This is a genomic window from Clostridium sp. JS66, assembly GCF_033561535.1.
Classification (GTDB): domain Bacteria; phylum Bacillota; class Clostridia; order Clostridiales; family Clostridiaceae; genus Clostridium_AM; species Clostridium_AM carboxidivorans.
This window is the reverse complement of sequence record NZ_CP131467.1, coordinates 6,113,180-6,170,850: the sequence shown is the minus strand read 5'-3', so window position 1 is coordinate 6,170,850 and position 57,671 is coordinate 6,113,180. Positions and strand designations below refer to the sequence as shown.

Annotated in this window: 69 protein-coding genes, 3 tRNA genes, 2 rRNA genes and 1 other annotated feature (2 of these 75 running past the window's edge); of the genes, 73 read left to right on the top strand and 1 reads right to left on the bottom strand. The window is 32.9% G+C overall.

Going from position 1 to position 57,671, the window contains the following annotated elements; genetic code table 11:
- The 11 genes from Q6H37_RS28675 to disA form a co-directional block, all read left to right on the top strand.
- Positions 1-1,584, top strand: a 23S ribosomal RNA gene (locus tag Q6H37_RS28675); it begins 1,315 nt to the left of the window's first position.
- A gap of 55 nt (positions 1,585-1,639) precedes the next feature.
- Positions 1,640-1,756: ribosomal RNA gene (rrf, locus tag Q6H37_RS28670) — 5S ribosomal RNA — on the top strand.
- A 7-nt stretch (positions 1,757-1,763) separates the two neighbouring features.
- Positions 1,764-1,838, top strand: a tRNA-Asn gene (locus Q6H37_RS28665).
- A 297-nt stretch (positions 1,839-2,135) separates the two neighbouring features.
- Positions 2,136-4,226 (top strand): elongation factor G, encoded by a 2,091-nt coding sequence (gene fusA, locus Q6H37_RS28660; protein WP_318738460.1) that lies wholly within the window; start codon positions 2,136-2,138, stop codon positions 4,224-4,226.
- 127 nt (positions 4,227-4,353) lie between these two features.
- Positions 4,354-4,587 (top strand): hypothetical protein, encoded by a 234-nt coding sequence (locus tag Q6H37_RS28655; protein ID WP_318738458.1) that lies wholly within the window; start codon positions 4,354-4,356, stop codon positions 4,585-4,587.
- Positions 4,588-4,849: 262 nt separating this feature from the next.
- Entirely contained in the window at positions 4,850-5,314 is a 465-nt protein-coding gene (locus tag Q6H37_RS28650; protein ID WP_318738456.1) for a CtsR family transcriptional regulator, read from the top strand.
- A 66-nt stretch (positions 5,315-5,380) separates the two neighbouring features.
- Positions 5,381-5,908, top strand: coding sequence for a UvrB/UvrC motif-containing protein (locus Q6H37_RS28645; RefSeq protein WP_318738455.1), 528 nt, complete (start codon positions 5,381-5,383; stop codon positions 5,906-5,908).
- Between the two features lie 2 nt (positions 5,909-5,910).
- Positions 5,911-6,945, top strand: coding sequence for a protein arginine kinase (locus tag Q6H37_RS28640; protein ID WP_318738452.1), 1,035 nt, complete (start codon positions 5,911-5,913; stop codon positions 6,943-6,945).
- Between the two features lie 19 nt (positions 6,946-6,964).
- Positions 6,965-9,403, top strand: coding sequence for an ATP-dependent Clp protease ATP-binding subunit (locus tag Q6H37_RS28635; RefSeq protein WP_318738449.1), 2,439 nt, complete (start codon positions 6,965-6,967; stop codon positions 9,401-9,403).
- Positions 9,404-9,669: 266 nt separating this feature from the next.
- Entirely contained in the window at positions 9,670-11,025 is a 1,356-nt protein-coding gene (gene radA / locus Q6H37_RS28630; protein WP_318738447.1) for a DNA repair protein RadA, read from the top strand.
- Positions 11,026-11,040: 15 nt separating this feature from the next.
- A complete protein-coding gene (gene disA / locus Q6H37_RS28625) occupies positions 11,041-12,114 on the top strand; it encodes a DNA integrity scanning diadenylate cyclase DisA (RefSeq protein ID WP_318738445.1) in 1,074 nt (357 codons plus the stop codon).
- Between the two features lie 26 nt (positions 12,115-12,140).
- On the opposite strand, the gene Q6H37_RS28620 is transcribed toward disA, so the two are convergent.
- On the bottom strand, positions 12,141-12,545 hold the full coding sequence (locus Q6H37_RS28620; RefSeq protein ID WP_029163582.1) for a hypothetical protein: 405 nt from the start codon (positions 12,543-12,545) through the stop codon (positions 12,141-12,143).
- A gap of 147 nt (positions 12,546-12,692) precedes the next feature.
- Between Q6H37_RS28620 and Q6H37_RS28615 the strand changes: the two genes are divergently transcribed.
- From Q6H37_RS28615 to Q6H37_RS28310, 62 genes are all read left to right on the top strand, one after another.
- Entirely contained in the window at positions 12,693-13,169 is a 477-nt protein-coding gene (locus Q6H37_RS28615; RefSeq protein ID WP_318738441.1) for a CarD family transcriptional regulator, read from the top strand.
- A gap of 111 nt (positions 13,170-13,280) precedes the next feature.
- The gene (locus tag Q6H37_RS28610; protein ID WP_318738439.1) at positions 13,281-14,384 is read left to right on the top strand and encodes a PIN/TRAM domain-containing protein; all 1,104 of its coding nucleotides are present in this window, start codon (positions 13,281-13,283) and stop codon (positions 14,382-14,384) included.
- Position 14,385: 1 nt separating this feature from the next.
- Entirely contained in the window at positions 14,386-15,072 is a 687-nt protein-coding gene (gene ispD, locus Q6H37_RS28605; protein WP_318738437.1) for a 2-C-methyl-D-erythritol 4-phosphate cytidylyltransferase, read from the top strand.
- Positions 15,073-15,156: 84 nt separating this feature from the next.
- A complete protein-coding gene (gene proS, locus Q6H37_RS28600; protein WP_318738435.1) occupies positions 15,157-16,827 on the top strand; it encodes a proline--tRNA ligase in 1,671 nt (556 codons plus the stop codon).
- A 187-nt stretch (positions 16,828-17,014) separates the two neighbouring features.
- Positions 17,015-18,412, top strand: coding sequence for a cysteine--tRNA ligase (cysS, locus tag Q6H37_RS28595; protein WP_318738433.1), 1,398 nt, complete (start codon positions 17,015-17,017; stop codon positions 18,410-18,412).
- Positions 18,413-18,441: 29 nt separating this feature from the next.
- Entirely contained in the window at positions 18,442-18,867 is a 426-nt protein-coding gene (locus Q6H37_RS28590) for a Mini-ribonuclease 3 (RefSeq protein WP_318738431.1), read from the top strand.
- Entirely contained in the window at positions 18,868-19,608 is a 741-nt protein-coding gene (gene thyX, locus Q6H37_RS28585; protein ID WP_318738429.1) for an FAD-dependent thymidylate synthase, read from the top strand. It begins immediately after the preceding gene.
- A gap of 128 nt (positions 19,609-19,736) precedes the next feature.
- Positions 19,737-20,522, top strand: a complete 786-nt coding sequence (gene rlmB / locus Q6H37_RS28580) for a 23S rRNA (guanosine(2251)-2'-O)-methyltransferase RlmB (protein WP_318743192.1) — start codon at positions 19,737-19,739, stop codon at positions 20,520-20,522.
- 12 nt (positions 20,523-20,534) lie between these two features.
- A complete protein-coding gene (locus Q6H37_RS28575; protein ID WP_318738427.1) occupies positions 20,535-21,047 on the top strand; it encodes an NYN domain-containing protein in 513 nt (170 codons plus the stop codon).
- A gap of 72 nt (positions 21,048-21,119) precedes the next feature.
- A complete protein-coding gene (sigH, locus tag Q6H37_RS28570) occupies positions 21,120-21,761 on the top strand; it encodes an RNA polymerase sporulation sigma factor SigH (RefSeq protein WP_318738425.1) in 642 nt (213 codons plus the stop codon).
- 74 nt (positions 21,762-21,835) lie between these two features.
- Positions 21,836-21,910, top strand: a tRNA-Gly gene (locus Q6H37_RS28565).
- Positions 21,911-21,920: 10 nt separating this feature from the next.
- Positions 21,921-21,996, top strand: a tRNA-Thr gene (locus Q6H37_RS28560).
- Between the two features lie 76 nt (positions 21,997-22,072).
- Positions 22,073-23,266, top strand: coding sequence for an elongation factor Tu (gene tuf / locus Q6H37_RS28555; RefSeq protein WP_318738406.1), 1,194 nt, complete (start codon positions 22,073-22,075; stop codon positions 23,264-23,266).
- Between the two features lie 171 nt (positions 23,267-23,437).
- Positions 23,438-23,587: a 50S ribosomal protein L33 gene (rpmG, locus tag Q6H37_RS28550; protein ID WP_007063561.1), complete on the top strand. Its 150-nt coding sequence runs from the start codon at positions 23,438-23,440 to the stop codon at positions 23,585-23,587.
- Positions 23,588-23,634: 47 nt separating this feature from the next.
- A complete protein-coding gene (gene secE, locus Q6H37_RS28545; RefSeq protein ID WP_007063562.1) occupies positions 23,635-23,865 on the top strand; it encodes a preprotein translocase subunit SecE in 231 nt (76 codons plus the stop codon).
- Between the two features lie 49 nt (positions 23,866-23,914).
- Complete coding sequence (gene nusG / locus Q6H37_RS28540) at positions 23,915-24,436, top strand: transcription termination/antitermination protein NusG (protein ID WP_318738422.1); 522 nt, start codon at positions 23,915-23,917, stop codon at positions 24,434-24,436.
- Positions 24,437-24,508: 72 nt separating this feature from the next.
- On the top strand, positions 24,509-24,934 hold the full coding sequence (gene rplK / locus Q6H37_RS28535; RefSeq protein WP_007063564.1) for a 50S ribosomal protein L11: 426 nt from the start codon (positions 24,509-24,511) through the stop codon (positions 24,932-24,934).
- Positions 24,935-24,990: 56 nt separating this feature from the next.
- Positions 24,991-25,680, top strand: a complete 690-nt coding sequence (gene rplA / locus Q6H37_RS28530; protein WP_007063565.1) for a 50S ribosomal protein L1 — start codon at positions 24,991-24,993, stop codon at positions 25,678-25,680.
- A 37-nt stretch (positions 25,681-25,717) separates the two neighbouring features.
- Positions 25,718-25,845, top strand: a sequence feature (ribosomal protein L10 leader region).
- 33 nt (positions 25,846-25,878) lie between these two features.
- Positions 25,879-26,379 carry a 50S ribosomal protein L10 gene (gene rplJ / locus Q6H37_RS28525; protein WP_318738418.1) on the top strand — a complete coding sequence of 167 codons (501 nt, stop codon included), beginning with the start codon at positions 25,879-25,881 and terminating at the stop codon, positions 26,377-26,379.
- 33 nt (positions 26,380-26,412) lie between these two features.
- Positions 26,413-26,778, top strand: coding sequence for a 50S ribosomal protein L7/L12 (gene rplL / locus Q6H37_RS28520; protein ID WP_007063567.1), 366 nt, complete (start codon positions 26,413-26,415; stop codon positions 26,776-26,778).
- A 286-nt stretch (positions 26,779-27,064) separates the two neighbouring features.
- Entirely contained in the window at positions 27,065-30,763 is a 3,699-nt protein-coding gene (rpoB, locus tag Q6H37_RS28515) for a DNA-directed RNA polymerase subunit beta (protein WP_318738415.1), read from the top strand.
- A gap of 17 nt (positions 30,764-30,780) precedes the next feature.
- Positions 30,781-34,320, top strand: a complete 3,540-nt coding sequence (gene rpoC / locus Q6H37_RS28510) for a DNA-directed RNA polymerase subunit beta' (RefSeq protein ID WP_318738413.1) — start codon at positions 30,781-30,783, stop codon at positions 34,318-34,320.
- A gap of 112 nt (positions 34,321-34,432) precedes the next feature.
- The gene (locus Q6H37_RS28505) at positions 34,433-34,675 is read left to right on the top strand and encodes a ribosomal L7Ae/L30e/S12e/Gadd45 family protein (protein WP_318738411.1); all 243 of its coding nucleotides are present in this window, start codon (positions 34,433-34,435) and stop codon (positions 34,673-34,675) included.
- Between the two features lie 115 nt (positions 34,676-34,790).
- Complete coding sequence (gene rpsL / locus Q6H37_RS28500; RefSeq protein WP_007063571.1) at positions 34,791-35,168, top strand: 30S ribosomal protein S12; 378 nt, start codon at positions 34,791-34,793, stop codon at positions 35,166-35,168.
- A gap of 165 nt (positions 35,169-35,333) precedes the next feature.
- A complete protein-coding gene (rpsG, locus tag Q6H37_RS28495) occupies positions 35,334-35,804 on the top strand; it encodes a 30S ribosomal protein S7 (RefSeq protein WP_007063572.1) in 471 nt (156 codons plus the stop codon).
- A 78-nt stretch (positions 35,805-35,882) separates the two neighbouring features.
- The gene (fusA, locus tag Q6H37_RS28490) at positions 35,883-37,952 is read left to right on the top strand and encodes an elongation factor G (protein ID WP_318738408.1); all 2,070 of its coding nucleotides are present in this window, start codon (positions 35,883-35,885) and stop codon (positions 37,950-37,952) included.
- Positions 37,953-37,991: 39 nt separating this feature from the next.
- A complete protein-coding gene (gene tuf, locus Q6H37_RS28485) occupies positions 37,992-39,185 on the top strand; it encodes an elongation factor Tu (protein ID WP_318738406.1) in 1,194 nt (397 codons plus the stop codon).
- A gap of 360 nt (positions 39,186-39,545) precedes the next feature.
- A complete protein-coding gene (gene rpsJ, locus Q6H37_RS28480) occupies positions 39,546-39,854 on the top strand; it encodes a 30S ribosomal protein S10 (RefSeq protein ID WP_007062369.1) in 309 nt (102 codons plus the stop codon).
- 74 nt (positions 39,855-39,928) lie between these two features.
- A complete protein-coding gene (gene rplC / locus Q6H37_RS28475; RefSeq protein WP_318738402.1) occupies positions 39,929-40,558 on the top strand; it encodes a 50S ribosomal protein L3 in 630 nt (209 codons plus the stop codon).
- A 25-nt stretch (positions 40,559-40,583) separates the two neighbouring features.
- Complete coding sequence (rplD, locus tag Q6H37_RS28470) at positions 40,584-41,204, top strand: 50S ribosomal protein L4 (RefSeq protein ID WP_007062371.1); 621 nt, start codon at positions 40,584-40,586, stop codon at positions 41,202-41,204.
- Positions 41,204-41,497 (top strand): 50S ribosomal protein L23, encoded by a 294-nt coding sequence (gene rplW, locus Q6H37_RS28465; protein ID WP_318738400.1) that lies wholly within the window; start codon positions 41,204-41,206, stop codon positions 41,495-41,497. The genes rplD and rplW overlap by 1 nt, the downstream gene beginning before the upstream one ends.
- Positions 41,498-41,555: 58 nt before the next feature.
- Positions 41,556-42,383, top strand: a complete 828-nt coding sequence (gene rplB, locus Q6H37_RS28460; RefSeq protein WP_318738398.1) for a 50S ribosomal protein L2 — start codon at positions 41,556-41,558, stop codon at positions 42,381-42,383.
- Positions 42,384-42,446: 63 nt separating this feature from the next.
- On the top strand, positions 42,447-42,731 hold the full coding sequence (gene rpsS / locus Q6H37_RS28455) for a 30S ribosomal protein S19 (protein WP_007062374.1): 285 nt from the start codon (positions 42,447-42,449) through the stop codon (positions 42,729-42,731).
- Positions 42,732-42,752: 21 nt separating this feature from the next.
- Positions 42,753-43,088, top strand: coding sequence for a 50S ribosomal protein L22 (gene rplV / locus Q6H37_RS28450; RefSeq protein ID WP_007062375.1), 336 nt, complete (start codon positions 42,753-42,755; stop codon positions 43,086-43,088).
- A 15-nt stretch (positions 43,089-43,103) separates the two neighbouring features.
- On the top strand, positions 43,104-43,775 hold the full coding sequence (gene rpsC / locus Q6H37_RS28445; protein ID WP_007062376.1) for a 30S ribosomal protein S3: 672 nt from the start codon (positions 43,104-43,106) through the stop codon (positions 43,773-43,775).
- A 16-nt stretch (positions 43,776-43,791) separates the two neighbouring features.
- The gene (rplP, locus tag Q6H37_RS28440) at positions 43,792-44,235 is read left to right on the top strand and encodes a 50S ribosomal protein L16 (RefSeq protein WP_007062377.1); all 444 of its coding nucleotides are present in this window, start codon (positions 43,792-43,794) and stop codon (positions 44,233-44,235) included.
- Positions 44,225-44,428: a 50S ribosomal protein L29 gene (gene rpmC, locus Q6H37_RS28435; RefSeq protein ID WP_007062378.1), complete on the top strand. Its 204-nt coding sequence runs from the start codon at positions 44,225-44,227 to the stop codon at positions 44,426-44,428. Before rplP ends, rpmC begins: the two co-directional genes overlap by 11 nt.
- 20 nt (positions 44,429-44,448) lie before the next feature.
- Positions 44,449-44,703 (top strand): 30S ribosomal protein S17, encoded by a 255-nt coding sequence (rpsQ, locus tag Q6H37_RS28430; protein ID WP_007062379.1) that lies wholly within the window; start codon positions 44,449-44,451, stop codon positions 44,701-44,703.
- Positions 44,704-44,732: 29 nt separating this feature from the next.
- A complete protein-coding gene (gene rplN, locus Q6H37_RS28425; RefSeq protein WP_007062380.1) occupies positions 44,733-45,101 on the top strand; it encodes a 50S ribosomal protein L14 in 369 nt (122 codons plus the stop codon).
- Between the two features lie 18 nt (positions 45,102-45,119).
- A complete protein-coding gene (gene rplX / locus Q6H37_RS28420) occupies positions 45,120-45,443 on the top strand; it encodes a 50S ribosomal protein L24 (RefSeq protein ID WP_007062381.1) in 324 nt (107 codons plus the stop codon).
- Positions 45,444-45,465: 22 nt separating this feature from the next.
- Positions 45,466-46,011, top strand: coding sequence for a 50S ribosomal protein L5 (rplE, locus tag Q6H37_RS28415; protein WP_007062382.1), 546 nt, complete (start codon positions 45,466-45,468; stop codon positions 46,009-46,011).
- A 12-nt stretch (positions 46,012-46,023) separates the two neighbouring features.
- On the top strand, positions 46,024-46,209 hold the full coding sequence (locus Q6H37_RS28410; protein ID WP_007062383.1) for a type Z 30S ribosomal protein S14: 186 nt from the start codon (positions 46,024-46,026) through the stop codon (positions 46,207-46,209).
- A gap of 31 nt (positions 46,210-46,240) precedes the next feature.
- Positions 46,241-46,639, top strand: a complete 399-nt coding sequence (rpsH, locus tag Q6H37_RS28405; protein ID WP_007062384.1) for a 30S ribosomal protein S8 — start codon at positions 46,241-46,243, stop codon at positions 46,637-46,639.
- A gap of 108 nt (positions 46,640-46,747) precedes the next feature.
- Positions 46,748-47,290 carry a 50S ribosomal protein L6 gene (gene rplF / locus Q6H37_RS28400; protein ID WP_318738388.1) on the top strand — a complete coding sequence of 181 codons (543 nt, stop codon included), beginning with the start codon at positions 46,748-46,750 and terminating at the stop codon, positions 47,288-47,290.
- Positions 47,291-47,308: 18 nt separating this feature from the next.
- Complete coding sequence (rplR, locus tag Q6H37_RS28395; RefSeq protein WP_007062386.1) at positions 47,309-47,668, top strand: 50S ribosomal protein L18; 360 nt, start codon at positions 47,309-47,311, stop codon at positions 47,666-47,668.
- A gap of 15 nt (positions 47,669-47,683) precedes the next feature.
- A complete protein-coding gene (gene rpsE / locus Q6H37_RS28390; protein WP_007062387.1) occupies positions 47,684-48,181 on the top strand; it encodes a 30S ribosomal protein S5 in 498 nt (165 codons plus the stop codon).
- Between the two features lie 13 nt (positions 48,182-48,194).
- Positions 48,195-48,374 carry a 50S ribosomal protein L30 gene (gene rpmD, locus Q6H37_RS28385; protein ID WP_029160303.1) on the top strand — a complete coding sequence of 60 codons (180 nt, stop codon included), beginning with the start codon at positions 48,195-48,197 and terminating at the stop codon, positions 48,372-48,374.
- A gap of 22 nt (positions 48,375-48,396) precedes the next feature.
- On the top strand, positions 48,397-48,837 hold the full coding sequence (rplO, locus tag Q6H37_RS28380) for a 50S ribosomal protein L15 (RefSeq protein ID WP_318738383.1): 441 nt from the start codon (positions 48,397-48,399) through the stop codon (positions 48,835-48,837).
- A 3-nt stretch (positions 48,838-48,840) separates the two neighbouring features.
- A complete protein-coding gene (gene secY, locus Q6H37_RS28375; protein ID WP_318738382.1) occupies positions 48,841-50,121 on the top strand; it encodes a preprotein translocase subunit SecY in 1,281 nt (426 codons plus the stop codon).
- A gap of 24 nt (positions 50,122-50,145) precedes the next feature.
- Positions 50,146-50,799 carry an adenylate kinase gene (locus tag Q6H37_RS28370; protein WP_318738380.1) on the top strand — a complete coding sequence of 218 codons (654 nt, stop codon included), beginning with the start codon at positions 50,146-50,148 and terminating at the stop codon, positions 50,797-50,799.
- The gene (gene map, locus Q6H37_RS28365; RefSeq protein ID WP_318738378.1) at positions 50,796-51,545 is read left to right on the top strand and encodes a type I methionyl aminopeptidase; all 750 of its coding nucleotides are present in this window, start codon (positions 50,796-50,798) and stop codon (positions 51,543-51,545) included. Before Q6H37_RS28370 ends, map begins: the two co-directional genes overlap by 4 nt.
- Before the next feature lie 11 nt (positions 51,546-51,556).
- Entirely contained in the window at positions 51,557-51,844 is a 288-nt protein-coding gene (locus Q6H37_RS28360; protein ID WP_007062393.1) for a KOW domain-containing RNA-binding protein, read from the top strand.
- A gap of 7 nt (positions 51,845-51,851) precedes the next feature.
- Complete coding sequence (infA, locus tag Q6H37_RS28355) at positions 51,852-52,070, top strand: translation initiation factor IF-1 (protein ID WP_007062394.1); 219 nt, start codon at positions 51,852-51,854, stop codon at positions 52,068-52,070.
- Positions 52,071-52,082: 12 nt separating this feature from the next.
- Complete coding sequence (gene rpmJ, locus Q6H37_RS28350) at positions 52,083-52,196, top strand: 50S ribosomal protein L36 (RefSeq protein WP_007062395.1); 114 nt, start codon at positions 52,083-52,085, stop codon at positions 52,194-52,196.
- A gap of 143 nt (positions 52,197-52,339) precedes the next feature.
- Entirely contained in the window at positions 52,340-52,711 is a 372-nt protein-coding gene (gene rpsM / locus Q6H37_RS28345) for a 30S ribosomal protein S13 (protein WP_318738368.1), read from the top strand.
- Between the two features lie 22 nt (positions 52,712-52,733).
- Complete coding sequence (gene rpsK, locus Q6H37_RS28340) at positions 52,734-53,132, top strand: 30S ribosomal protein S11 (protein WP_007062397.1); 399 nt, start codon at positions 52,734-52,736, stop codon at positions 53,130-53,132.
- A 21-nt stretch (positions 53,133-53,153) separates the two neighbouring features.
- Positions 53,154-53,774 carry a 30S ribosomal protein S4 gene (gene rpsD / locus Q6H37_RS28335; RefSeq protein ID WP_318738365.1) on the top strand — a complete coding sequence of 207 codons (621 nt, stop codon included), beginning with the start codon at positions 53,154-53,156 and terminating at the stop codon, positions 53,772-53,774.
- A gap of 63 nt (positions 53,775-53,837) precedes the next feature.
- Positions 53,838-54,785 carry a DNA-directed RNA polymerase subunit alpha gene (locus Q6H37_RS28330; RefSeq protein WP_318738364.1) on the top strand — a complete coding sequence of 316 codons (948 nt, stop codon included), beginning with the start codon at positions 53,838-53,840 and terminating at the stop codon, positions 54,783-54,785.
- Positions 54,786-54,840: 55 nt separating this feature from the next.
- Positions 54,841-55,182, top strand: coding sequence for a 50S ribosomal protein L17 (gene rplQ, locus Q6H37_RS28325; protein WP_029160312.1), 342 nt, complete (start codon positions 54,841-54,843; stop codon positions 55,180-55,182).
- Between the two features lie 99 nt (positions 55,183-55,281).
- Positions 55,282-56,127, top strand: a complete 846-nt coding sequence (locus tag Q6H37_RS28320; protein ID WP_318738360.1) for an energy-coupling factor transporter ATPase — start codon at positions 55,282-55,284, stop codon at positions 56,125-56,127.
- Positions 56,112-56,966 (top strand): energy-coupling factor transporter ATPase, encoded by an 855-nt coding sequence (locus Q6H37_RS28315; RefSeq protein WP_318738358.1) that lies wholly within the window; start codon positions 56,112-56,114, stop codon positions 56,964-56,966. The genes Q6H37_RS28320 and Q6H37_RS28315 overlap by 16 nt, the downstream gene beginning before the upstream one ends.
- A 12-nt stretch (positions 56,967-56,978) precedes the next feature.
- On the top strand, positions 56,979-57,671 hold the 5' portion of the coding sequence (locus Q6H37_RS28310; RefSeq protein ID WP_318738356.1) for an energy-coupling factor transporter transmembrane component T. The gene runs 114 nt beyond the window's last position; only the first 693 of its 807 coding nucleotides appear in the window; it begins with the start codon at positions 56,979-56,981; its stop codon lies beyond the right edge, outside the window.

The window sequence follows — 57,671 nt, the reverse complement described above, 5'->3', positions numbered from 1 at the left end:
ATTGGTCGAAAACCTAAGGTTTCCTGAGGAAGGCTCGTCCGCTCAGGGTTAGTCGGGACCTAAGCCGAGGCCGAAAGGCGTAGGTGATGGACAATCGGTTGATATTCCGATACCACCAACTGACGTTATTACAAATGGGATGACGCAGGAGGATAGGATGTGCACACTATTGGATGTGTGTCTAAGCACTTAGACAGATCAGACAGGCAAATCCGTCTGGTTAATGTTGAGGTGTGATGGGGAGTGGCTTTATGCCGCGAAGTATCTGATTCCACGCTGCCAAGAAAAGTCTCTATGGAGGATGTTGGTGCCCGTACCGCAAACCGACACAGGTAGGTGAGGAGAGAATCCTAAGACCATCGGAAGAATTGTTGTCAAGGAACTCGGCAAATTGACCCCGTAACTTCGGGAGAAGGGGTGCCTATGAAAGTAGGTCGCAGAGAATAGGCCCAAGCAACTGTTTAGCAAAAACACAGGTCTCTGCTAAAGCGAAAGCTGAAGTATAGGGGCTGACGCCTGCCCGGTGCTGGAAGGTTAAGGGGAATACTTAGCGCAAGCGAAGGTATGAACTTAAGCCCCAGTAAACGGCGGCCGTAACTATAACGGTCCTAAGGTAGCGAAATTCCTTGTCGGGTAAGTTCCGACCCGCACGAATGGCGTAATGACTTGGGCACTGTCTCGACAACAAATCCGGCGAAATTGTAGTGCAAGTGAAGATGCTTGCTACCCGCGATTGGACGGAAAGACCCCGTAGAGCTTTACTGCAGCTTAGCATTGAGTTTCGATATTGTCTGTACAGGATAGGTGGGAGACTGCGAAACAGGGGCGTCAGCTTCTGTGGAGTCATCCTTGGGATACCACCCTGACAGTATTGGGATTCTAACCGGCGGCCATGAAACTGGTCACGGGACATTGTTAGGTGGGCAGTTTGACTGGGGCGGTCGCCTCCAAAAAAGTAACGGAGGCGCCCAAAGGTTCCCTCAGAACGGTTGGAAATCGTTCGAAGAGTGCAAAGGCAGAAGGGAGCCTGACTGCGACACATACAGGTGGAGCAGGGACGAAAGTCGGGCTTAGTGATCCGGTGGTTCCTCGTGGGAGGGCCATCGCTCAACGGATAAAAGCTACCTCGGGGATAACAGGCTGATCTCCCCCAAGAGTCCACATCGACGGGGAGGTTTGGCACCTCGATGTCGGCTCGTCGCATCCTGGGGCTGAAGTAGGTCCCAAGGGTTGGGCTGTTCGCCCATTAAAGCGGCACGCGAGCTGGGTTCAGAACGTCGTGAGACAGTTCGGTCCCTATCCGTCGCGGGCGTAGGAAATTTGAGAGGAGCTGTCCTTAGTACGAGAGGACCGGGATGGACTGACCTCTGGTGTACCAGTTGTTCCGCCAGGAGCATGGCTGGGTAGCTATGTCGGGACGGGATAAACGCTGAAAGCATCTAAGCGTGAAACCCACCTCAAGATTAGATTTCCCATAGCGTAAGCTAGTAAGACCCCTTGAAGAACACAAGGTTGATAGGTCAGAGGTGTAAGCATGGTAACATGTTCAGCTGACTGATACTAATAGGTCGAGGGCTTGACCAAATAAATTCACTGTGCAATTTTGAGATAACAAAATCTCTAAAATTAAATAAGAATATCTGGTGATAATGACGTAAAGGTAACACCCGTTCCCATTCCGAACACGATGGTTAAGCTTTATAGTGCCGATGGTACTGCAGGGGAGGCTCTGTGGAAGAGTAGGTCGTTGCCAGGTAATGCGTTCCGCGATAGCTCAATGGTGGAGCACTCGGCTGTTAACCGATAGGTTGAAGGTTCGAATCCTTTTCGCGGAGCCAATTTTATATGAATGATAGAAGACTGTAAAATATACAGTCTTTTTTTATATCATTTTTGTTTAATAGTTAAAAAGTTTATTACTCCTCTTAACATCTGGAAAAATGATTAATTTTCAGTGGTAGAAGATTTCAAACATGTATTCTAAAAACAAATTTTTAAATATATAGTATATAAAATGAAATATATGGGTATATATATAATCGAATTATTTTGAAAATTTCATTAATTCAAAGAGGAATTTTCAATTTAAAATAGAATATATAAATTAAGCTTAAAAGTAAGAGGGGGAATTGCTTATGAAAAATTATACAACCAAAAATTTAAGAAACGTAGGAATTGTTGGACACAGTGGTTCAGGAAAAACTACTTTGACAGAAGCAATACTTTACTACACGAAAGCTACAGATAGATTTGGAAAAATTGAAGAGGGAAACACTGTAAGTGATTATGATTCTGAAGAAAAGAAAAGAAAAATATCAATATCAACATCCATAGCGCCATGTGAATGGGAAAACACTAAAATAAATTTAGCAGATGTTCCAGGATACTTTGATTTTATTGGTGAAACATATGAAGGATTAAGAGCGGCTGATGTAGCTATGGTAGTTGTATCAGGTACATCAGGTATACAAGTAGGTACAGAAAAAGTTTGGGAATATGTAAATAAAAATAGGTTACCAAGATCCTTCTATATAAACAAATTGGATAGGGAAAATTCTGATTTTGATAAAGTATTATCTGGATTAAAAGAAAAATTTGGTATGTCTATAGTTCCAGTTCAATACCCTATAGGAACTGAAGAAAACTTTAGAGGAGTTATAAACATTATATCTAGAAAAGCTAGAATTTTTGATCCTAAAACTCATAATATGAAAGAAGATGAAATACCAGAAGAACTTGTAGATAAAGTTGATGAATGCAAAAATATGATAATTGAAGCTGTAGCTGAAACAGATGAAGTTTTATTAGACAAATACTTCAATGAAGGAACTTTAAGTGATGAAGAAATTTATAATGGACTCATTAATGGTTGTGCTAAGGGAGACATAGCTCCAGTAATGTGTGGGTCAGCATTGAATATCATAGGAATTGAAACATTGCTTGAAGATGTAGTTGAATGTTTTCCTTCACCTGAAAATTCAGAGCCATTAGAGGCTACAAACTTGAATACTAATTCTAATGTAGAAGTTAAGATAGATGAAAATGCACCATTATCAGCTTTTGTATTTAAAACTATAGCAGATCCTTTTGTTGGTAAGTTATCATTATTTAGAGTAATAACAGGAAAAATTAAATCAGATTCTACTGTTTACAATGCAAGCAAAGGTAAAAATGAGAAAGTAGGAACTATGTACTTCTTAATGGGTAAGCAGCAAATTCCAACAAATGAAATAGTAGCAGGAGATATAGGTGCTGTTTCAAAATTACAATTTACATCTACTGGAGATACTTTAAGTGCAGTAGAAAATCCTATAGTTTTTAATGGTATTAAGTTTCCAGAAGCAACAATGTCAATGGCTGTTTTGCCTAAATCAAAAAATGATGAGGATAAAATATCTACTGGTTTAAATAAGTTACTGGATGAAGATCCAACTTTTAAGCTTTCAAGAGACGTAGAAAATGCTGAAACTATAATTTCTGGATTAGGAGAAACCCATCTTGATGTAATAGCATGTAAGCTAAAGGCTAAATTTGGAGCAGAAGTAATACTTCAAAAACCAAAAGTACCTTATAGAGAAACTATAAAGAAAATTGCTGATGTTCAAGGTAAGCATAAAAAGCAGTCAGGTGGTCACGGACAATATGGAGATGTAAAGATAAAATTTGAGCCTAGAAATGATGGAGAAGACGATTTACTTTTTGTTGATCAGGTAGTTGGTGGTGTTGTACCAAGACAATACATCCCAGCAGTGGAAAAGGGATTGAAAGAATGTATACAACATGGGGTACTTGCAGGATATCCTGTAATAAGATTAAAAGCTACTTTGCATGATGGCTCTTATCATCCTGTAGATTCATCAGAAATGGCATTTAAGGTTGCATCATCTTTAGCGTATAAGAAGGGTCTCATGGAAGCTCAACCTATACTGTTAGAACCTATTATGCATGTAGAAATATTAGTTCCTGAATACTATATGGGAGATATAATAGGTGATATAAATAAAAAGAGGGGTAGAGTTTTAGGAATGGAACCTGATGAAGATAAGCAGAGAATAATAGCAGAGGTTCCACAGGGTGAAATGTTCAAGTATGCTACAGATTTAAGGTCCATGACTCAGGCAAGAGGAAGTTTTGTTATGAAATTTGAACGATATGAAGAAGTTCCATCTACTGAGGTAGATAAGATAATAGAAGAAGCTAAAAAAATTAAAAGTAAAGTTGAATAGTAAATAATTTAAAACCAATAGCGAAAGCTATTGGTTTTTTTATAATAATATATTGAATATTTTAATAGACTATAAGAGAAAATAATTATATTAATGTAAATAGAAAATCAATTTAAGGAGAGTTTTTATGGCACAATACCAAATGAACATAAATGGAAATATTCAATTAATGGATTATAGTAGTATATATGATTATATGGCTATAGTAGATAAGTGTGATAGTCTTACAATAAATTTCAATGAAGGACAAATTAATGATATAGATATATTGTGTAATATTTTAGAGAATAATCATTTTATGGTTAATCGCGATAAATATTATAACAAAGGAGAGTATCATATTAATGCCACAAAGTATTGAGAATTAAGCTTGTTATAGTAAAGTATGTACTATAACAAAAATATTATGTAGTACAAGCTATAAATAGTTTTAAGTACAGTATATGGTACGGATAGTCAGTAATATATGAAGAATAAATTAGAAAATTAAAAAAATCTTAATGTAATTAAGATTTTAAGTATAAAACAAATAAATTTGGGAAGATATGAATATTGAATAGAAAAGGAAAAAATATTAATATTTAATTAAGGTCAAAGAAAGGCAAAGTCAGGGAGGCGTTATTTTGGCAAGACTATCGGATATTATAGAAGTATTTATAAAGGATATGTTAGATAATAGTAATGAAAGTCAATTACAGATTGGGAGAAACGAATTAGCAAGTTATTTTAGTTGTGCACCCTCACAGATAAATTACGTATTAACAACTAGGTTTACAACTGATAAAGGTTACTATATTGAAAGTAAGAGGGGTGGTGGGGGATGCATAATAATAAGACGTGTGCAATTTGATGAAAACAAATCCCTTGCAGAAATTATAAATGAAAAATTAGGAAATAGCATAACATATGATTCAGCAGTTCAGGTAATTGATGGATTGTTAGAATCTGGAGTAATTACAGAGAGAGAAGGAAATATTTTAAAAATAGTTATAAATGACAGAACACTAAATAGTTCAACGGATAAAAAGAATAAATTAAGATCAGATATATTGAAATCAGTTATTATGGTTATACTTAATGAAATTTGAACAAACACTTAAAAGATAAGTTGGTTTATCTCCCAGTTAAATACTATTAAATAAAGGAGTGATATTATGTTGTGCGATATATGTAAGAAAAATGAGGCTACAGTTCATATAACAAAAATAACTAATGGAATGCAACAAGAATTTAATATATGTGAAAAATGTGCAAAAGAACGGGGAGAGTTTAATTTTCCAGGTCAATTAGATTTTTCTTCGCCATTTACTTTTCAAAACATTTTGACCGGAATAATGGATTATATAAGTAGTCCTAATGAATCTCAGCATAATTTTGATTGTTCTTGTAAAAATTGTGGTATCAGTTTTTCAGATTTTAAGAAAAGAGGGTTAGTTGGTTGCAGCGACTGTTATAGTGATTTTACATCCGCACTAATACCTGTTATAAAAAGAGTACAGGGAAACTTAGAGCATACAGGAAAAATTCCTAAAAGAGCAGGTAAAAATATTATTGGAAAGAAGAAGTTATTGAAATTAAAAGAAAGTTTAAAGGAAGCTATATCAACTGAAGAATATGAAAAAGCAGCACAAATTAGAGATATGATAAAAGAACTGGAAAAGACACGAGAACAGGAGGGATAGCTATGGAAAATTGGATTAAATGCTGCAAGAGTAATAATGATTTAGTATTAAGCAGCAGAATAAGGCTTGCAAGAAATATAAACAAACGACCATTCCCCCATATGCTTAAAGAAGATGAAGGAAGAGAAATTGTGAAGTTAGTGGAAGATGCATTTTACTCATCTTCATTTAATTCCGAAAGTTATAAAACAAACTATTTGTGGGAAAGAAGTGCTATTTCAAATGAAGTTTCTTTGGAGAAGCATTTAATAAGTAAAAACCTTATAGACAATAGTAATAAATCTGCATTTATGTTAGATAAAGATGAAACTGTAAGTATTATGATAAATGAAGAAGATCATGTAAGGATTCAATGTATAACATCGTCTTTAAATTTGGAAGAAGCATATGATTTTGCTGATAAAATAGATAATCTTCTAGAAGAAAAGCTTGATTATGCTTTTGATGAAAAACTTGGATATTTAACTGCATGTCCAACAAATATAGGAACAGGTATGAGAGCTTCTGTTATGATTCATCTTCCAACACTTTCTTTAAGCAATAAGTTAAATAATATGTTAAGTGCAGTAACACAACTAGGTATGACTATAAGGGGGTTATATGGAGAAGGATCAAAAGGCAAAAGCAATATATATCAAGTATCCAACCAAACTACATTAGGATTAAGTGAAGAGGAAATAATAAATAATTTAAAGGCTGTAGTAATTCAAATTGTTAATGAAGAAAATTTATGCAGAAATACTTTGATAGATAAGTATAGATATGAAATAGAAGATAGAATTTATAGAGCATTAGGCGTACTAAAATCAGCAATAATTTTAAATTCTAATGAATGTTTAAAACTTTTATCGGATGTAAGATTAGGTGTTGAAATGGGAATAATTAAAGATGTAGATAAAATATCTTTAAATAATATTTTAGTAAATACACAGACAGCTAGTATATATGAAATGTATAATGGTAAACTGTCAGATAAAGATACAAATTTTAACAGAGCTAAAATTGTAAGAGAAATTTTAAAAAAGGAAACATTATAAAAAAGGATGGTGAGTATAAATGATGTTTGGAAGATTTACTGAACGAGCACAGAAGGTTCTCTTTTATGCACAAGAAGAAGCTCAAGTTCTTCAGCATGGTTATGTAGGAACAGAGCATATATTGTTGGGTATTCTAAAAGAACAAGGAATAGCTAAACAACTTTTAAATGATATAAATATTACTGTAGATGATGTTAGAGATTTAGTAGAAGAATATGAAGGTAAGGGAGATATTGATTTATATAAAAATGAGATTCCACTTACTCCAAGGACTAAAAGACTATTGGAATTAAGCTTATTTGAGGCTAGAAATTTAAATCATAATTATATAAGTCCAGAGCATATACTATTGGCACTTATTAGAGAAGCAGAAGGCGTAGCATTTACAATATTGAATAATTTAGGTGCAGATTTTGATAAACTAAGAAAAGAATTAACAGAAGCTTTATCAGGAGAACAAACTGGTAATAATAGTGATTTTAATAAATCAAATGTAGAACCAACTCCTACTTTAGATCAATTTGGTAGAGATTTAACTGAAATGGCTAAGGAAGGCAAATTAGACCCTGTGGTAGGAAGGGATAAAGAAACTCAGAGAGTACTAGAAATACTTTGCAGAAGAACAAAAAATAATCCTTGCTTGATAGGTGATCCTGGAGTAGGTAAAACAGCTGTAGCAGAAGGATTAGCACAAAAAATAGTAGTAGGAAATATTCCTGAATTGCTTAAAGATAAGAGAGTTGTAACTTTAGAGTTATCTTCTATGGTAGCTGGTTCTAAATATAGAGGAGAGTTTGAAGAAAGATTAAAAAAGGTCATGGAGGAAATAAGAAAGTCAGGTAATGTAATACTATTTATTGACGAAATACACACTATAGTAGGAGCTGGAGCAGCAGAAGGTGCTATTGATGCATCTAATATATTGAAACCAGCACTAGCAAGAGGAGAAATTCAGTGTATAGGTGCTACTACTATCGATGAATATAGAAAATATATTGAGAAGGATTCAGCTTTAGAGAGAAGATTCCAACCTATTACTGTTGGAGAGCCTACTAAAGAAGAAGCTGTGTTAATACTTAAGGGATTAAGAGATAAATATGAAGCTCATCATAGGGTAAAAATTACAGATGATGCTATAGAAGCTGCAGTTAATTTATCAGATAGATATATAACTGATAGATTTTTACCTGATAAAGCAATAGACTTAATGGATGAAGCAGCATCAAAGATTAGAATTGAAAGCTTAGTTGCTCCACCAGATTTAAAAAATTCAGAAGAGCAACTTGAAAAGATAACTAAGGAAAAGGAAGATTCTATAAGAGTTCAAGATTTTGAAAAGGCAGCACGATTAAGGGATAAGGAAAAGGAATTAAAAGATGAGTTAGAAGGATTGAAAAACAATTGGAAAACTAAGAAAGAAGTTTCTAACCTTGTTGTATCAGAGAAAGAAATTGCATCAGTAGTTTCTAAATGGACCAATATACCAGTAGAAAAACTAACAGAAAAAGAATCACAAAGATTACTAAAGCTAGAAGAAATATTGCATAATAGAGTAGTAGGGCAAAATGAAGCTGTTAAGTCTATATCAAGAGCTGTTAGGAGAGCAAGAGTAGGTTTAAAAGACCCTAAAAGACCAATAGGTTCATTTATATTTTTAGGACCTACAGGAGTAGGAAAAACTGAGCTTTCAAAGGCATTAGCAGAAGCTATGTTTGGTGACGAAAATAACATGATAAGAATAGATATGTCAGAGTACATGGAAAAACATACTGTCTCAAGACTTATAGGATCTCCTCCAGGATATGTAGGTTTTGATGAAGGAGGTCAATTAACAGAAAAAGTTAGAAGAAACCCTTATTCAGTAGTGTTATTTGATGAAATAGAAAAAGCTCATCCAGAAGTATTTAATATTTTATTGCAAATACTTGAAGATGGGAGACTTACAGATGGAAAAGGCAAAACTATAAATTTCAAAAATACTATAATAATCATGACATCTAATGTAGGTGCATCTACTATTAAAAGACAGAAGTCTATGGGATTTACATTAGGTGGTAAAAATGAAAAAGAAAATGAATATGAGAAAATGAAAGAAAATGTTATGGAAGAACTAAAACGTTCCTTTAGACCTGAATTTTTAAATAGAATTGATGACATTATAGTATTCCACCAATTGCAGGAAGAAGATTTAAATTATATAGTAAAATTAATGTTAAAGACAGTAGATGCAAGATTAAAAGAACAAGATATATATATAGAATTTACTGAAGAAGCTCAAAAAAATCTTGCTAAAGAAGGATTTGATTTAACTTATGGAGCAAGACCGCTTAGAAGAGCTATAACTAAAATTGTGGAAGATAAGCTTTCAGAAGAAATGTTAAGAGGAAATATAAAAAAGGGAGATAAGATCAAAGTAGAAGTAAAAAATAATGAACTAGAGTTTGTTAAGGCAGAATAATATAATTTTAAAAGGTGCTAATTAAAAATCTGGTTTATAAAACTTAATAAAAGATAAATTTTATTTTAAGCATAAAAGCTATGAAACGTAGGAATAACACCTTAATTTCATAGCTTTTGTTTTCTAATAGTGAAAGGAACATTTTGTATAAAGGTTATATTTTTACATAACTATTTTCTTAATTATTTTTAAAACTTTAATTATTATTGACAACATACGGGAATAATACTGTATAATTATATTTTGTATAGAAAGAGGTGTTTCTTATGGCAAAAAATAAGACTATTTTTGTATGCCAAGAGTGTGCGTATGAATCATTAAAATGGCTTGGGAAATGTCCTAATTGTAATAGTTGGAATAGCATGGTTGAGGAAACAAAAGTACAAAGCAACTCATCTAGTCTTAATATAAATTCTAATAGTTTGCCTAAGAGTATACTAAATATAAAATCTAGTGAATATGAAAGATTTGATACTGGCATAACAGAATTAAATAGAGTATTAGGTGGCGGAATAGTAAAAGGTTCACTAACTTTAATATCTGGCGCACCGGGTATAGGTAAATCTACATTACTATTACAAGCAGCAAATAGTATTTCTCGAAAATATGGAAAAGTTCTTTATGTTTCAGGAGAGGAATCCGAAGAACAAATAAAAATGAGAGGCGATAGGCTGGAAGCTATGTCTAGTGATTTGTATATAGTTTCTGAGACTAGTATTGAAAAAATAGAGGAACATATAGAGAATACTAAACCTGTTTTTGTTATTGTGGATTCCATACAAACGCTTTTTAAACAATCTATTACTTCTGCACCAGGAAGTGTATCTCAAGTTCGTGAAAGCTCTAACGATATTATGCGTATAGGGAAAACAAAAGGCATACCATTTTTTATAGTAGCTCATGTTACCAAACAAGGTGAATTAGCAGGACCTAGAGTATTAGAACATATGGTGGATACTGTACTATCCTTTGAAGGAGAGAGGACTGAAGAATTTAGAATACTTAGAACTATGAAAAATCGTTTTGGAACCACTAGTGAGATTGGAGTATTCGAAATGCGAGAAAGTGGTCTTGAAGAAGTATCAAATCCGTCAGCAGTATTTCTGGAAGAAACTGATTTTCAAAAGGAAGGTTCAATAGTTATAGGTATAATGGAGGGAACTAGGCCTATATTAATAGAAATACAAGCACTAGTTAGCGAAACTAAGGCAGTAATGCCTAGGAGAACTGCAGTTGGTGTAGATGTTTCTAGACTGAATCTTATTTTAGCAGTTTTAGAAAAAAAATTAAAAATACCTTTTTATAATTGTGATGTTTATGTTAATGTAGTAGGAGGACTTAATATTGAAGGAACCTTTGCAGATTTAGGATTGGCTTTAGCACTTATATCTAGCGTTAAATCTAAGGAAATAAACTTAGAGAAATTAATAGTATTTGGAGAAATAGGACTTACAGGAGAAGTAAGACCTGTAGCATTTGGAGACAGAATTGTAAATGAAGCAGAGAAAATGGGATTTAAAAATATTGTCATACCAGCAAGAAATAAGGAAAAAGTAAAAAATAAAAGTATAAATATTATAGGAGTCTCTTCTCTTAAAGAGGCTACAAATAAAGTTTTTTAGTGTAGGGTGATTAAATTGAGATTAGAAAAAGATAGAGAACTTATGAGTATACTTAAACTTTTAGCACCAGGAACCCAGCTTAGAGAAGGATTGGAGAATATATTAAGAGCTAAAACAGGTGGCTTACTTGTTTTAGGTGACAGTGAGCAGATACTAAAAATAGTTGATGGAGGGTTCACCATAAATTCTGATTACAGTCCATCTTATGTTTATGAGCTTGCAAAAATGGATGGTGCTATAATTCTTAGTAATGATTTAAAAAAAATATTATATGCTAATGCACAGCTTATACCAGAATCTAATGTTCCAACATTTGAAACAGGAACTAGACATAGAACTGCAGATAGAGTGGCTAAGCAAATGGGAGCAATTGTTATTGCTATTTCACAAAGAAGAAACATAATAACAGTGTATAAAGGTAATATAAAATATGTTTTAAGGGATAGTAGTATAATACTTGGAAAAGCAAATCAAGCACTGCAGACTTTAGAGAAGTATGTGTCAGTGTTGGATAGAGTTGTAAGTAATCTTAATATTTTAGAATTTCAGGATTTGGTAACATTATTTGATGTAATGACAGCTATTCAAAGAACAGAAATGGTTATGAGAGTGGTTGCTGAAATTGAAATGTATATATGTGAACTTGGAAACGAGGGAAGATTAATTTCAATGCAGTTAAATGAGTTAGTAAAAAGTGTAGAGCAAGATGGAATATTATTAATACGAGATTATTGTCAAAATGATATGGACTATAATGAAATATATAAGCAAATTCAAACTATGACATCAGAAGAATTGATAAATTTAGATAATATATCAAAATCATTAGGATATATAGGAGTCCCTTTAGTGGATACCCTCATATCACCAAGGGGATATAGAATGTTGAACAAAATACCGAGAATACCTACAAATGTAATAGAAAATTTGGTCAAAAATTTCAAAGAGTTAAAAGGAGCAATGGAAGCTTCTTATGAACAGTTAGATAAGGTTGAAGGTATAGGAGAAGCTAGAGCTAGAGCTATAAAAAATGGACTTAGGAGACTTAGAGAGCAGATTATGTTAGATAACAATTTTAGCACAAAATAATGACTAGCATTATTTTGTGCTAATTTTTATCTAAAAGTATATTTTCCTAAAGTATTAATTTTATCATTTTCCTTAAGAAGAACATCAAATAGATTTAAATCAAGGGAATTGCAAAGAGATGTTAAGTAAAATAAATTATTCCCTATTTCATGTTCAATCACTTCTCTACAGCTATCACAAAGTTTTCCGCTTATGTGTGATTTTAAACAATCCTTTAGTGATTCAATGTTTATGTTTTCATCGTGTTCTGGCAAGTGTTGTTTTTCTGCTGTTAGCTTTATACAACCACAGTTGGTAATAGATTTAGCAATAGCACGGTTTATTCTAGCATTAGACTCTTGAAGTTTAGTCATTATATCCAAAATACTTTTATGTCTAAGTAAAGACTCGTCTACTGCGTTTTGAAAATCGTCAAAAATTACATCTTTCATCAGGTTCAACTCCTTATAAAGATTTAAGTTGGATTTATAAATTAATTATAGTTTTTTTCAGATAATTTTGTCAATAAAGTATAGTACGAAATTTCCTCTACTTTTATATAATAAATCAAGAATACTTTTATTAATAGGGGGATTACTATGGTAATTAATGAACAAAAAGTATTTGTTCCAAGTTATGGAGCTGGAATTATGACAAAAGTTGAAGATAGTAAAAGTTATACTGCAAATAAAAAATATGTAAGTATTTTTATTTTGATAGATAATATAAACTTATATATACCTGAGGATAGATTATTAGACTACAGAATAAGAAATATTACAAGCAAAGAAAATCTGGATAAGGCTTTTGATATAATTAAAAGTAAGCCGGAAAATATTGAAAAAAAGTGGAGTAAAAGATATAAGAAAAACAACGATAAAATAAAAGAAGGGGATTTGTTTCAAATGTGTGAAGTAATACGTGATTTATATTATTTAAAATCCAAGGGAGCAATTCCACCAGGCGAAAGGAGGATACTAGATAAAGTTGAAAACATGGTAGGAAGTGAAATAGCATTATTATTAGGTATTAAAATTGAAGCTGCATTAAGTGAAATAAGAAAATTAAGTAAATAATTTATTAAATAAATTTAGTATTATTGAAAAAAATATTTTATTAATATATATTAGATATTAAGGATTTAAAAATGAAAAAATTGTTAATAATTAATAAGGGAGGTGAGGCTTTTGCTTAAAAAAATATTAAGAGTTATTTTTACAATTATAGGACTTATGCTGGGGTATTTAATTGGCAACGCAATAGTCCATACAAATTACTTTGTAAAAGTTGGTTATGCTAGCAACAGCCCTATAAAAACAGTTTTATTTTTAATTTTATGTTCTTTATTCTTTGGAATTATATTATTTTTATTATCACCCTTGATTAATACAATAATAATAAGAATTATGGATTACATTGAAAAAAGTGCTCAAAAACTTCCTGCTACTGAAATGTTGTTTGGAACTGCAGGAGCTATAGTTGGACTTCTAATAGCAGCCTTATTTGTAAATCTTTTAGCTAGTATTCCTGTAATAGGTGCAGTTTTGGCAGTATTTGTTGCAGTAGTAATGGCGGTTTTAGGTGGTAGAATAGCTATTAAAAAAAGAGATGAACTAATTAACTTATTTTCTAGTATAAGTATTAGGAGATCCACAGCTAATAAAGATAAAAAAAGCAAGGGAGACTCTAAAGGTAATGCTAAAGTTTTAGATACTTCTGTAATAATAGATGGAAGAATATTTGACATATGTCAAACGGGTTTCGTAGAAGGTACTTTAGTAATACCTAACTTTGTATTAGGAGAGTTAAGACACATAGCAGATTCTTCAGATGGACTGAAAAGAAACAGAGGAAGAAGAGGTTTGGACATATTAAATAAGATTCAAAAAGAATTGAGTATAGATGTACAAATTTACGAAAAAGATTTTCCAGAAGTAGCAGAAGTGGACATTAAGTTGTTAAAGCTTGCTCAAGTTTTAAATGGAAAGGTAATAACTAATGATTATAACTTAAATAAGGTTGCGGAATTTCAGGGGGTTCCAGTGTTGAATATAAATGAGCTTGCTAACTCAGTGAAGCCAGTAGTTCTTCCTGGTGAAGAAATGAGAATACAAATAGTTAAAGATGGAAAAGAATCAGGTCAAGGGGTAGCGTACCTAGATGATGGAACTATGATAGTTGTAGAAGGTGGTAGAAAGTATATAGGTGAAACTAAAGATGTATTAGTTACATCTGTATTACAAACAGCAGCTGGAAGGATGATTTTTGCAAAACAAAAGGGAGAAGTTTAATATGGGCAAAAATTATGCAATTATTTTAGCTGCAGGAAAAGGAAAAAGAATGGGTGCAGGAATTAATAAACAATTTTTAAACATAAAGGGTAAGCCAATTCTTTATTATTCTTTAAAGACATTTTCTGATAGTCCATTTATAGATGAAATTATTTTGGTATGTTCAAGCAGTGAGATAGAATACTGTAGAGAACAAGTAGTGGAGAAGTATGGTATAAGAAAAGTGCTTAGGATTGTATCTGGAGGAAAGGAAAGGCAAGATTCAGTACTAAATGGGTTAAGGTCAATTACTGATTGTAATATAGTACTTATCCATGATGGAGCTAGACCTTTTGTAAATTCTAGTATTATTGAAAACGGAATAAAATATGCTGAAACTTATGGTGCATGTACTTGTGGAATAAATTCAAAAGATACAATAAAAGTTAAAGGTAGGGATGGATTTTCTTTAGATACCTTAGATAGAAGCAAATTATTTTGTGTTCAAACGCCCCAATGTTTTAAATATGATTTAATCATCAAGTGTCATGAAAAATTGATACAAGATAATGTTTCGGTTACAGATGATACTTCTGTAGTTGAACGTTATGGAAACAAAGTTTATTTGTATGAAGGAAGTTATAATAATATAAAAATAACAACTCAAGAAGATTTAGTTGTTGCTGAAAGAATATTGGAAAAAAATTAAAATGAACGAATATAAATCTCTTACTAATTGAAAGGTAAGGGATTTATACTTATATAAGGAAAAAATATGGGGAGGGATAATTTTATGAAGTTATCAAAAAGGATATTAGGGACTCTAAGAGAGGCACCAGGGGAAACTGAATTAGAAAGCTATAAACTTATGGTAAGAGCTGGTATTATAAGAAAAATGGCATCAGGAATATACAACTTTATGCCTACAGGAAAAAAAGTTATAGGGAATGTAAATAATTTAATAAAAAATGAGATGGAGAAAATAGATTCTCAAGAAATAGAGGTTGCACAGCTTGTCCCATTTGAATTATTAAACCAGTGTAATAATAAAGAAAGTAGTTTGATGGATATTTTTGAAACAGTTGACAAAAGCCAAAAAAAGTTTTATGTTGGAGCAGATTTTAAAGAACCTTACATAGAAATTGTAAAAAATGAAATAAAATCATATAAGCAATTACCTGTAAGTATATATTCTATACAAAAACAAATTAAGGATGAAGCAAAACCTAAGTTTGGAATTATAAAATCTAAGGAATTTAATGAACTTCAATGTTATGTTTTTTATGATGATTTAACAGAATCAAGCCAATACATCAATAGTTTATATGAAGGTTTTAATAGTATTTATCATAAATGTAGGATAAATTTTATAAAAACTAATTCTTTAAAATTTTTCGTAAAGCATCCTTTAGGGGAAGAACATGTGGTATGCTGTGAGTCTTGTGGATATAAAGAAGACTTGGAAATAGCTACATGTGCTTTGCAAGCAGAAGAAGAGTATGACATGAAGCCTATGAATAAGATTTCTACACCAGATACTAGAACTATAGATGAACTGGCTTCTTTGTTCAATACAACACCAGAATATTTTGTAAAGACCATTATATATAAAATAAATAATAAGATTGTCGCTGTAATGGTTAGAGGCGATAGGGAAGTAAATGAGACAAAAGTTAAAAATAATATAGGTGATGTTATAAGTTTTGAGCTAGCAGACGAAGAGACAGTAAGATATGCTACATCAGCTGAAATAGGCTTTGCAGGTCCAATAAATTTAAAATGTGATACATTGTTAGTAGATGAAGAAATAACTAGAATGCGTAATTTTATGGTAGGAGCTAATGACACTGGATATCATTATGAATGTGTAAATTATGAAAGAGACTTTACAGGTACTGTTGGTGATTTTAAGAAGATTACAGAAAAGGATAAGTGTCCTGTTTGTAGAAATCCCATAAACATTGAAAATGCAATGAGTTTAGGTGAAATTATAAATTTGGAACCAACCTATTCAGAGAATATGAATGCTGTATTTTTAGATAAATTGGGAAAAAGTAAACCTATGAGTATTATTAATGCATCAATTAACGTAGATAGACTTTTAGCGTTAATAGTTGAACAGAACCATGATAAAAATGGAATAGTATGGCCAAAAAGTGTAGCACCTTATGAAGTGATTGTAATAGCTGCAGTGTTTAAAAATGAAGAACAAATGAAAGCAGCTGAAAATATATATAATAAATTAAAATCACTGGGAATAGATGTTTTGTTGGATGATAGAGACGAAAGAGCAGGAGTTAAGTTTAAAGATGCAGATTTAATAGGAGTGCCTATAAGAATAACTGTAGGTAAAAAAATATCTGATGATAAAGTTGAATTTAAATTAAGAAATAATGATAATGTAGAAGATATAGATATAGATGATATAGAAGAAAAAGTTTTAAATGAATTACATAGAAATTAATTAAACATGTTTCATAATGAAAGCGGCGCTGTCGCTTTCATTGTTTTATGAACTATACTTGTGTATAAAAAATGTTAATAAGACTTAAATAAGTTATAATAATGTGTTAAAATATTTAAGAGAATTTTAGTTTAAGTATGTAAGTAAATTTAATTATATACTTAAATGCAGGAGGTAAGATTTAACTATGAAGGTTTTTAATACAATTACAAGAAAAAAGGAAGAGTTTATTCCTTTATCCGAAAAAGAAGTTAAAATGTATGTATGTGGGCCAACAGTATATAATTTTTTCCATATAGGTAATGCTAGAACTTTTGTTGTTTTCGATACAATAAGAAGGTATTTGGAGTATAGAGGATATAAAGTTAAGTTCATACAAAATTTTACTGATATAGATGATAAAATGATTAAAAGAGCTAACGGAGATAATATAACAGTAAAAGAATTAGGAGATAAATTTATAGAAGAATATTATAAGGATGCAGATTCCTTAAATATAGAAAGAGCTACAGTAAATCCTAGAGCAACTGAATACATAAATGAAATTGTTGATTTTGTAAAAGAATTAATAGATAGAGGATATGCTTATGAAGTAGATGGTGATGTTTATTTTCATACAAAAAAGTTTAAGGACTATGGAAAACTTTCAGGACAGAATTTAGAAGATCTTCAAGCGGGAGCTAGAATTAGAGTAGATGAAAGAAAGAAGGACCCTATGGATTTTGCAGTTTGGAAGAGTCAAAAGCCTGGAGAACCAGCATGGAAAAGCCCATGGGGTATGGGAAGACCGGGGTGGCATATAGAGTGCTCATGTATGGCATATAATTTATTAGGTGAAACTATAGACATACATGCAGGTGGATCAGATTTAGCATTTCCACATCATGAAAATGAAATAGCACAAAGTGAAGCCAGAACAGGTAAAACTTTTGCAAAGTACTGGATGCATTCAGCTTTTGTAAATGTAAACAATGAGAAAATGTCTAAATCACTTAATAACTTTTTTACTGCAAGAGAAATACTAGAAAAATATGATTCAGATGTTATTAGATTGTTTATGCTTTCAGGACATTATAGAACTCAAATAAACTTTAGTATAGAATCATTAGAATCCATGAAAGCTGCTATGGATAGACTATATAACTCAATTTCTAATTTGGAAAGTTTATTAGAAGAAACAAAAGAAGAAGAATTGATGGATAAAGAAGTTGAATACATAAAAACTTTGAGTGGATATAAAGAAAAGTATATAGAAAAGATGGATGACGACTTTAATACAGCAGATGCTGTATCTGTTATTTTTGATCTTATAAGAGATATTAATACTAATGTTAAAATTGATTCTTCAAAAGAGCTAATAAAGCATTGCTTAAATTTAATAAAAGAATTAGGAAAACCATTAGGAATATTACAAAAATCTAAAAAAGGCGCTTTAGAGGAGAAAATAGAAGCGCTTATAAAGAAAAGGCAGCAAGCAAGAAAAGATAAAAACTGGGCATTATCAGACAAAATAAGAGACGATTTAAAAGAACAGGGTATATTCCTTGAGGATACTCCTCAAGGAATTAGATGGAAAAGAGCTTAATCAAATGAATTGTAGAATGGAGAATTAGAATGGATTTCAGTTTACTAAAAGGCAAATTTACTAAAGAGGCAGTAAGGCAGATAAATCCATTGGTGCTTGCCTTTGTTGGCGATGCTGTATATGAAGTTTTTGTTAGAACTTATTTAGTGGATAAGAATAGGGATATGTCTGTGCATAATCTACATGTAGAAGCTATAAAGTTTGTAAAAGCACATGCGCAAAGCGAATTTATAAAAAAAATAGAAAAAGAATTAAGTGAAGAGGAAATGTATTTCTTTAAGAGAGGGAGAAATTCCAAATCAGGTACAGTTCCCAAAAATGCAGATGTACAAGAATATAGATTTGCTACAGGTTTTGAAACTTTAGTTGGATATTTATATTTGACGGAACAAGAAGAAAGATTAAATTTATTATTAAATACGATAATAGAATTACAAATAACTGGAGGAATATAAATGGATTTAAAAGTTAAATTAATAGAACATACACCTAATCCAGAAAAGGTTATAGCTTCAGCTGCAAAACTGTGTTATAGTGCTGTAGGTATAGATGAAATTGAAGAAAATTTACAAGGTGAAAAGGCTACAAAATTTTTAAATATGTTGATGTCTTATGGTCATGAATCTCCTATAGAACATGTATCATTCACCTTTGCTGTTGAAGGAGTATCAAGAAGTTTGACACATCAGTTAGTAAGACATAGGTTAGCATCCTATTCTCAACAAAGTCAAAGATATGTTAAGTTAAGTCAGTTTCAATATATAGTTCCTCCTGAAATAAAAAAAGATGAAGAAGCTAAAAAAATATATATTGAGGCCATGGAAAATAGCCAAGAGGCTTATAATAAGTTAGCAGATATTTTAAAAAATAACCATATAAATAATGGAATGAATTCACCAGCTGCAGAAAAGAAAGCTATTGAAGATGCCAGGTATGTTTTCCCAAATGCTTGTGAAACTAAGATAATGTTAACTATGAATGCAAGAAGTTTGGTGAATTTTTTCAAACATAGATGTTGTAATAGAGCCCAATGGGAAATAAGAGCGCTAGCAAATGAAATGTTAAAACAAGTAAAGGAAGTAGCTCCAATGTTATTTAAATACAGTGGACCTTCTTGCTTAAATGGAGTGTGTCCTGAAGGAAAAATGACTTGCGGTAAAAAAGATGAAGTTAGAAAAATGTATTTAGGAGTATAAACAATTCAAATGTGATACATATTGGAAATAGAAAGCTTTAAGATATTATTGGGGGATGAATAAAAAGTGAAAGAGGTATTGATGTGAAGGATACTAAAAAGAACTTTAAAGATAATTCAAATAGAAAAATAGAGAAAGATAATAATTTTTTAAGAAATACTAGTGAAAAATCTTTTAGAGAAGACTTAATAGAAGGAAGAAATGCAGTAATTGAAGTATTGAAATCTGAAAGAACTGTGGAACAGATATTAGTTGCCAATGGAGATGTATCAGGATCTATAAATCTGATACTAGCTTTAGCTAAAGAAAAAAAGATAGTTATAAAGCAGGTGGATAGAAAAAAATTAGACCAACTTTCTCAAACAGGTGCACATCAGGGAGTAATTGCACAAATTACACCATATAAGTACTGTGATGTAGATGATATAATTAGTTATGCAGAGAAAAAAGGAGAAAAACCTTTTATTATTATACTAGACGAAATAGAAGATCCTCATAATTTTGGCTCCATAATTAGAACTGCTGAAACTTGTGGAGTACATGGCATCATAATACCTAAAAGGAGAAATGTTGGGTTAACTCCTGCTGTATATAAGGCTTCTGCTGGAGCAATAGAACATATGAAAATTGCTAAAATCACAAATATAAACAATGCAATAGATAAGCTAAAAGAACAAGGCATTTGGGTGTATGGTGCGGATATGAATGGGGAAAATTATTGTTATGATGTAGATTTTAGAGGTGCAGTAGCTTTAATAATAGGAAGTGAAGGGAAAGGTATATTAAAGCTTACTAAAAATAAGTGTGATGTACTTGTAAAGATACCTATGGTTGGAAATATATCATCTTTAAATGCTTCAGTTGCAGGTGGAATACTTATGTATGAAATATTGAAACAAAGATTTAAAAAGTAATAGTGATACAAAGTGAAAAATATTTTTGTAGATGGATATAATGTAATAAATAGTTGGTCTGAACTAAAAAAAATAAAAGAATATAGCTATGAAGCTGCAAGAACTGAACTTATAGAAAAATTAAGTAATTATGCAGCTTATAAAAATTATAAAGTTTTTATAGTTTTTGATGCTCATATGGTAAGCAAAAGTATAGAGAAAAAAGAGAAAATTAGTGATAATATAGTGGTAGTATTTACAAAAGAGGGTGAAACAGCAGATGCCTTTATAGAAAAAACAGTAAATAAAATAGGACGAAAAATAGAAGTATGCGTCGTAACTTCGGATTCTTTGGAACAACAGGTTGTTTTTCAAAGAGGTGCTACGAGAATGTCTTCCGTAGAGTTTTATCATGAAGTCAAAAGTATAGAAAATAAAATCGAAAGCAAAATAGAGAAAAAATATTCAGAAAAAAGATTTACCTTGGAAGATACAATTCAAAAGGAAATATTGGAAGAACTTGAAAAAATTCGAAGAAGCAATTAAAAAACATTGACTATAAATTTAGTTCTAATGTATAATCAATATGTGGTGTATTTTTATTTTGGAGGGGATATCTTGGATAGAAGGGGTTGTATTAGTAAGAAAATTTCCTCCTTTGAAAAAAAATTAGACGAGGAAATCGTTATTCAAGCAAAAAAAGGAGAGACTAGGGCTCAGGAATACTTGATTAATAAATATGAAAATTTTGTGAAAGCAAAAGCGAAGTCTTATTTTTTGATAGGAGCAGACAAAGAAGATATATACCAAGAAGGAATGATAGGGTTATATAAAGCTATAAGAGATTTTAAACCTGATAAGTTATCATCTTTTAAAGCTTTTGCTGAGTTGTGTGTTACACGACAGATAATTACTGCTATTAAGACTGCCACAAGGCAGAAGCATATTCCTTTAAATACATATATTTCCTTAAATAAGCCTATATATGACGAAGAATCAGATAGAACTTTGTTAGATGTTTTATCTGAAGCTAAGGTGGCAGATTCCGAAGAATTAATTATAAGCAGGGAAGAATTAAATCATATACATGCTGAAATAGGTGAGGTTTTATCAAGTTTAGAAATGGAAGTATTAATGTCTTATCTTGATGGTAAGTCTTATCAGGAAATTGCTTGTGATCTAGATAGACATGCAAAATCCATAGATAATGCACTACAAAGGGTAAAAAGAAAATTAGAAAAGTGTTTAAACGATAAATAAAAAATTGCATATTGACAAAAAAATATACTTGTATTAAAATTGATAATCGGTATATAACTTTTTATTAATTATGAGCAGGAGTAGTTCAGCGGTAGAACACCAGCTTCCCAAGCTGGCTGTCGCGGGTTCGATCCCCGTTTCCTGCTCCAGAGAAAAATTGCCCATGTAGCTCAGTCGGCAGAGCGTCACCTTGGTAAGGTGGAGGTCACCGGTTCAATCCCGGTCATGGGCTCCAATAATATATAAACCTTACAACACACCAGGGTGAGTTTACTTAAACTAAAAGTCAACCAAATGAGGAGGAATAAAAAATGTCAAAAGCAAAATATGAAAGAACAAAACCACATGTAAACATAGGAACAATAGGACACGTAGATCATGGTAAGACAACATTAACAGCAGCAATAACAATGGTGTTAGCAAAAGAAGGAAAAGCAGAAGCATTTAAGTATGACGAAATAGATAAAGCACCAGAAGAAAAAGAAAGAGGAATCACAATCAACACAGCACACGTAGAATATGAAACAGAAAACAGACATTATGCACACGTAGACTGTCCAGGACATGCTGACTATGTAAAGAACATGATAACAGGAGCAGCACAAATGGATGGAGCAATCTTAGTAGTAAGTGCAGCAGATGGTCCAATGCCACAAACAAGAGAACATATACTACTAGCATCAAGAGTAGGAGTAAGTTACATAGTAGTATTCTTAAATAAAGCAGACCAAGTAGACGATCCAGAATTATTAGAATTAGTAGAAATGGAAGTAAGAGAATTATTAAGCGAGTATGACTTCCCAGGAGATGATATTCCAATAATAGTAGGAAGTGCATTAAAAGTAATAGAGAATCCAGATGATGCAGAAGCAACAAAATGCATACACGAATTAATGGATGCAGTAGATAGCTACATTCCAACACCAGAAAGAGCAACAGATAAAGCATTCTTAATGCCAGTAGAAGATGTATTCACAATCACAGGAAGAGGAACAGTTGCAACAGGAAGAGTTGAAAGTGGAATACTAAAAGTTGGAGACGAAGTAGAAATCGTAGGATTAAAAGAAGAAAAAGGCAAGACAACAGTAACAGGAGTAGAAATGTTCAGAAAGCTTCTTGATCAAGCAATGGCAGGAGATAACATAGGAGCATTACTAAGAGGAATACAAAGAGATGACATCGAAAGAGGTCAAGTATTAGCAAAACCAGGTTCAGTACACCCACACAAGAAATTTGTAGGTCAAGTGTACGTATTAAAGAAAGAAGAAGGCGGAAGACATACACCATTCTTCAATGGATATAGACCACAGTTTTATTTCAGAACAACAGACGTTACAGGATCAATCGCATTACCAGAAGGAGTAGAAATGGTTATGCCAGGAGATCACATAGATATGAATGTTGAATTAATAACACCAGTAGCAATGGATGAAGGATTAAGATTTGCAATAAGAGAAGGCGGAAGAACAGTAGGTTCAGGCGTTGTTACTAAAATCGTTGAGTAATTTTTGATTTTTAGGACTGGGTTTCTAGACCTGGTCCTTTTAAAAAGTATTTTTAAATTTCATTGACATATAAACTAAGTTGTGATAAATTATTAAAGTAATGCATAATTTAAGGCTAATAAAAGATATATTAATAGTTTACATATACGACTATATCAGGAGGTGTAAGTAATGAGAGTAAAAGTAACATTAGCATGTACAGATTGCAAACAAAGAAATTACAACACAATGAAGAACAAAAAGAATGATCCAGATAGATTAGAAATGAGAAAATATTGCCCATTTTGCCATAAACATACATCTCATAAAGAAACAAAATAATAATTTATAGAGGCATGCGATAAATATTTTTCAAGGATGTGAAAAAAATGGCTGTACAAAATAGTGCAAAGAAAACAAAAAAATCAGCAGCGTCCGGAAATAGTTTTATTAACTTTTTTATAGACTTAAAAGCAGAAACTAAAAGAATAACTTGGGCCTCTAAGGAAAAAGTAAAAAAGGCAACAGCAACAGTTTTGATATTTTGTCTTATTTATATAGTAATTGTTGGATTACTAGATGTAGGATTTAAAAATTTGTTTAGTGTAATTTTTAAATAAAGGTAAAGAAGGAGGTAGGGGTCGAGAAAAGATTCCCGTCCCTTGAGCTATGGCAGAGAGAGCTAGATGGTATGTAGTTCATACATATTCTGGTTACGAGAACAAAGTTAAAGCCAATTTAGAGAAAACTATTGAAAATAGAAATCTTTATGATTGGATAGATGATGTTCAAGTTCCCATGGAAGAACAAGTTGAAGTAAAAGATGGAAAAAGAAAAGTAACATTAAAAAAGGTATTTCCAGGATATGTTTTAATACACATGGTAATGACAGATGATTCTTGGTATGTAGTTAGAAATACTAGAGGAGTAACAGGATTTGTAGGTCCAGGATCTAAACCAGTTGCACTCACAGATGAAGAAGTTGTATCTATGGGAATAGCAGAAAAAGCTGTTAATGTAGATGTGGAAGTAGGAGAAAATATTAAAGTTAAATCTGGTCCTCTTGAAAACTTCCCAGCTGTTATCCAAGAAATTAATACTGAAAAGAAAAAAATTAAAGCGCTAGTTAACATGTTTGGCAGGGAAACACCTGTTGAACTTGATTTTAATCAAATAGAAAAACTAGATTAGTCTATAAGGCGAGAGCCTTAATAAGTGGGAGGACAAAGTCCGTATTAACCACATTTTAGGAGGTGTAAATTCATGGCTAAAAAAGTAGTAGGAATGATTAAACTTCAGCTTGCTGCAGGAAAAGCAACTCCAGCACCACCAGTTGGACCAGCACTTGGACAGCATGGTGTAAACATAATGGGATTCTGTAAAGAATTTAATGCTAAAACTGCTAGTCAAGCAGGATTAATAATTCCAGTAGTAATTACTGTATATCAGGATAGATCATTTAGTTTTATACTAAAGACTCCACCAGCAGCAGTATTACTTAAAAAAGCAGTAGGAATAGAAAGTGGTTCTGGTGTACCAAATAAAACTAAGGTTGCTAAAGTTACAAAGGATCAGTTAAGACAAATAGCTGAAACAAAAATGCCAGACCTAAATGCAGGATCAGTTGAAGCTGCTATGAGTATGATAGCAGGAACAGCTAGAAGCATGGGAATAACTGTAGAAGAATAATCTGGTCTAATATGGTGGGAGGTAAAAACCGTTAAAACCACGAAGGAGGATTAATAATGGGAAAAAATTATAGAGAAAGTGCTAAGCTAGTTGATAAAAATGTATTATATACACCTGCAGAAGCTATGGAACTTGCAGTAAAAACATCAAAGGCTAAATTTGATGAAACTATAGAATTAGCTTTAAGACTTGGTGTTGATCCAAGACATGCAGATCAACAAGTTAGAGGAGCAGTAGTACTTCCTCATGGAACAGGAAAAAAAGTTAGAGTTTTAGTTTTTGCTAAAGGCGAAAAAGCAAAAGAAGCTGAAGCAGCAGGTGCTGAATTCGTTGGAGCAGAAGAACTTGTTCAAAAGATTCAAAAAGAAAATTGGTTTGATTTTGATGTAGTAGTTGCAACTCCAGATATGATGGGTGTTGTTGGTAGATTAGGTAGAGTATTAGGACCTAAGGGTTTAATGCCAAATCCAAAATCAGGAACAGTTACTTTTGATGTTTCAAAAGCAATAGCTGATATCAAAGCTGGTAAAGTTGAATACAGAGTTGATAAAACTGCTATAGTCCATGTTGCAATTGGAAAGAAATCTTTTGGTGAACAAAAGTTATCTGAAAACTTCCATGTATTAATGGAAGCTGTAGTTAAAGCTAAACCAGCAGCAGCAAAAGGTCAATACTTGAAGTCAGTAGTAGTTTCAAGTACTATGGGACCAGGAGTTAAAATAAATCCAACAAAAGTTTTAGAGTAGTATTGACATAGATTTTAAATTTATGTATAATTCTAAGGGTTAACAAGTAAATATTCCGTAGACAGTGGGTGCGAAAGCGTAACGTTAACAACCTACCGAGGGTTCCAATATAAAGATTATGTTTGGTCTCTCTGCGTCTTCGGAGGGACCTTTAAATTTGTATAATTACAGTATAAACTGTGAGGAGGTGGACACACAGTGGGAAAGAATAGACAATTAAAAGAAGCTAAAGTTTTAGAAATAAAAGAAAAAATGGAAAAAGCACAAGGTGTAATCTTTGCTCAATATCAAGGATTAACAGTTGAAGAAGATACAGTGCTTAGATCAAAGTTAAGAGAAGCTGGTGTTGAATATAAAGTTTATAAGAATACTTTAACTACATTAGCAGCAAAAGAATTAGGACTTGGTGAAATAGAGAGCGTACTTCAAGGCCCTTTATCAGTAGCATTTGGATATGAAGATCCAACTGCTCCAGCAAGAATACTTAATGATTTTGCAAAGGATCATAAAAAATTAGAACTTAAAGGCGGAATAGTTCAAGGAGAAATCTTTGATGTTGATAAAGTTAAACAACTTGCAACAATACCACCAAAGGAAGTTCTTATTGCAAAATTACTTGGAAGCTTCAAGGCTCCATTATCAAATCTTGCATACTTATTAAATGCTATTAAAGAAAACAAAGAATCAGAAGAAGCTTAATTTAAAAAAGAGAAATTTTGGAGGTGTCTAATAATGACAAGAGAAGAAATAATTCAAGCTATAAAAGAAATGAGCGTTTTAGAATTAAACGAATTAGTTAAAGCATGTGAAGAAGAATTTGGTGTAAGTGCTGCTGCTCCAGTTGCTGTTGCAGGTGGTGCTGTTGCAGGTGCTGCTGCAGAAGAAAAAACTGAATTTGATGTAGTATTAGCAGAAGCAGGTTCAGAAAAGATTAAAGTTATAAAAGCTGTTAGAGAGATAACAGGATTAGGATTGAAAGAAGCTAAAGAAGTAGTTGATGGAGCTCCTAAGACATTAAAAGAAGGCGTAAGTAAAGAAGATGCTGAAGCTATAAAAGCTAAACTTTCAGAAGTTGGAGCTACTGTTGAAATAAAATAGTAATTCACAAATTAAAGAGGCACTTTATAAAAAGTGCCTCTTTTTTAAAACATTTTATATAATTGTAGAAAGCAATTGACAATTTAAACATGTTATGATAAAATAATAAATTGCATTGATTAATTAAAAATTAAACATATATTTAATTTTTAATTTAAATGATTTGAATTAATTATGAAAAATAGGTTATAATAATTTGATGGTAATGTAATCAATCCAGAAGCACCTACTATATAAGAAAGTTGTGTTTTTGGTTATTTTTAGTTTATGCAAGGGGTGAGAGTCAATGGTACATCCTGTCCAGGTTGGTAAGAGAACAAGAATGAGCTTTTCCAAACTTAAAGAAGTAGGTGAAATGCCTAATTTAATTGAGGTACAGCTAAATTCCTATAATTGGTTTTTAAAGGAAGGTTTACAGGAAGTATTTGATGATATTAATCCTATTCAGGATTATACAGGTAATCTAAATCTAGAATTTGTTGGATACAAACTAGATATGGATAATATTAAATACACTGTTGAAGAATGCAAAGAAAGAGATTCTACGTATGCAGCGCCTTTAAAAGTAAAAGTTAGACTATTAAACAAAGAGACTGGTGAAGTAAAAGAACAGGAAGTTTTCATGGGAGATTTTCCTCTTATGACAGAGCAAGGAACGTTTATTATTAATGGAGCTGAAAGAGTAATAGTTAGTCAATTGGTAAGATCACCAGGTGTTTATTATGATATGTCAGTTGATAAAACAGGTAAAAAACTTTTTTCTGCAACAGTAATACCAAACAGAGGTGCTTGGCTAGAATATGAAACAGATTCCAATGACATAATATATGTAAGAATAGACAAAACAAGAAAATTACCTATAACTATTCTTGCAAGAGCAATGGGTTATGGAACAGATGCCGAAATTACTGAGTTTTTTGGCGAAGATGAAAGATTAAAAGCAACAATAGAAAAAGATAATACAAAAACACGTGAAGAGGCACTACTTGAAATATATAAGAGATTAAGACCAGGTGAACCACCTACAGTTGATAGTGCTCAATCACTTATTGAATCATTATTTTTTGATCCTAAGAGATATGATCTTTCAAGGGTTGGAAGATATAAGTTTAATAAAAAGTTGGCTTTAAATCTTAGAATTGCCAATCAGATATCTGCACAAGATATTGTTAACCCACAAACAGGTGAAATACTTGTTGAAAAGGGTGAAAAAATAAGTAGAGAAAAAGCTCTAGAAATTCAAAATTGTGGCGCTAATATGGTAAATGTTCAACTTGAGGATAGAGTTATAAAAATTATAGGTAATAACTTTGTAAACATACATAATTTTGTGGACTTTAATATAGATGACTTAAATATAAAAGAACTTGTACATTATCCTGTTTTAAAACAAATATTGGATAATTATAGTGATGAAGATAGTATAAAAGAACAAATTAAGAAGAATATACATGCATTGATACCAAAACATATAATAAGAGATGATATATATACTACTATAAATTATGAGCTAGGATTACCATACGATATTGGTCATACAGATGATATTGATCATCTTGGTAATAGAAGACTTAGATCTGTTGGTGAATTACTTCAGAATCAATTTAGAATAGGTCTATCTAGAATGGAAAGAGTAGTTAAAGAAAGAATGACTATTCAAGATCAAGAAGTTATAACTCCACAAGCTTTGATAAATATTAGACCTGTGGCAGCTGCTATAAAAGAATTCTTTGGTAGTTCACAGCTTTCACAGTTTATGGATCAAACAAATCCGTTATCAGAACTTACTCATAAGAGAAGACTATCAGCATTAGGACCAGGTGGACTTTCAAGAGAAAGGGCTGGTTTTGAAGTTAGAGACGTTCACCATTCACATTATGGTAGAATGTGTCCTATAGAAACACCAGAAGGTCCAAATATAGGACTTATTAACTCATTGGCTGCTTATGCAAAGGTAAATGAGTATGGATTTATAGAAACACCTTATAGAATAGTAGATAAAAAGACTGGTACAGTTCAAAAGAAAATAGTATATATGACAGCAGACGAAGAAGATGAATATGTTATTGCTCAGGCAAATGAACCGCTTGATGAAGAGGGACATTTTATAGACAGTAAAGTAACAGTAAGAGATCAAGAAGATGTACTTGTAGTTCCAGCTCAAGATGTTGATCTTATGGATATATCTGCTAGACAGATAGTTTCTGTAGCTACAGCTATGATACCATTCCTTGAGAATGATGATGCCAGCCGTGCGCTTATGGGATCTAACATGCAGCGTCAAGCAGTACCTCTATTAAAACCTCAAGCTCCTATTGTAGGAACAGGTATAGAGTTTAAAGCAGCTGTAGATTCAGGGGTTCTTCCTAAGGCTAAAAATGCTGGAACAGTTATTTATGTTAGTGCTAATGAAGTAAGAGTAAAAAGGGATTCAGATGGTGGCATAGATACCTATAGACTTTTAAAATTTAAAAGATCTAACCAAAGTTCATGTATAAATCAAAGACCTATAGTAAGTAAAGGTGAAAAAGTAGATAAGGGAACAGTATTATCAGATGGACCATCTACAGACCTTGGAGAAATTGCATTAGGTAAAAACATAAGAATGGGATTTATAACATGGGAAGGTTATAACTATGAAGATGCTATGCTTATATCAGAAGAACTAGTTAAAAAAGATGTGTTTACATCAATTCATATAGAAGAATATGAAGCAGAAGCAAGAGATACAAAATTAGGACCAGAAGAAATAACAAGAGATATACCAAATGTTGGTGAAGATGCTTTAAAGGATATAGATGAAAGAGGAATAATAAGAATAGGTGCCGAGGTAAGGTCTGGAGATATATTAGTAGGTAAAGTTACTCCAAAGGGAGAAACAGAACTTACAGCAGAAGAAAGATTACTTAGAGCAATATTCGGAGAAAAAGCTAGGGAAGTAAGAGATACTTCGCTTAGAGTACCTCATGGTGAAGCTGGTATAATTGTAGATGTGAAAATATTTACAAGAGAAAATGGAGATGAACTTCCACCAGGAGTTAACAAGTTAGTTAGATGCTATATAGTTCAAAAGAGAAAAATATCTGTAGGAGATAAAATGGCAGGAAGACATGGTAACAAAGGTGTTATATCAAGAGTGTTACCAGAAGAAGATATGCCTTTCTTACCAGATGGAAGACCACTTCAAATATGTTTGAATCCGCTAGGAGTTCCTTCTCGTATGAACATAGGTCAGGTACTTGAAGTTCACTTAGGATGGGCAGCTAGTGAAATGGGATGGCATATAGCAACTCCTGTATTTGATGGAGCAACGGAAGAAGATATAGTACAATGTTTAAAGGATGCAGGATATGATGAGAGTGGAAAAACAGTACTATATGATGGAAGAACTGGAGACGCATTTGACAATCCAGTAACAGTTGGATACATGTATATATTAAAACTTGCACATTTGGTTGATGATAAAATACATGCTAGATCTACTGGACCATATTCATTAGTTACTCAACAGCCATTAGGTGGTAAAGCACAGTTCGGAGGACAAAGATTTGGAGAAATGGAAGTTTGGGCTTTAGAAGCATATGGTGCTGCTCATACACTTCAAGAAATATTAACAGTTAAATCTGATGACGTTGTAGGAAGAGTTAAGACTTATGAAGCTATTGTTAAGGGTGAGAATATACCAGAACCTGGAGTTCCTGAATCATTTAAGGTTCTTATAAAAGAATTGCAGGCTTTATGCTTAGATGTAAAAGTGCTTAATGATGACAATCAAGAAATTAAATTAAAAGAATCTGTAGATGAAGAAATACAAGATTTAGGTGTAAATATTGAAGGAAGCGAAGAGTTCGTTCCACCAACTCCAACTGATGATTATGTTGAATCTGAAGATAGTGATGAAGATTTAGAACTTGACTATGATGACTTATCTTTAGATGAAATTCAAGGTAATTTAGAAATAGATGATTTTAATGACGAACATTAGGAAGGGAGGATGTACCCTTGTTTGAATTAAATAATTTTGATGCATTACAAATAGGGTTGGCTTCACCAGAAAAAATAAGAGAATGGTCAAGAGGTGAAGTAAAAAAGCCTGAAACAATAAATTACAGAACTTTGAAACCTGAAAGAGACGGGCTATTTTGTGAAAGAATTTTTGGACCTATAAAAGACTGGGAATGTCACTGCGGTAAATATAAAAGAATAAGATACAAAGGCATAGTATGTGATAGATGTGGTGTAGAAGTTACTAAAGCTAAAGTAAGACGTGAGAGAATGGGACATATAGAATTGGCAGCACCTGTATCTCATATTTGGTACTTTAAGGGAATACCATCACGTATGGGACTTATATTAGATATGTCACCAAGAGCGCTAGAAAAAATACTATATTTTGCATCTTATGTTGTATTAGATCCTAAAGAAACTCCATTACTAAAAAAACAACTGCTAAATGAAAAAGAATATAGGGAAGCTGTTGATAAATATGGTGATGAAAGTTTTGTTGCTGGAATGGGTGCTGAGTCTATTAAAAGACTTTTAGAAGAAATAGATTTGGAACAATCATCTATTGAGTTAAAAGAGGATTTAAAAACTAGCACAGGACAGAAGAAAGTAAGAATAATAAGAAGACTTGAAGTAGTAGAGTCATTTAGAAAATCTAGAAATAGACCTGAATGGATGATTATAGATGTAATTCCTGTAATTCCTCCAGATTTGAGACCTATGGTTCAACTTGATGGTGGAAGATTTGCAACATCAGATTTAAATGATCTTTACAGAAGAGTTATTAATAGAAATAATAGACTTAAAAAACTTTTAGATTTAGGTGCACCAGACATAATAGTTAGAAACGAGAAAAGAATGCTTCAAGAAGCAGTAGATGCACTTATAGATAATGGAAGAAGGGGAAGACCAGTAACTGGTCCTGGAAACAGACCTCTAAAATCATTATCTGATATGTTAAAGGGTAAGCAAGGAAGATTTAGACAAAACTTGCTTGGAAAACGTGTTGACTACTCAGGACGTTCAGTTATAGTTGTTGGACCTGAACTTAAGATGTATCAGTGCGGACTTCCAAAAGAAATGGCACTTGAATTATTTAAGCCTTTTGTAATGAAAAAGCTTGTTGAAAGTGGAGTGGCACATAATATAAAGAGTGCTAAGAGAATGGTTGAAAGAGTTCAATCTCAAGTATGGGATGTACTTGAAGAAGTAATATCTGATCATCCAGTACTTCTAAACCGTGCTCCGACTCTTCATAGATTGGGAATTCAAGCATTCCAACCTGTACTTGTAGAAGGTAGAGCTATAAAACTTCATCCTTTAGCATGTACAGCGTATAATGCAGATTTTGATGGAGACCAAATGGCAGTCCATGTTCCACTATCTGTTGAAGCACAATCAGAAGCTAGATTTTTAATGCTTGCTGCACATAACATAATGAAACCATCAGATGGTAAGCCAGTTGTTATTCCTACTCAGGATATGGTACTAGGTTCATATTATCTAACATTAGATAAGGATGAAGAATTAGGAGAAGGAAGATATTTTTCATCACCAGATGAAGTAATTATGGTTTACCAATTAAAGCAAATTAGTATTCATGCTAAGATAAAAGTAAAAATGAGCAAAATTGAAGATGGAAAACTTATTACTGGAATAATAGATACAACACCAGGAAAAATAATATTTAACGAATCAATACCACAAGATTTAGGATTTATTGATAGAAGTCTTCCAGAAAATGAGTTTAAATTAGAAGTAGATTTCCTTGTAACAAAGAAAAACCTTGGTACAATTATAGATAAATGCTATATGAAGCATGGAGCTACTAAAACATCTATAATGCTTGATAAGATAAAAGCAAAAGGATATCACTACTCAAGTATAGGAGCTATTACAGTTTCTACTTCAGATATGGAGGTCCCTGAAGCTAAGAAAACATTACTTGCAGAAACTGATGCAGCAGTTGATAAAATTCAGAAGATGTATAGAAGAGGGTTCATATCTGAAGATGAAAGATATGAAAGAGTTATAGAAAGATGGACTAAAACAACAGAAGATGTTGCAGATGCACTTATGGATAACTTGGATAGATTCAACCCAATATTTATGATGGCAGATTCAGGAGCCAGAGGTTCTAAGAGCCAGATTAAGCAGCTTGCTGGTATGAGAGGTCTTATGGCTAATCCATCTGGTAAGATTATAGAATTACCTATAAGAGCTTCATTCAGAGAAGGTCTAAACGTAATGGAATACTTTATATCAACTCACGGAGCTAGAAAAGGTAATGCAGATACTGCTTTAAAGACTGCAGACTCAGGATATTTGACAAGAAGGTTAGTTGATGTAAGCCAGGATGTTATAGTAAGAGAAGAAGATTGTGGAACACAAGCAGGATATGATGTTTCTGAAATAAAGGAAGGAAACGAAGTAATAGAGAGCTTAGCTGAAAGACTTACAGGAAGATATTCAGCAGAAGATATAATAGATCCAAATACTGGTGAAATATTAGTTCATAAAAATGATTACATGGATAGTAAGATTGCAGAGAAAGTTGATAAGTTAGGGATCAAAAAAGTAACAATTAGATCTGTATTCACATGTAAATCTAAACACGGAGTATGTTCAAAATGTTATGGAATGAATATGGCTACTGCTCAAAAAATAAGTATGGGAGAATCTGTTGGTATAATAGCAGCACAAAGTATAGGAGAACCAGGTACTCAGCTTACTATGAGAACTTTCCATACTGGTGGAGTTGCTGGATCTGATATAACTCAAGGTCTTCCAAGAGTTGAGGAATTATTTGAGGCTAGAAAACCTAAGGGTCTTGCTATAGTAAGTGAAGTTTCTGGTACCGTAAAAATGGAAGAAACTAAGAAGAAGAGAACTATTTCTGTAATTACAGATGCAGGTGAAGAAGTAACTTATGATATACCATTTGGTTCAAGAATTAAGGTATCTAATGGAGATGCAATAAGTGCTGGAGATGAAATAACAGAAGGTTCTGTTAATCCGCATGATATAATAAGAATTAAAGGTGTTTTAGGAGTTAAAAATTATCTTCTATCTGAAGTTCAAAAAGTTTATAGATTACAAGGTGTTGATATAAATGACAAACATCTTGAAGTAGTAGTAAGACAGATGACAAGAAAAATAAAAATAGAAGATTCTGGTGATACAGAATTATTACCAGGTACAATGATAGATATGTTTGATTTTGATGAACAAAATGCAAAAGCAGAAGCTAGAGGTGAAAGACCAGCACAAGGTAGAGTTGCATTACTTGGTATAACTAAGGCTGCTTTGGCTACAGATTCATTCCTTTCAGCTGCTTCATTCCAAGAAACAACAAGAGTACTTACTGATGCAGCTATTAAAGGAAAAGTTGATCCTCTACTAGGATTAAAAGAAAATGTAATTATTGGTAAGTTGATACCTGCTGGAACAGGTATGACAAGGTACAGATCTATCAAAATCAATACTGAAAAAGAATCAGAGGAAAAACAAATTAGTAATAATGAAATAGAAGTTTAACAATTTGTTGACATAGTAGATTTAAAATGATAAAATACATCTGTATGTTTTTCAAAGAGACAAAGTTTTTATAACTTTGTCTCCATAGCACTGTAAGGGAGGAAAAGTAATAATGATTCTTAGACTTGAAGGCAATAAGGTTGTTGGTGTAAAGCAAACAATTAAAGCTATAAAGGCAGGAACTGTAAAAACTGTTTACATAGCAAAAGATGCCGATGATAAGTTTATACAACCAGTAAGGTTATTAGTCGAGGAAGAATCCTTAGAACTAGTATATGTAGACAGTATGAAAGAATTAGGAAAACTTTGTGGAATAGACGTTGGAGCAGCAACCGCAGCAGTGTTGAAAGATTAAATTTTCAATTTAAATAGCTTACAGATATAATTTAACATAAATTTTAATTTGTTACTTAGTTAGCTTCTTAGATATTTTTCTAAGTTAGTTGATATTTTTTAAAGGAGGTGTAAATATGCCAACTATAAGCCAATTAGTAAGAAAAGGCAGAAAGACAATAAGTGCTAAATCAACAGCACCAGCACTAAAGGAATGTCCTCAAAAGAGAGGAGTTTGTACAGTAGTAAAAACTACAACACCTAAAAAACCAAACTCAGCATTAAGAAAAATTGCTAGGGTTAGATTAACAAATGGGTTTGAAGTTACTGCTTACATTCCAGGTGTAGGCCACAACTTACAAGAGCATAGTGTTGTTCTTATAAGAGGAGGAAGAGTTAAGGACCTTCCTGGTGTTAGATATCACATCATCAGAGGCGCCTTAGACTCAGCAGGAGTTGCTAACAGATTACAGAGTAGATCAAAATACGGTGCTAAAAAGCCAAAGCAAAAATAATGCTTAGCTAAATTGATTTGAAAAATAGTGCTATGTCTTCAGCATTTATATATAGATTTAATAAATAACTTGCAGAAGTACAAAGCACTTTACGATATTACATTAAATAGTGTGATATCGAGTACCGATGAACTTAAATTTAACATTGTTAAGGAGGGAAGAAAAGTGCCAAGAAAAGGACATATTGCAAAAAGAGATGTATTACCAGATCCAGTATACAATAGTAAGGTTGTTACTAAATTTATAAACAACGTAATGGAAGATGGTAAAAAAGGAGTAGCACAAAAAATATGCTACGAAGCTTTTGATATAATTCGTGAAAAAACAGGTAAAGAACCAATTGAGGTTTTTGAAGAGGCAATGAACAATGTAATGCCATTACTTGAAGTTAAAGCAAGAAGAATAGGTGGTGCTACATATCAAGTTCCTATAGAAGTTAGACCAGAAAGAAGACAGACATTAGGAATTAGATGGTTGCTTGCTGCAGCATCAAAAAGAGGCGAAAAATGCATGAGAGAAAGACTTTCAGCAGAATTAATGGATGCCGCTAATAATACTGGTGCAGCTGTTAAAAAGAGAGAAGATACTCATAAAATGGCTGAAGCTAATAAAGCTTTTGCACATTATAGATATTAATAATGAACAAAACTGTTTTGGCTTTTGCCAAAACAGTTTTGTCAAATTTAAATTTATACTTTAGAGGAGGAAAATTAAGTGGGAAGACAACATCCGTTAGACAAATACCGTAATATTGGAATAATGGCTCACATTGATGCAGGAAAAACAACTACAACAGAACGTATACTTTTTTATACCGGAAGAACTCATAAAATAGGAGAAGTTCATGAAGGTCAGGCTACAATGGACTGGATGGTTCAAGAACAAGAAAGAGGTATAACAATTACTTCAGCAGCAACTTTCTGTATGTGGAAAGATCACGCTATAAACATAATAGACACACCAGGACACGTGGATTTTACAGTAGAAGTTGAAAGATCACTAAGAGTTCTTGATGGAGCGGTTACTGTATTAGATGCAAAGGGCGGAGTTGAGCCTCAGACAGAAACTGTATGGAGACAGGCGGATAATTATAAAGTACCAAGAATGGTATATGTAAATAAGATGGATTCTACAGGCGCTGATTTTTATATGTGCGTAAATATGTTAAGAGATAGATTACATTGTAATGCTATTCCAATACAGTTGCCAATAGGAGCTGAAGATAAGTTCCAAGGAATCATAGATCTTGTTAACAATGAAGCTATAATATATGAAGATGATTTAGGAAAAGTTATGGACGAAGTTGCAATACCAGCAGAGTTGCAAGATAAAGCATCAGAATATAGAACAGCTTTAATCGAAGCAGTTGCTGAACAAGATGAAGAATTGATGATGAAATATCTTGATGGAGAAGAATTAACTATAGATGAAATAAAGATGGGTATTAGAAAAGGCGTTATAGCAAATGCTATAGTACCTGTTACATGTGGATCATCATATAAGAACAAGGGTGTTCAACCAATGATAGATGCTGTAGTTGATTATATGCCATCACCATTAGATATACCAGCAATTAAAGGAACAAATCCTGAAACTGGAGAAGATATGGAAAGACCAGCAGATGATAATGTTCCAATGTCAGCATTAGCATTTAAGATTGCTACAGACCCATTTGTAGGAAGATTAGCATTTACTAGAGTTTACTCAGGAATAATGAAAAGTGGTTCTTATGTATATAACTCAACTAAGGGCAAAAAAGAAAGAATCGGAAGACTTGTTAAGATGCATGCAAATCATAGAGAAGAAGTTGAAGAACTTCGTTCAGGAGATTTAGGTGCAATAGTTGGATTAAAAGAAACTACTACAGGTAATACTCTTTGTGATGAAGCAGATCCAATTGTACTTGAAAGCATGGAATTCCCAGAACCAGTTATAGAAGTAGCTATTGAGCCAAAAACAAAAGCTGGTCAAGAAAAAATGGGTATAGCTTTAGCTAAGCTTGCAGAAGAAGATCCTACATTCAAGACATTTACTAACCAAGAAACAGGACAGACAATTATAGCAGGAATGGGAGAACTTCATCTTGAAATAATTGCTGATAGACTTCAAAGAGAGTTTAAAGTAGAATGTAATGTTGGTAAGCCTCAAGTTGCTTATAAAGAAACTATTAGAAAAGCTGTTAAAGCTGAAGGTAAATTTGTTAGACAGTCTGGTGGACGTGGTCAATACGGTCATTGTTGGATAGAAATGGAACCAACAGAAGGCGAATATACATTTGAAAATGCTATTGTTGGTGGAGCTATTCCAAAGGAATATGTAGGACCAATTGATAATGGTATACAAGAAGCTGCAGAAAGCGGTATAGTAGCTGGATATCCAGTTATAAACTTCAAAGTTAAATTAGTTGATGGATCATACCATGATGTCGATTCATCAGAAATGGCATTTAAGATTGCAGGATCTATGGCATTTAAAAATGCTATGGGAAAAGCAGATCCAGCATTACTTGAACCTATGATGAAAGTTGAAATAGTAATTCCAGAAGAATACATGGGAGATGTAATAGGAGACGTTAATTCAAGAAGAGGTAGAATCGAAGGAATGGATCCAAGAGCAGGTGCTGAAGTAATAAGAGCATTTGTTCCACTTTCAGAAATGTTTGGATATGCAACTACATTGAGATCAAGAACTCAAGGTAGAGGAGTTTACTCAATGGTATTTGATCATTATGAAGAAGTTCCAAAGAGCATTCAAGAACAAATAGCTGGTAAGAAAACTAATTAATTTAATAAAAAGCAGATTGATTTTAGGGAGGAATAAAAAATGTCAAAAGCAAAATATGAAAGAACAAAACCACATGTAAACATAGGAACAATAGGACACGTAGATCATGGTAAGACAACATTAACAGCAGCAATAACAATGGTGTTAGCAAAAGAAGGAAAAGCAGAAGCATTTAAGTATGACGAAATAGATAAAGCACCAGAAGAAAAAGAAAGAGGAATCACAATCAACACAGCACACGTAGAATATGAAACAGAAAACAGACATTATGCACACGTAGACTGTCCAGGACATGCTGACTATGTAAAGAACATGATAACAGGAGCAGCACAAATGGATGGAGCAATCTTAGTAGTAAGTGCAGCAGATGGTCCAATGCCACAAACAAGAGAACATATACTACTAGCATCAAGAGTAGGAGTAAGTTACATAGTAGTATTCTTAAATAAAGCAGACCAAGTAGACGATCCAGAATTATTAGAATTAGTAGAAATGGAAGTAAGAGAATTATTAAGCGAGTATGACTTCCCAGGAGATGATATTCCAATAATAGTAGGAAGTGCATTAAAAGTAATAGAGAATCCAGATGATGCAGAAGCAACAAAATGCATACACGAATTAATGGATGCAGTAGATAGCTACATTCCAACACCAGAAAGAGCAACAGATAAAGCATTCTTAATGCCAGTAGAAGATGTATTCACAATCACAGGAAGAGGAACAGTTGCAACAGGAAGAGTTGAAAGTGGAATACTAAAAGTTGGAGACGAAGTAGAAATCGTAGGATTAAAAGAAGAAAAAGGCAAGACAACAGTAACAGGAGTAGAAATGTTCAGAAAGCTTCTTGATCAAGCAATGGCAGGAGATAACATAGGAGCATTACTAAGAGGAATACAAAGAGATGACATCGAAAGAGGTCAAGTATTAGCAAAACCAGGTTCAGTACACCCACACAAGAAATTTGTAGGTCAAGTGTACGTATTAAAGAAAGAAGAAGGCGGAAGACATACACCATTCTTCAATGGATATAGACCACAGTTTTATTTCAGAACAACAGACGTTACAGGATCAATCGCATTACCAGAAGGAGTAGAAATGGTTATGCCAGGAGATCACATAGATATGAATGTTGAATTAATAACACCAGTAGCAATGGATGAAGGATTAAGATTTGCAATAAGAGAAGGCGGAAGAACAGTAGGTTCAGGCGTTGTTACTAAAATCGTTGAGTAATTTTTGATTTTAAAATTTGAATGCATTCAGTAGAAAAAGGAAAGAGGACGCTCTTTCCTTTTTTATAAAATAATTTAAATCATTTTATAAATAAAAATACTTGTCAAATATAAAAATATATTGTATAATTAAGAAGTTGTATTGTGATAACAGCGATGAGGCAAGAGGTTGCCGGGCTTCCGGGTAATTCTTGACTGAGTATGCCGAGGTCTTGAACCAGGCGACGGTGGTTTTGCGAGGGTGTTTTCCGTGCGTAATTATATTTTTGCGTAAAATAAAGAAACACCCGGAACAGTTTACATAACCAATCCGCTGTTGTACGTAAGAAGTAAAGCGTGCATGAAAAGGAGGGAAATAGAAATGGCAAAACAAAAAATAAGAATTAGATTAAAGGCTTTTGATCACAACATATTAGATCAATCAGCTGAAAAAATTGTAGAAACAGCAAAAACAACAGGTGCAAAGGTAGCAGGACCAGTACCACTACCAACAGAAAAAGATGTTGTAACTGTATTAAGAGCTGTACACAAGTATAAGGATTCTAGAGAACAGTTCGAAATAAGAACACACAAAAGACTTATAGATATAATAAGTCCATCACCAAAGACTGTTGATGCTCTAATGAGATTAGACTTACCAGCAGGTGTTGATATCGAAATAAAATTATAATTGTAATAGATAACTATTACTAACGATTATGACCGTTTAAGACGATCCGCTAATACGTTGAGGAGGTGCAGAGTATGAAAAAGGCTATACTAGGTAAAAAGCTTGGTATGACTCAAATATTTGATGAAAACGGGAAAATAGTTCCTGTTACAGTAATTGAAGCAGGTCCATGCGTAGTTTTTCAGAAGAAAACTACAGAAAAAGATGGCTATGAGGCTATACAATTAGGATTTGATGATATTAGAGAAAAACTTGTAAACAAACCAATGAAAGGACACTTTGCAAAAGCTGGTGCTGCTTTAAAGAGGTTTGTAAAAGAAATAAGAGTTGAAGACATAAATGCATATGAAGTAGGACAGGAAATAAAAGCAGATGTGTTTGCAGCAGGAGAAAAAATAGATGTATCTGGAGTTTCTAAAGGTAAGGGATTCCAAGGTACAATTAAGAGATGGAATGCACAAAGAGGACCTATGTCCCACGGTTCTAAGTTCCATAGAGCACCAGGTTCTATGGGAGCTTCATCAGATCCATCAAGAACATTTAAAAATAAGAAATTACCAGGACATATGGGAAATGTAAATACAACAGTATTAAACCTAGAAGTTGCAAAAGTTATGCCTGAGAAAAACATTATATTAATAAAAGGTGGAGTACCAGGACCTAATAAAGGCTTTGTAGTAATAAGAAATACAGTTAAAGCTTAAGTTTTGGTAGAAAGGAGGATACAGAATGCCTACAGTAGGATTATTTAATAAAGAAGGTAAAAAAGTTGGAGATGTTCAACTTTCAGATAACGTATTTGGAGTTGAAGTAAATCAATACGCATTACATCAAGTAGTCGTTGCATTACTTGCAAATAAAAGACAAGGAACTCAATCAGCTAAGACTAGATCTGAAGTTTCTGGAGGCGGAATCAAACCTTGGAGACAAAAAGGAACTGGTAGAGCAAGACAGGGTTCAATAAGAGCACCACAATGGATTCATGGTGGTATGGTTTTTGCAGTAAAACCAAGAGATTATAGAACTTCAGTTCCAAAGTCAATGAGAAGAGTTGCTATGAAATCAGCTCTTACAAGCAAAGTTAATGATGAACAGATAGTAGTTTTGGAAAGCTTGGAATTAGAAGCTCCAAAAACAAAAGAAGTAGTAAAAATGTTAGATGCATTAAATGCAAAGAAAACATTAATTGTTACATCTGAATCAAACGAAAATGCATATAAATCAGCAAGAAACATACAAGGTGTAGAAATACTACCAGTTAACAATCTTAATGTATATGACTTGTTAAAGTATGAAAAACTTGTAATAACTAAGGATGCTGTATCAAAAATTGAGGAGGTGTATGCATAATGAAATTAACTAATTATGATATCATAAGAAGACCTATTGTAACAGAAAAAAGCATGTCTTCAATGAGTGATAAAAAATACACCTTTGTAGTTGATATACACGCTAACAAATCAATGATCAAAAGAGCAATAGAAGATGTATTTGGAGTTAAAGTTGAAGATGTTAAAACAGCAAGATACATGGGAAAAACAAAAAGAGTTGGCGTACACATAGGAAAAAGAGCGGACTATAAAAAAGCTGTTGTTAAGCTAACAGAAGATAGTAAGACAATAGAGTTCTTTGAAGGAATGTAATTAAAAATATAGCGATATTGGTTAGAAACCAGATAAGCTTAAAAAGGAGGGAATACCGATGGCAGTTAAAGGATTTAACCCTACCACGCCTTCAAGAAGAAACATGACTGTTAGTACATTTGAAGAAATAACTACAAATGTTCCAGAAAAATCACTTCTTGTTGCATTAAAGAAAACTGGTGGTAGAAATGCAAACGGTAAAATAACAGTTCGTCATATTGGTGGCGGAGCAAAACAAAAGTACAGAGTGATAGACTTTAAGAGAAACAAGGATTCAGTTCCAGCTAAAGTAGCTACAGTAGAATATGATCCAAACAGATCTGCATATATAGCTCTTGTAGTTTATACTGATGGTGAGAAGAGATACATAATAGCTCCAGTTGGATTAAAAGTTGGAGATACTATAGTATCAGGAGCAGATTCTGATATAAAAACTGGTAACTGTCTTCCACTACAAAATATACCTGTTGGTACAGTTGTTCATAATGTAGAATTATCTGTTGGAAAAGGAGCTCAGCTTGTTAGATCAGCTGGAACATCAGCTCAACTTATGGCTAAAGAAGGCGGATATGCTACTTTAAGACTTCCAAGTGGTGAAATGAGATATGTAAAAATAGAGTGTAGAGCAACTATAGGAACAGTTTCAAACTTAACTCATGAAATCACAAACATTGGTAAAGCAGGTAGAAAAAGACATATGGGTGTTAGACCTACAGTTAGAGGTTCTGTAATGAATCCTAATGACCATCCACACGGTGGTGGTGAAGGTAAATCACCAGTCGGACACGCAAGTCCAATGACTCCATGGGGCAAACCAGCTCTTGGATATAAAACTAGAAAGCATAAGAAATATTCAGATAGATTTATTATTAAGAGAAGAAAATAGTAGGAAGAGAATAGTAAATTCTCTTCACTATCTATTAACTGTTGTATGAAGGGAGGCCAAATCGTGAGCAGATCAGTTAAAAAAGGACCTTATGTTCAAGAAGTGCTTTTAAATAGAATAAATGAAATGAATAAAAAAGGTGAAAAGAAAGTTATAAAAACTTGGTCAAGAAGTTCAACTATATTTCCACAAATGATAGGTCATACAATTGCAGTACATGATGGAAGAAAACATGTTCCAGTGTACATATCAGAGGATATGGTAGGACATAAATTAGGAGAGTTTTCATTAACTAGAACATTTAAAGGACATATAGATAGAACTGAGAAATCAAGTAAGTTAAAATAGTCTAGAAAGGAGGTAATATCTATGGAAGCTAAAGCTATAGTTAAGTATGTAAGAATGTCATCAATGAAAATAGGAGTTGTTCTTGACTTAATAAGAGGAAAGAATGTAAATGAAGCTTTTGCTATATTAAAATATACTCCAAAGGATGCAGCTGAAGTGGTTAATAAAGTTTTAAAATCAGCTGTTGCAAATGCAGAAAATAATTTAAGTTTGGATATAAATGATTTATATGTTGCAGAGGCATATGCATGCCAAGGACCAACATTAAAGAGATTTAGACCACATGCTCAAGGAAGAGCTTTCAGAATAAAGAAAAGAACTAGTCACGTAACACTAGTTGTTAAAGAAAGAGCTTAAGAAGGAGGGAAATAGATGGGACAGAAAGTACATCCACATGGTTTACGTGTTGGCGTAATTAAGGATTGGGATGCTAAATGGTATGCAAATAAGAAAAATTTTGCAGATAACCTAGTGGAAGATAATAAAATCAGAGAATTTGTAAAGGCTAAAACTGCTGCAGCTGGAGTTTCAAAAATTCAGATTGAAAGAGCAGCTAAGAGAGTTAAGTTAAACATATTTACTGCTAAACCTGGTATGGTAATAGGAAAAGGCGGTTCAGGAATAAACGCTTTAAAAGCTAGCCTTCAAAAAATAATTACTGATAAGAATATTTTAATAAATATAGTTGAAGTTAAATCAGCAGAAGGTGATGCACAGCTTATGGCTGAAAGTGTAGCTCAACAACTTGAAAAGAGAATTTCTTTCAGAAGAGCAATGAAACAAACTATTCAAAGAGCAATGAAAACAGGCGTTAAGGGAGTTAAAACTTCATGTTCAGGAAGACTTGGCGGAGCTGAAATAGCAAGAACTGAGCAATATCATGAAGGTACAATTCCACTACAAACATTGAGAGCTGATATAGACTACGGATTTGCAGAAGCAGATACAACATACGGAAAAATCGGAGTTAAAGTATGGGTATATAGAGGAGAAATTCTTCCAGTTAAGAAAGTAGCTCAAAATCAGGAAGAAGTTAACGCATAGGAAGGAGGAATATCATATGTTAATGCCTAAAAGAGTTAAACGTCGTAAAGTACAACGTGGTAGAATGAAGGGCAAAGCTACAAGAGGAAACTTTATAGCATATGGAGATTTTGCTATACAGGCTACTGAGTGTGGATGGATTACAAGCAATCAAATAGAATCTGCCAGAATAGCTATTAATAGATACATTAAAAGAGGAGGAAAACTTTGGATAAAGATTTTCCCAGATAAGCCAGTTACAGAAAAACCTGCTGAAACTCGTATGGGTTCTGGTAAAGGATCACCAGAATATTGGGTATCCGTTGTTAAACCAGGTAGAGTATTATTCGAGTTATCAGGTGTTGATGAAACTACTGCAAGAGAAGCTATGAGACTTGCATCACATAAGTTACCTTTAAAAACTAAATTTGTGACTAGGAGAGATTTTGAAGAAGTGGGTGGTGAAAATAATGAAGGCTAAAGAATTGCAAGAATTAAGACAAAGCAACCCCCTAGACTTGCAAGGTAAACTAGGAGATCTTAAAGCCGAATTATTCAATTTAAGATTTCAGTTAGCCACAGGTCAATTGGAGAACCCAATGAGAATCAAGGAAGTAAAGAAATCTATAGCCCAAATTAAGACCATCCTTAGAGAAGAAGAGCTAAGGGCATAGACTGAAAGGAGGTTTGTTCTGTGGAAAGAGGAAATAGAAAAACAAAAATAGGTAGAGTTGTTTCTGATAAAATGGATAAGACAATAGTAGTTGCAATAGAAACAAAAGTTCGTCATCCGTTATATGGAAAAACAGTTAATAGAACAACTAAATTTAAAGCTCATGATGAAAATAATGAAGCAAAAATTAATGACAGAGTTTTAATAATGGAAACTCGACCATTATCAAGAGATAAGAGATGGAGACTTGTAGAAATAGTTGAAAAGGCTAAATAGTAGATAAAGCTGAAAGGAGGGTATTTTCAATGATTCAGCAACAAACATTGTTGAAAGTTGCAGATAATTCCGGTGCTAAGGAAATTATGTGTATAAGAGTATTAGGTGGTTCCAAAAGAAAATGGGGAAACATTGGTGATATAATAGTTGCTAGCGTTAAAAGTGCAACACCAGGCGGTGTTGTTAAAAAAGGTGAAGTTGTAAAGGCAGTTGTAGTAAGATCAGTTAAAGGTCTAAGAAGAGCTGATGGTTCTTATATTAGATTTGATGAAAATGCTGCTGTTATAATAAAAGAAGATAAAAACCCAAAGGGAACTCGTATCTTCGGACCAGTTGCAAGAGAGCTAAGAGATAAAGATTTTACAAAAATATTATCATTAGCGCCTGAAGTTCTATAAGATAAGGAGGTGGCTATAATGGCATTAAATAAAATACATGTTAGAAAAAAAGACACGGTTATGGTTATATCCGGAAAAGATAAGGGTAAAACTGGAGAAGTTTTAGCTGTAATGCCTAAGACAGGAAAAGTACTTGTTAAAGGTATTAATGAAGTAACAAAACATCAGAAACCAAATAAAGCAAATATGCAGGGCGGAATAATTAAAAAAGAAGCTCCTATATATAGTTCAAAAGTAATGTTGTACTGTGACAAATGTAAATCAGTAACAAGAATAAGCCATAAATTATTAGAAGATGGAACTAAAGTTAGAGTTTGCAAAAAGTGCGGAGAAACATTCTAATCTTTGAAAGGAGGGCGAAATAATGATCACAAGATTACAAGAAAAATACCAAAAGGAAGTAAGTTCGGCTTTAATGGATAAATTCGGATACAAAAATGTAATGGAAATACCAAAGCTAGAGAAAATAGTTATCAATATGGGTGTTGGTGAAGCAAAGGATAACCCAAAGGTTTTAGAAGCAGCAGTAAGTGATTTAACAATCATTACAGGTCAAAAACCAATTTTGACAAGAGCAAAGAAATCTATTGCTAACTTTAAAATAAGAGAAGACATGGCAATAGGATGTAAAGTTACATTAAGAAAAGATAAAATGTATGAATTTGCAGATAAATTAATGAATGTTGCTTTACCAAGAGTTAGAGACTTCTCAGGAGTTTCAGATAAAGCTTTTGATGGAAGAGGAAATTATTCATTAGGAGTTAAAGAGCAGTTAATGTTCCCAGAAATAGAATATGATAAAATAGACAAAGTAAGAGGTATGGATATAATCTTCGTTACAACTGCAAACACTGACGAAGAAGCAAGAGAATTGTTAAGATTCCTTGGAATGCCATTCGCTCAGAAATAAGGAGGGAAAAACGTGGCACGTAAAGCTTTAATAGAAAAATGGAATAAGGAACCGAAATATTCAACTAGAGCTTACACTAGATGCAGAATTTGTGGAAGACCTCATTCTGTATTAAGAAAGTTTGGTATATGCCGTATTTGTTTCAGAGAACTTGCTTACAAAGGTGAAATACCAGGATGTAGAAAAGCAAGTTGGTAATGATGATTGTTAATGAAAGGAGGCACAATAAATGGTAATGACTGATCCTATCGCAGACTTACTTACACGTATAAGAAACGCAAATATAGTTAGACATGAAATAGTAGAAGTACCTTCTTCTAACATAAAGAAGGATATTTTAAATATAATGCTTCAAGAAGGATATATAAAAGACGTAGAGGAATATACAGATGGTTCTGTTAATATGCTAAGACTTGCAATGAAGTATGGTCAAAGTAAAGAAAGAGTTATAACTGGTCTTAAGAGAATATCTAAACCAGGACTAAGAGTTTATTGCAGAAAAGAAGAAATACCAAAAGTTTTGAATGGCTTAGGAATAGCTGTAATATCAACTTCAAAGGGAATTGTTACAGATAGAGAAGCAACAAAACTTGGAGTAGGCGGAGAAGTTCTTTGCTACATATGGTAATTTGAAGATATAAAAGAAATGTAAAGTATTATTACTTAAGTCAAAGTAATTAGGATATATAGCAAACTAAGCTTGTTATGTGCCTATAGGAATACAGGAGGTGTAATCATGTCAAGAATAGGAAAGCTCCCAGTAGCTATACCAAATGGCGCAACTGTTACAGTAACACCAGACAACGTTGTTACTGTAAAAGGACCAAAAGGCCAACTTGTTAGAGCTATGAGCAAAGATGTAAATATAGCTCTTGAAGACAACCATGTAGTTGTTACAAGAGACAGTGATGTAAAAAGTGTAAGAGCTCTTCACGGATTAACAAGAGCACTAATAAATAACATGGTTATCGGAGTAACTGAAGGTTATGCAAAAACACTAGAATTAGTAGGTGTTGGTTACAGAGCTCAGTTACAAGGTAAAAAATTAGTTATGAATCTTGGATATTCACATCCAGTTGAAATAGAACCAGTTGAAGGCGTAGTATTTGAAACACCTGCTGCTACTAAAGTTATTGTTAGAGGTATTGATAAAGAATTAGTTGGTGCCGTTGCAGCAGATATAAGAACTTGGAGAAAACCTGAACCTTATAAGGGAAAAGGTATCAAATACGAAAACGAAGTTATAAGACGTAAAGAAGGTAAGACTGGTAAGAAATAATAGAAAGGAGTGACTTTTATGTTCAATAAAGACGACAGAAAAAAAGCTAGAGTAAGACGTCATCTTAGAGTTCGTAAGAAAATTTTTGGAACAACTGAAAGACCTAGATTTGCAGTATATAGAAGTGAAAAAAATATATATGCTCAAATAATAGATGATATAAATGGAAAAACTTTAGTTTCTGCTTCAACTTTGGATAAAGATTTCGAAGGTATAGGCAGTAATAAGGAATCAGCTAAAAAAGTTGGTGAAATAATAGCTAAAAGAGCTATTGAACATGGAATAAAAGAAGTAGTTTTTGATAGAGGCGGATACGTATATCACGGAAGAGTACAGAATCTTGCAGAAGGCGCAAGAGAGGCTGGTTTACAATTCTAAGAAGGAGGGAAATAAATGAGAATCGATCCTAGCACTTTAAATCTTAAAGAAAAAGTTGTATTTATAAACAGAGTTGCTAAGGTTGTTAAAGGTGGTAGAAACTTTAGATTTAGTGCCCTTGTAGTTGTTGGTGACGAGAACGGACACGTAGGTGTGGGAACTGGTAAATCTATAGAAATACCTGAAGCAATCAGAAAAGGCATCGAAGATGCTAAAAAGAATCTAGTAGAAGTTGCAATGGTTGGTACAACAGTACCACATGATATACAAGGTGAATTTGGTACTGGAAGAGTACTTATAATGACAGCATCAGAAGGTACAGGAGTTATAGCAGGAGGTCCTGCTAGAGCGGTACTTGAACTTGCTGGATTAAAGGATGTTAGAGCAAAATCTTTAGGATCTAACAATCCAAGAAATATGGTTAATGCTACTATAAACGGTTTATCAAGATTAAGAACAGTAGAACATGTTGCTAATCTTAGAGGTAAATCTGTTGAAGAAATTTTAGGTTAGGGGGGAACGAACCTTGGCTAAACTTAAAATAACTTTAACTAAGAGCTTAATAGGAAGAAAAAAAGATCATATAGCTACTGTTAATGCTCTTGGATTAAAGAAAATAGGAAAAATTGTAGAACATGAGGATACTCCTCAAATTAAAGGTATGATAAATAAAGTTAGCTATCTTCTAAAGGTAGAAGAGGCATAAAACAGAGGAGGTGTAAGTTGAAATGAAACTTCATGAATTAAAACCAGCAGCAGGATCAAGAAAAGCTCCTAAAAGAGTAGGAAGAGGTACTGGTTCAGGTTTAGGAAGAAATGCTGGTAAAGGTGAAAAAGGACAAAAAGCTAGATCCGGCGGCGGAGTTAGATTAGGTTTTGAAGGCGGACAAATGCCTTTATTCAGAAGACTTCCAAAAAGAGGATTTACAAATATATTTGCAAAAGAATTTTCAACTATAAATGTTGATAGATTAAACATATTTGAAGATGGCACTGAAGTTACACCAGAATTACTATTATCAAAAGGAATGGTAAGAAAAGCAAAAAATGGTGTTAAGATACTTGGAAACGGCGATTTACAGAAAAAATTAACTGTAAAAGCTGCGAAATTCTCTCAAGTAGCTGTAGAAAAAATAGAGGCACTTGGAGGAAAAGTTGAGGTGATATAGTAGATGTTATCAACCTTGCGTAATGCCTGGAAAGTTCCGGAGTTAAGAAAAAGATTATTGTTTACAGTACTAATGATAGCAATTTTCAGGATGGGAAATTTTATTCCTGTTCCTGGAATTGATACTACAAAACTTGCTGATTTGACTAAAGGTGGATCACTATTCGGATTCTATGATTTGATAGCAGGTGGTGCATTTAGTAGATTTAGTATATTTGCCCTTGGTGTTGTACCATTCATTAACTCTTCTATCATAATGCAATTATTACAAATTGCAGTTCCTGCATTAGAACAACTTTCTAAAGAAGGAGACGATGGTAGAAAGAAGATACAGCAATATACAAGATATGCTGCAGTACCTTTAGCAGCAATTCAAGCTGTTGGTACATATATTGTAATAGATAGGGCTAATGCACTTCACAACTCACATAATATTGTTAGTGCATTTTTAGTAATACTAACCTTGACTACAGCTTCAACATTCTTAATTTGGCTTGGTGATAGAATTACTGATAATGGAATTGGAAATGGTATATCTCTTTTAATATTTGTAAATATTATTTCTGGATTTCCAAGGACACTTAACCAAATTATAGGACTTCAAAAGATGGAGCAAGTTGATTTTATTCAGCTGGTAGCATTGGTTGTAGTAGCGTTTGCAATGTTTGTATCCGTAGTAATTATGACTTTATCAGAAAGAAGAATTCCTATACAATATGCGGGAAAAACTTCAGGTGGAAAACTTTATAAAGGTCAATCCACTCACATTCCTATTAACGTAAATGGATCAGCAGTTATTGGAATAATTTTTGCAATATCTGTTATGCAATTTCCAACTACTGTAGGTGCATTTTGGCCAAATTCAGCTTTTTATAAATTTGTATCTACAGGTAAGTTTAGTATATTTGTAGATGGTAGCTGGCAATATGCATTAACTTATTTCTTATTGACAATATTCTTTACTTGGTTTTATACAGAAGTTACTTTAAAACCTGAAGAAATGTCGGAAAACATGCATAAATCATCAGGATTTATACCAGGAATAAGACCGGGAGAACCTACAACAGAGCACATAGAAAGAGTTCTTGCTAAAGTTTCAATACTTGGTGGAGCTTTTGCTGGAGTGATAGCGGTAATACCAATGATAGCCCAATCTCATACTAACTTTAAAGGTATATATTTTGGTGCCACTGGTTTACTAATAATCGTAAATGTTGCTATAGAGACTATAAAACAAATAGAGTCGCAGTTAGTAATGCGTCATTACCAAGGGTTCTTAAGGTAATAAAAATATTTGGAGATGATTCAAGTGAAAATAATTTTATTAGGTCCTCCAGGAGCTGGAAAGGGAACTCAGGCTAAATTAATTAGTGAAAAATTTTCAATACCTCATATATCTACAGGGGATATTTTCAGAAAGAATATTTCAGAAAAAACTCCTCTTGGAATTGAGGCTAAGGCATATATGGATAATGGAAAGCTAGTTCCAGATGAAGTTACTATAGGTATAGTAAAAGATAGATTAATGGAAGATGATTGTAAAAACGGCTTTTTATTAGATGGATTTCCAAGAACAGTTAAACAGGCTGAAGCTTTAGATTCATTTTTAAATGATAATGAACAAAAAATTGACACTGCATTACTTATAGATGTTCCAAAGGAATTTATCTTAGAAAGAATGACAGGAAGAAGAGTTTGTTCAAAGTGCGGAGCTAGTTATCATATAAAGTTTAATCCTTCTAAAATTGAGGGAAAATGTGATGCTTGTGATGGCACTTTAATACAAAGAAAAGATGACACTGAAGCAACAGTTAAAGAAAGACTAGATGTATATGATAGGCAGACTCAGCCACTTATTCAATACTATAAAGATCAGAATATACTCTCCTCAGTGGAAGGAACAGAAGAAATAACAAAAGTTTTTGATAAAATTTGTAATGTTCTAGGAGCTGTTGGTAAATGATAATAATTAAGACAGACACAGAAATTGAGTATATGAGGCATGCAGGCAAAGTTGTTGCAAATACCCTGTTAAAGCTTGAAGAGGTAGTAAAACCTGGTATAACGACTGCAGAATTGGATAGAATTGCAGAAGACTATATTACAAAACAAGGCGGAAAACCATCCTTTAAAGGATATTGTGGTTTTCCAGGTTCAATATGTACTTCAGTTAATAAAGAAGTAGTTCATGGTATTCCTAATAAGAGTGTAGTTTTACAAGAAGGCGATATAATAAGCGTTGACTGTGGAGCTATATTAAATGGATATCAAGGAGATGCGGCAAGAACTTTTGCTGTAGGTAGAATCTCTGAAGAAGCTAAAAAGTTAATTGAAGTAACAAAAGAAAGTTTCTTTAAAGGTGTTGAAAAAGCCGTTGTTGGTAATAGATTAACTGATATTTCCGCATCTATTCAAACTTATGCTGAAAGCTTTGGGTATTCTATAGTAAGAGAATATGTAGGTCATGGTATAGGCAAAGATATGCATGAAGATCCTGAAGTACCTAACTATGGAAGGCCTGGAAGAGGTCCGAAATTAACTCGGGGTATTGTGCTGGCCATAGAACCTATGGTAAATGCAGGTGAATACCGTGTAGAAACACAACCTAATAATTGGACTGTTGTGACAATGGATGGAAGCCTATCAGCTCATTATGAAAATACCGTTGCTATTTTAGAGAACGGTCCTGAGATACTGACCTTAATTTAATAGAGGTGAATATGTTGTTAGACAGTAATAGCTGTATAGGAAAGATAGTTTGTTCAAAAGCAGGAAGGGATAAAGGTAAATTCTTTATAATACTAAGTGTGCTGGATGATAAATATGTTTATATTTGTGATGGAGACCTTAGAACTGTAGAAAGACCAAAAAAGAAAAAAGTGAAGCATTTAAACTTTACTAATTCTGTAGCTGAAGAAATAAGAAATCTATTAATATCAAATGAAAGAATTAATAGTGCGACAATAAGAAAATTTTTGCAGTCTTACGACAATAATAAGGAGGTTTGATTACCTTATGTCAAAAGATGATGTTATAGAAATGCAGGGTACTGTTTTAGAAGCGTTACCTAATGCAATGTTTGAAGTAGAATTGGAAAGCGGACATAAAATATTGGCACATATATCAGGTAAATTAAGAATGAATTTTATAAGAATTCTTCCAGGTGATAAAGTTACAGTAGAGCTTTCTCCATATGATTTAAGTCGTGGAAGAATAACCTGGAGAGCAAAGTAAGGAGGGTTAGCTATGAAAGTAAGACCATCAGTTAAGCCTATGTGTGAAAAATGTAAAATCATAAAAAGAAAAGGAAGAGTAATGGTTATCTGTGAAAATCCTAAGCATAAACAAAAACAAGGCTAATAAATCATAAATTAGAAGTAGAATTTTAAGTTATTAATGTTTTAGGATGCGGCTGCATATAGAATTAAAATTATTCTATTGACCTAGAACTTTATATAAAAAATAATCCATACCAACTAGATATTCAGGAGGTGTAAATTTTAATGGCAAGAATAGCAGGTGTTGACCTACCAAAGGAAAAAAGAGTAGAAATAGGTCTAACTTATATATATGGCATAGGATTACCAACTTCTCACAAAATTCTTAGTGAAACAGGAGTAAATCCAGATGTTAGAGTTAAGGATTTAAGTGAAGAAGAAGTTAATGCATTAAGAGACTATGTTAACAAGAACGTAAAAGTTGAAGGTGACTTAAGAAGAGAGATTGCTCTTAACATAAAGAGATTAATTGAAATTGGATGTTATAGAGGAATAAGACATAGAAGAGGTCTTCCAGTAAGAGGACAAAAGACAAAAACAAATGCAAGAACAAGAAAAGGTCCTAAGAAAATGATAGGAGCTAAGAAAAAGAAATAACTTAGTGTAAGGAGGGAAAAAGATGGCAGCTGGATCAAAGAATAAAAAGACAAGAAGAAGAAAAGAAAGAAAAAATGTTGAACATGGCTGTGCACATATAAAATCAACTTTCAATAATTCAATAGTAACTATAACTGATGCTGTAGGAAATGCATTATCATGGGCTAGTGCAGGTGGATTAGGATTTAGAGGATCAAGAAAAAGCACTCCATTTGCTGCTCAGATGGCCGCTGAAACATCAGCAAAGGCAGCTATGGAACATGGATTAAAGAGTGTTGAAGTATACGTTAAAGGACCAGGAGCAGGTAGAGAAGCTGCAATAAGATCACTACAAGCTGCTGGATTAGAAGTTACATTGATTAAAGATGTTACTCCAATACCACATAACGGATGCAGACCACCAAAAAGAAGAAGAGTTTAGGTAATAGGAGGTGTAAATTTAATGGCAAGATATACTGGAGCAGTATGCAGATTATGTAGAAGAGAAGGATTAAAATTATTCCTTAAGGGTGATAGATGCTTTACAGATAAATGTGCAGTTTCAAGAAGAGGTTATGCACCTGGACAGCACGGACAAAGTAGAAAGAAAGTTTCTAACTACGGATTACAATTAAGAGAAAAACAAAAAGCTAGAAGAATATACGGAATACTAGAAGGACAGTTCAGAACATACTATGAAAAAGCTGAAAGAAAAAGAGGTATATCAGGTGAAAACTTGTTAAAACTTCTTGAAATGAGACTTGATAATGTAGTTTATAAATTTGGCTATGGAAATTCAAGACCTGAAGCTAGACAATTAGTAACACATGGACACTTCTTAGTAAATGGTAAGAAAGTGGATATTGCATCTTATCAAGTATCAGTTGGAGATGTTATAACTGTAAGCGAAAAGAGCAAAGCAACAGAAAAGTTCAAGACTTTTGCTGAAAATCCAAAGACTTTACCAGCTTGGTTAGAGGGAAATCCAGAAAATTTTGAAGGAAAAATAGTTAGAGAACCTTCAAGAGAAGATATAGATGTTCCTGTTAACGAAACATTAATAGTAGAATACTATAGTAAATAATAAATAGTAGAATCAGTTGCCCTCAAAATAAATTGAAATACAAATAGAAGGAGGGTTATATTCATGTTAGAGATAGAAAAGCCTAAAATAGAATGTGTTGAAGTTAATGAAGATGGTTCCTATGGTAAATTTGTAGTAGAACCATTAGAAAGAGGTTATGGTATCACTCTTGGTAATGCATTAAGAAGAATTCTTCTTTCTTCTTTGCCAGGAGTTGCTGCTAACCATATAAAAATAGATGGTGTGCTTCACGAATTTTCAACTGTTCGTGGAGTAAAAGAAGATGTTGCTGAATTAGTTTTAAACATAAAATGTCTAGCTTTAAAGATGAATGGTGAGGGTCCTAAGACTATATACATAGATGCTCAGGGACCAGGAGAAGTTGTTGCAGGAGACATAAAAACCGATGGCGATATAGAAATAATTAATAAGGATTTACATATAGCAACTCTTGATGATGATGGTAAGTTATATATGGAAATTCAAGTTAATACAGGCAGAGGATATGTTTCTCAAACAAAGAATAAATCTGAAGATATGCCTATAGGAACTATTGCTGTAGATTCAATTTATACTCCTATTAAAAGAGTTAACTTTGTGGTAGAAAACACAAGAGTTGGTCAGATTACTGATTACGATAAGTTATCTCTAGAAGTATGGACTAATGGTACTATAATGCCAGAAGAAGCTATAAGTTTATCAGCTAAAATTCTTATAGAGCACTTTAAGTTATTCATGACGTTAACTGATCATGCTAACAACGTTGAAATAATGGTTGAAAAAGAAGAAGATAAGAAAGAAAAAGTTCTCGAAATGACTATAGAAGAGCTAGATCTTTCAGTTAGAAGTTACAATTGTTTAAAGAGAGCAGGAATAAATACTGTTCAAGAGCTAACAGAAAGAACAATGGATGATATGATGAAGGTTAGAAACCTAGGTAAGAAATCCTTAGAAGAAGTAGAGCAAAAACTTGAAGCCTTAGGATTATCTTTAAAACAGAGTGAAGAATAAAAAATAATATTAACATTGTTTGCTCAGAGAAAAGTGAAGGTAAGGAGGTATAGATATGGCATTACAACGTAAATTGGGTCGTCCAACTGACCAAAGAAGAGCAATGCTTAGAAATCTTGTTACTAGTTTTTTAAAGCATGGAAAAATAGAAACAACAGAAACTAGAGCAAAAGAAACAAAAAATTTGGCAGAAAAAATGATCACTCTTGCAAAAAGAGGGGATCTTCACGCTAGAAGACAAGTACTTTCATTTGTAACAGAAGAGGAAGTAGTTAAGAATTTATTTGATAAAGTAGCTCCTAAGTATGCTGAAAGAAATGGTGGATATACTAGAATATATAAAGTAGGTCCAAGAAGAGGCGATGGAGCTGAAGTTGTTATACTAGAGTTAGTATAAGATTCAGGGGATTAAGTAAGCTAACTTAATCCCCATTTTCTTATATATAGAAAAGTAGATAAGCGATAACTTACTGCACTAATTTAGCGAGGTGCTTCCATGGAAAGTAAAATGATAGAATGTAAAAATGTTATTTATAAATATGAAAACGCTGATAAAAATGGAACAAAGTTGGCTATTAATGATGCTAGTCTTGAGGTAAAAAAGGGAGAATTTCTGGTTATTCTAGGAAGAAATGGTTCTGGAAAATCGACTATAGCAAAGCATATGAATGCATTGTTAATTCCTACTGACGGAAAAGTATATGTAAGTGGATTGGATACATGTGATGAAAAGAATGTTTGGAATATAAGAAATAAAGCAGGTATGGTTTTTCAAAATCCAGACAATCAAATAGTTGCAACTATCGTAGAGGAAGATGTTGCTTTTGGTCCAGAAAATTTGGGTGTTGATCCAGCAGAAATAAGAAAAAGAGTAGATGAATGTTTAAAAAAAGTAAATATGTATGACTACAGAAGACATGCACCTCATTTATTGTCAGGAGGTCAAAAGCAAAGAGTAGCTATAGCTGGAGTGTTAGCAATGATGCCTGAGTGTATAATATTTGATGAATCTACAGCCATGCTAGACCCATCAGGAAGAAAAGAAGTAATGAAAACTATAAAAGAGATAAATAGTAAATATGGTATAACTATAATACTAATTACTCACTATATGGAAGAAGCAGTGGAAGCTGATAGAATAATAGTTATGGATGAAGGCAAAATTATTATGGAAGGTACTCCAAAAAATATTTTTAGTCAAGTTCAAAAGATGAAAAACATAGGACTTGATGTACCTCAAATGACAGAATTAAGCTATGAACTGCAGCGAAGTGGCATAAATATAAGAAAAGATATATTAACTATAGATGAGATGGTGGATGAATTATGTCAATTAAAATAGAAAATTTAACCCATATATATATGAAAGGATCTCCTTTCGAAAAAAAAGCACTAGACAATGTTAATATTACTATTAATGAGGGAGAATTTGTTGCTTTAATTGGTCATACTGGTTCAGGAAAGTCTACACTTATTCAGCATATTAACGGTTTGTTAAAACCAAGTTCAGGTAAAATAGTAATAGATGATGTTGATATTACTGAAAAGAAAGTTAATTTAAATTTCATAAGAAAAAAAGTAGGTCTTGTATTTCAGTATCCTGAATATCAACTTTTTGAAGAAACTATAGAAAAAGACATTGCTTTTGGTCCTAAAAATCTAGGATTAAGTGATGATCACATAAATAGTAGAGTAAAAAGGGCTATGAATATGGTTGGTTTAGATTATGAAAAGTATAAAGACAAGTCCCCTTTTGAATTAAGTGGTGGTCAAAAAAGGAGAGTTGCCATAGCAGGTGTAGTGGCTATGGAACCTAAGATTTTAATACTAGATGAACCAACTGCAGGTCTTGACCCCAAGGGAAGAGACGATATTTTAGGTAAGATAAAAGATTTACATCTAGAATATAAAATGACCATTATACTCGTATCGCATAGCATGGAAGATGTAGCAAAGCTCGCTGATAGGATATTGGTCATGCATAAAGGAAAAGCCATACTTGATGGAGTTCCATCACAAGTGTTTAAAGAAATAGATACATTAGAAAGTGTTGGGCTTGCAGTACCACAAGTTACTTACCTAGTAAGGGCACTTAAGGAAAAAGGAATAGATATATCTAGTGATGTGTTTACTATACAGCAAGCCAAAGAGGAAATATTAAGAATACTAAAAAAACGTTAGGGGAGTTAGTAAATGATTAAAGATATTACAATAGGACAATATGTGCCTGGAGATTCTTTTGTACACAAGTTAGATCCACGAGTAAAGATAATAATATCTTTAGTATATATAATAGATCTATTTTTAGTAAATACTTTTAAAGGGTACATATTTATAATAGCATTTACTTTACTTTCAATAATTATATCTAAGGTAAATTTTAGATATATATACAAGGGACTTAAACCAGTACTTATATTGGTATTAATAACAGCGTTATTGAATATTTTTATGACAGATGGTAAAAACCCGCCACTATTTGTATGGAAGTTTTTAAAAGTATATAAGGAAGGGTTAATACTTGCTGCCTTTATGGTTTTGAGACTTGTATTTTTAATAATTGGAACATCATTATTAACATTAACTACATCACCAATAGAATTAACAGATGGTATAGAAAAACTTTTAAATCCGCTAAAGAAAATAGGTGTACCTGCTCATGAATTAGCAATGATGATGACTATTGCATTAAGATTTATTCCAACCTTAATGGATGAAACAGATAAAATAATGAAAGCTCAAATGGCTAGAGGAGCTGATTTTGAATCAGGAAGTTTAATTAAAAGAGCAAGAAATCTTATTCCTATACTGGTTCCTCTTTTTATAAGTTCCTTTAGAAGAGCTGATGAACTAGCAATGGCTATGGAAGCTAGATGCTATAGAGGT

Excerpts from the sequence above, each read along its gene's own strand:
- nusG (WP_318738422.1), top strand. The coding sequence starts at position 23,915 with ATGGCAGAGAGAGCTAGATGGTATGTAGTTCATACATATTCTGGTTAC.
- Q6H37_RS28360 (WP_007062393.1), top strand. The coding sequence starts at position 51,557 with ATGTTGTTAGACAGTAATAGCTGTATAGGAAAGATAGTTTGTTCAAAA.
- rplC (WP_318738402.1), top strand. The coding sequence starts at position 39,929 with ATGAAAAAGGCTATACTAGGTAAAAAGCTTGGTATGACTCAAATATTT.
- ispD (WP_318738437.1), top strand. The coding sequence starts at position 14,386 with ATGGGCAAAAATTATGCAATTATTTTAGCTGCAGGAAAAGGAAAAAGA.
- rplP (WP_007062377.1), top strand. The coding sequence starts at position 43,792 with ATGTTAATGCCTAAAAGAGTTAAACGTCGTAAAGTACAACGTGGTAGA.
- tuf (WP_318738406.1), top strand. The coding sequence starts at position 37,992 with ATGTCAAAAGCAAAATATGAAAGAACAAAACCACATGTAAACATAGGA.
- rpsC (WP_007062376.1), top strand. The coding sequence starts at position 43,104 with ATGGGACAGAAAGTACATCCACATGGTTTACGTGTTGGCGTAATTAAG.
- Q6H37_RS28655 (WP_318738458.1), top strand. The coding sequence starts at position 4,354 with ATGGCACAATACCAAATGAACATAAATGGAAATATTCAATTAATGGAT.
- rpsJ (WP_007062369.1), top strand. The coding sequence starts at position 39,546 with ATGGCAAAACAAAAAATAAGAATTAGATTAAAGGCTTTTGATCACAAC.
- cysS (WP_318738433.1), top strand. The coding sequence starts at position 17,015 with ATGAAGGTTTTTAATACAATTACAAGAAAAAAGGAAGAGTTTATTCCT.
- rpsD (WP_318738365.1), top strand. The coding sequence starts at position 53,154 with ATGGCAAGATATACTGGAGCAGTATGCAGATTATGTAGAAGAGAAGGA.
- Q6H37_RS28645 (WP_318738455.1), top strand. The coding sequence starts at position 5,381 with ATGTTGTGCGATATATGTAAGAAAAATGAGGCTACAGTTCATATAACA.
- rpsK (WP_007062397.1), top strand. The coding sequence starts at position 52,734 with ATGGCAGCTGGATCAAAGAATAAAAAGACAAGAAGAAGAAAAGAAAGA.
- tuf (WP_318738406.1), top strand. The coding sequence starts at position 22,073 with ATGTCAAAAGCAAAATATGAAAGAACAAAACCACATGTAAACATAGGA.
- rplV (WP_007062375.1), top strand. The coding sequence starts at position 42,753 with ATGGAAGCTAAAGCTATAGTTAAGTATGTAAGAATGTCATCAATGAAA.
- rplO (WP_318738383.1), top strand. The coding sequence starts at position 48,397 with ATGAAACTTCATGAATTAAAACCAGCAGCAGGATCAAGAAAAGCTCCT.
- rpoB (WP_318738415.1), top strand. The coding sequence starts at position 27,065 with ATGGTACATCCTGTCCAGGTTGGTAAGAGAACAAGAATGAGCTTTTCC.
- rpsL (WP_007063571.1), top strand. The coding sequence starts at position 34,791 with ATGCCAACTATAAGCCAATTAGTAAGAAAAGGCAGAAAGACAATAAGT.
- rplB (WP_318738398.1), top strand. The coding sequence starts at position 41,556 with ATGGCAGTTAAAGGATTTAACCCTACCACGCCTTCAAGAAGAAACATG.
- thyX (WP_318738429.1), top strand. The coding sequence starts at position 18,868 with ATGGATTTAAAAGTTAAATTAATAGAACATACACCTAATCCAGAAAAG.
- rplN (WP_007062380.1), top strand. The coding sequence starts at position 44,733 with ATGATTCAGCAACAAACATTGTTGAAAGTTGCAGATAATTCCGGTGCT.
- rplA (WP_007063565.1), top strand. The coding sequence starts at position 24,991 with ATGGGAAAAAATTATAGAGAAAGTGCTAAGCTAGTTGATAAAAATGTA.
- infA (WP_007062394.1), top strand. The coding sequence starts at position 51,852 with ATGTCAAAAGATGATGTTATAGAAATGCAGGGTACTGTTTTAGAAGCG.
- rplK (WP_007063564.1), top strand. The coding sequence starts at position 24,509 with ATGGCTAAAAAAGTAGTAGGAATGATTAAACTTCAGCTTGCTGCAGGA.
- rplE (WP_007062382.1), top strand. The coding sequence starts at position 45,466 with ATGATCACAAGATTACAAGAAAAATACCAAAAGGAAGTAAGTTCGGCT.
- Q6H37_RS28640 (WP_318738452.1), top strand. The coding sequence starts at position 5,911 with ATGGAAAATTGGATTAAATGCTGCAAGAGTAATAATGATTTAGTATTA.
- secE (WP_007063562.1), top strand. The coding sequence starts at position 23,635 with ATGGCTGTACAAAATAGTGCAAAGAAAACAAAAAAATCAGCAGCGTCC.
- map (WP_318738378.1), top strand. The coding sequence starts at position 50,796 with ATGATAATAATTAAGACAGACACAGAAATTGAGTATATGAGGCATGCA.
- Q6H37_RS28635 (WP_318738449.1), top strand. The coding sequence starts at position 6,965 with ATGATGTTTGGAAGATTTACTGAACGAGCACAGAAGGTTCTCTTTTAT.
- rplR (WP_007062386.1), top strand. The coding sequence starts at position 47,309 with ATGTTCAATAAAGACGACAGAAAAAAAGCTAGAGTAAGACGTCATCTT.
- rplD (WP_007062371.1), top strand. The coding sequence starts at position 40,584 with ATGCCTACAGTAGGATTATTTAATAAAGAAGGTAAAAAAGTTGGAGAT.
- proS (WP_318738435.1), top strand. The coding sequence starts at position 15,157 with ATGAAGTTATCAAAAAGGATATTAGGGACTCTAAGAGAGGCACCAGGG.
- rpmG (WP_007063561.1), top strand. The coding sequence starts at position 23,438 with ATGAGAGTAAAAGTAACATTAGCATGTACAGATTGCAAACAAAGAAAT.
- rpsH (WP_007062384.1), top strand. The coding sequence starts at position 46,241 with ATGGTAATGACTGATCCTATCGCAGACTTACTTACACGTATAAGAAAC.
- rplQ (WP_029160312.1), top strand. The coding sequence starts at position 54,841 with ATGGCATTACAACGTAAATTGGGTCGTCCAACTGACCAAAGAAGAGCA.
- Q6H37_RS28330 (WP_318738364.1), top strand. The coding sequence starts at position 53,838 with ATGTTAGAGATAGAAAAGCCTAAAATAGAATGTGTTGAAGTTAATGAA.
- rplW (WP_318738400.1), top strand. The coding sequence starts at position 41,204 with ATGAAATTAACTAATTATGATATCATAAGAAGACCTATTGTAACAGAA.
- rplF (WP_318738388.1), top strand. The coding sequence starts at position 46,748 with ATGTCAAGAATAGGAAAGCTCCCAGTAGCTATACCAAATGGCGCAACT.
- radA (WP_318738447.1), top strand. The coding sequence starts at position 9,670 with ATGGCAAAAAATAAGACTATTTTTGTATGCCAAGAGTGTGCGTATGAA.
- Q6H37_RS28620 (WP_029163582.1), bottom strand. The coding sequence starts at position 12,545 with ATGAAAGATGTAATTTTTGACGATTTTCAAAACGCAGTAGACGAGTCT.
- rpsM (WP_318738368.1), top strand. The coding sequence starts at position 52,340 with ATGGCAAGAATAGCAGGTGTTGACCTACCAAAGGAAAAAAGAGTAGAA.
- secY (WP_318738382.1), top strand. The coding sequence starts at position 48,841 with ATGTTATCAACCTTGCGTAATGCCTGGAAAGTTCCGGAGTTAAGAAAA.
- rpmJ (WP_007062395.1), top strand. The coding sequence starts at position 52,083 with ATGAAAGTAAGACCATCAGTTAAGCCTATGTGTGAAAAATGTAAAATC.
- rpsE (WP_007062387.1), top strand. The coding sequence starts at position 47,684 with ATGAGAATCGATCCTAGCACTTTAAATCTTAAAGAAAAAGTTGTATTT.
- fusA (WP_318738460.1), top strand. The coding sequence starts at position 2,136 with ATGAAAAATTATACAACCAAAAATTTAAGAAACGTAGGAATTGTTGGA.
- rpmC (WP_007062378.1), top strand. The coding sequence starts at position 44,225 with ATGAAGGCTAAAGAATTGCAAGAATTAAGACAAAGCAACCCCCTAGAC.
- Q6H37_RS28320 (WP_318738360.1), top strand. The coding sequence starts at position 55,282 with ATGGAAAGTAAAATGATAGAATGTAAAAATGTTATTTATAAATATGAA.
- Q6H37_RS28615 (WP_318738441.1), top strand. The coding sequence starts at position 12,693 with ATGGTAATTAATGAACAAAAAGTATTTGTTCCAAGTTATGGAGCTGGA.
- Q6H37_RS28505 (WP_318738411.1), top strand. The coding sequence starts at position 34,433 with ATGATTCTTAGACTTGAAGGCAATAAGGTTGTTGGTGTAAAGCAAACA.
- rplL (WP_007063567.1), top strand. The coding sequence starts at position 26,413 with ATGACAAGAGAAGAAATAATTCAAGCTATAAAAGAAATGAGCGTTTTA.
- Q6H37_RS28315 (WP_318738358.1), top strand. The coding sequence starts at position 56,112 with ATGTCAATTAAAATAGAAAATTTAACCCATATATATATGAAAGGATCT.
- rplX (WP_007062381.1), top strand. The coding sequence starts at position 45,120 with ATGGCATTAAATAAAATACATGTTAGAAAAAAAGACACGGTTATGGTT.
- Q6H37_RS28590 (WP_318738431.1), top strand. The coding sequence starts at position 18,442 with ATGGATTTCAGTTTACTAAAAGGCAAATTTACTAAAGAGGCAGTAAGG.